The sequence below is a fragment of the Janthinobacterium pasteuri genome (assembly GCF_051380775.1).
GTDB lineage: Bacteria > Pseudomonadota > Gammaproteobacteria > Burkholderiales > Burkholderiaceae_D > Janthinobacterium.
The window spans coordinates 1-52,767 of record NZ_JBNYXS010000033.1 but is presented as its reverse complement, the minus strand read 5'-3'; the positions used below and the strand labels follow the sequence as shown (position 1 = coordinate 52,767).

Genomic DNA, 52,767 nt, shown 5'->3' with positions numbered 1-52,767 from the left:
TGAAGGTTTTCCACTCGGCTGGCTGCATGGAAGACTCCCGTTTGTCTGCTATGTACCGTCAGACAGCAGGGCCCCAGGAAAATTCTCGGAATTCCCCTACTTATCGGGGACAGAGCCAACAGAAATGGCCCCAGCAAATCTGGATCGTGCGTCACGGCCAAAGCGTCGGCAACGTGGCGCGCGATGTCGTCGCCCCCCCTCTCCGCCCTGGGCGACTGCTTCGCCACCCTTCCCCCTGAATAACAACCGACCGTCGTGCTGTACTCGCCTTACGTGCTGGCTATTGGCAAGGCCGCCGACGTGCCCAACTGCGGCATCACCTCGTACGCCTTCCCTGCTGCGCTGCTGGCGGCATAAAAACAACAGCATAAGCATATCCAGAAAGAATCGTTAGCGCATACCGCCGCCTCCCTTAAGCTCATGGCAACTGTTTCCGTACTAACACTCATTGAGCCCAAAGGACCACGCCGTGCATCCGCGCCACTTCTATCCTGTATCTGCCACTCCCGCCACGCCGCTGCGCGCCATCGTCCTGGCCTGCGCCATGCTGGGCGCACCGTCCGCCTGGGCACAAGATGCGCAAGCCAGCGCCAGCACAGGCACAGGCACCAACGCTGAAACGGCCAGCGCCAGCATCGACCAGGTCACCGTCGTCGGCTCGCGCGCGCGCAACCGCACCGTGTTCGACAGCAGCGTGCCCATCGACCGCTTCGGCGCGCGCGAAGTGAGCAATGCGCTGTCGACCGGTGACGTGGGCGCGGCCCTGCAAAACCTGTCGCCCTCGATCAACTTCCCCCGCATCGAGTCGAGCGGCGCGTCGGACTCCGTGCGCGGCATCCAGTTGCGGGGACTGGCGCCCGACCAGGTACTGGTGCTGATCAACGGCAAGCGCCGCCACACGAGCGCCGTGCTCGACACGGAAAGCAGCTTCGCCGGCACCGTGCCGGTCGACATCAACGCCATTCCGCCCAACGCCATCGACCACATCGAAATCCTGCGCGATGGCGCGGGGGCCCAGTACGGCAGCGACGCCGTGGCGGGCGTCATCAACATCGTACTGAAAAAGGCGCGCACGGGCGGCTCCGCCTCCGTCAGCTATGGCGCCAACCACACACATTTCGAGCCGACCGACCAAACCCTGACAGATGGCCAGACTGTCATCGTCAATGCCGACTATGGCGTGCCGCTGGGCGATGCGGGCTACTTCCGCTTCGGCGCGGAAACGCGGCGCCGCTCGCCCACGGAACGGGCCGGCCCCAGCGACGCGGGCTGGACTTCCTACAACTTCACCCCAGCCGACCAGGCGCTCGATGGCAAGGTCGTATTCAAGTCGGGCGACTCGCGCCAGCGCAACAACTACCTGTTCTACAACAGCCAGCTCACCCTGGCCAATGGCCTGGACCTGTACTCGTTTGCCACCTTGAACGAGCGCAAATCGGACGGTAGCGCCTACTTCCGCTATCCGGGCGACCCGTCCAACGTACTGGCCCTGTATCCGAACGGCTACCGCCCCGTCACCAACGGCGACAAGCGCGACCTCAGCATCGTGGCCGGCGTGCGGGGCAGTGCCGGCGAGTGGAATTGGGACGCCAGCGCGCGCCACGGCAGTGACCGCTTTAACTACGGCGTGAGCCAGTCCGTCAACGCCTCGCTGGGCACGGCCAGCCCCACGCGTTTCAAACTAGCCGGCTTCGACTTCCGCCAGAACGCCTTGAACCTCGATGCCACACGCAGCATCGACATCGGCTTGCCCGCCCCCTTGAGCGTGGCCGTGGGTGCCGAGTGGATGCGCGAGACCTACACCAGCTCGGCCGGCGACCCCGCTTCGTACGCGGCCGGCAGTTTCACCGATGCCCCGCCGGGCGCGCAGGCGGGGCCGGGCTTGCGGCCATCGGACGCCTATGACGGCAGCCGGCAGATTCGCTCCGTGTATGCGGACGTGGAAAGCGACCTCACGCCGCGCCTGCTGGTGGGCGCCGCCGCACGCTATTCCCACTACAGCGACTTCGGCAGCGCCAGCACGGGCAAACTGTCCACGCGCTATAAAGTAACGGACAACTTTCTCGTGCGCGGCTCGCTGTCGAACAGCTTCCGCGCGCCGGCCCTCGTGCAGACGGGCTTCCGCTTCGCCACACTGAACTTCAACGCCGATGGCACGGCCCTGCAAACGGCGGCCCTGCTGCCGGCCAGCGACCCGCTGGCGCGCAGCTTCGGCGCACAACAGCTCAAGCCAGAAAAGTCGACCAACGTATCGCTGGGCCTGGCCTGGAAACCGGCCACCGCCACCAGCGTGACAGTGGATGCCTACGTGATCCGCATCCGCGACCGCATCACGCGCTCAAGCGACTTGCAAAGCGACGCCGTCACAGCCTATCTGGCCGCGAATGGCCGCAGCGATATCCAGTCCGTGGCCTACCTGGCCAACCTGCTCGACACGCGCACAAAAGGCCTGGACGTGGTGCTGAATCATGACCTCGCCTTCACATCAGGCAAGCTGAACCTGAACGCGGCACTGAACCTGAACAAGACCAGTCTCGACAAGGTGCGCCAGAGTTCCGCTGCGCTGACCAATATCGATCCCGGTCTCACCTTGCTGACAGAGACGAGTTTGTTCCGCATCAAACATGCGTCACCCACCAGCAAATTGATCCTCGGTGCCGACTGGCAAGCGGCCGGCTGGGGCGTGCAGGCGCGCGCCACGCGCTTCGGCGAGTTGAAAGATTTTTCGTATGACAGCGATGCGCCCCTGATCGATGGCATCCCCGCGCAGCGCTTTGGCGCCGTCTGGTCGCTGGACCTGGAAGGTCAATTGAAGCTGAGCAAGCAACTGACGGTGAGCGTGGGCGGCAACAATATCCTCGACCGTTACCCGCAGCGCGTGCGCCAGACGAATAACGCCACGTATGGCGGCGCCCTGCCCTACAATTTCATCAACCCCATCGGCGTCAATGGCGCGTATTTCTACGCCAAGCTGAACTACACGTTTTAAAGTCACGGAAAGAGCATATGATCATCAAACGCATCTCCCACCTCGTCGCCGGTGCCTGCCTGAGCGCCCTCCTGCTGTCGCCCGCCCAGGCTGCAGCACCGCTGGTGCTCATGACGGACTTCGGCACGGCCGACGGCGCCGTGTCCGCCATGCATGGCGTGGCCTATGGCGTCGACCCCAAGTTGACCATTTCGGACCTGACGCACCAGATTCCCGACTACGACATCTGGCTGGGCGCCTACCGTTTGTACCAGACGGCCAATTACTGGCCGCAAGGCACGGTGTTTGTATCCGTCATCGATCCGGGCGTGGGCACCAACCGCAAGTCGGTAGTGCTGAAAACCAAGGGTGGCCGCTACTTCGTGGGGCCGGATAACGGCCTGTTCACCCTGATCGCCGAGCGCGACGGCGTGGCCGAACTGCGCGAAATCGATGAAAAGGTCAACCGCCTGGCCGGATCAGGCGAGTCCTACACCTTCCATGGCCGCGACGTGTACGCGTATGTGGGTGCGCGTCTGGCCTCGGGCGCCATCAGCTATGAACAGGTGGGCCCGCAATTGCCGAGCGAATCCGTGGTCAAGATTGCCTATCAAAAACCTGTGCGCGATGGCAATACCATCCGTGGCATCGTGCCCGTGCTCGACGTCAAGTACGGCAATGTGTGGACGAATATCCCGAAATCCCTGCTCGACGAATTGCAGGTGAAACTGCATGACCCGCTGCAAGTGCGCATTTTGCACAAGGGCAAGCAAGTGGCCAAGGTCACGGCGCCATTCGAGCACACGTTTGGCGGCGTCGCCAAGGGCAAACCCCTGGTCTACCTGAATAGCCTGCTCGACGTGGCCGTGGCCATCAGCCAGGGTGACTTTGCCGCCAAACACCACGTCGCCTCGGGCGTGGATTGGGAAGTGGAAGTGAGCAAGGCCCCTGCCGCCAAATAAATCGTCTTACGCGGCCAGGGCATCCTGTCCTGGCCCGACTGGCCAACTCCCTTGCGGGTTTGCGTTACGTCAAACCCAGCGCTCTGCTCGCGCCCCACGCCGGCCACCCCCAGCAATCCCGATGACACCACCACGCCGCTGCGCAACAGCTAGCGACTGAACCCTGGTCCGCTGGATGGGCAAAAAAAGAGCCTTCCGCAGAAGGCTCCTGAACTACCACGGCGCAGCGTAAACTGCGCCTTGGCCCGGTTTTACTTTTGCAGGCTGACCGACGTCGCCTTCGGTGCGCGGCGTCCCATCAGGAACAGCACGGCCTTTTTCAGCATGCGGTAGACGAAGCGCACCAGCAGCAAGGTCAGTATGCACTCCAGCAGGGTCAGCACCATGGCCACGGCCACGGGCATGCGCGCGGCGCGGCGGTGGAACTTGGCCACGGCGCCATCACGGGCGATTTCGATGCTGTCATAGAAGGTCGGCACGACCAGCAGGGTCAGAATCGTCGAGGTGATGGTGCCGCCGATGATGGCAATCGCCAATGGACGGTAGAACTCGCCGCCCTCGCCCAGGCCCAGCGCCACGGGGAACATGCCGGCGATCAGCGCAAACGTCGTCATCAGGATGGGACGCAGACGCATGCGGCCCGCATACATCAGCGCGTCTTCGCGGCCATGGCCCTCTTCCTCGCGCTTGCGCGCCGCGTCCAGCAACAGAATGGCGTTCTTGGCGACCAGGCCCATCAGCATGATGATGCCGATAAAGCTCATCAGGTTGAGAGTATTGTTGGTGATCACCAGCGCCACCACCACGCCGATCAGACTGAGCGGCAAGGACATCATCACCGCCACTGGCGCCGTGAAGGAACCAAACTGCATCACCAGGATCAAATACATCAGGCCGATCCCCATCACCAGCGCAATCAGCATTTCCGTGAACAGCTCTTGCTGATCCTGGCCCGCGCCACCGAGCGCCAGGCCGTAGCCGGGCGGGAAGTCGATGGAGTTGGCCAGTTTCATGGCGTCGCTCGTCACTTCGCCGTTCGAGCGGCCTTGCGCATTGGCCGACACGGTGATCGTACGCTTGCCATTCTTGTGCTCGATGCCGGACGGTCCCTTGCCCATGGTGATGGTGGCGATCTGGTCCAGCGGCACCATTTGCGACGTGCCCGTCACGCTGATCGGCAGGCGCTCGATGTTTTCCGACGCCACGCGGTCATCGGGATGCAGGCGCACGGCCACGTCGCGCGTCTCGCCAGTCGGATCGACCCAGTCGCCCACTTCCACGCCGGCAAACGCCACGCGCAACGATTGCGCCGCATCATTGACGGAAATACCCATCGAATTAGCCAGGCCACGGTTGAGCTCAATCTGCAGCTCGTTCTTTGGATCTTGTTCGGACAGGCCCACGTCGACGGCACCGGGAATGGCCCGCAGCTTGTCCATGTAGGCATTCGTAATTTCCATCAGTTTGCGCGAATCGGGACCCGTGAATTCCACCTGGATCGGTTTTTGCGAACCGTTGCTCAAGTCATCCTGCACCACGTATTCGGCGCCCACCAGGCGCGACATCTTCTCGCGCAACTCGACGGCGATTTCCTTGGCCGAGCGCTTGCGCGTATTGCGCTTGCCGATGTCGACATACACTCTTCCGCCACCGGCATTGATGGAGCTGTTGGTATCCTTGGTTTCAGGCAAGGTACGCGCCAGCACGGCCGCCGCTTCCAGTTTCAAACGCGAATACTCGATGCTGCTCGACGATGGCGTGCGTACATTGATCATCAAGTTGCCCGAATCGGATGCCGGCAAGAAACTCGTGCCGCCATGCGTAGCGTGCAGGACGATGGCGCCCACCAGGCTGCCAAAGGCGATCACGGCCATCCAGCGGCGGTGATGCAGGGCCCAGGCGATGACGCGGCCATAACGGTCGGCCTGGTGGTCGAACCAGTGATTGAAACGCTCCAGCACGCGGCCGATACCTTTTTTCGGCGCCGAGTGTTCCTCGACAGGGTCGCCCCAATAGGCCGACAGCATCGGGTCGAGCGTAAACGAGATGCCCAGGCTGACCAGCACCGAGCACGTCACCGTCAAGGCGAATGGACGGAACCACTCGCCGGAAATACCAGGCATGAAGGCCACGGGGATGAAGACGGCGATGATGGAGAAGGTCGTGGCGGCCACGGCCATGCCGATCTCGGCCGTGCCTTCCAGCGCCGCCGTACGGCGGTCTTTGCCCATCTGCATGTGGCGCACGATGTTTTCGCGCACCACGATGGCGTCATCGATCAGCACGCCGATGGCCAGCGACAAGCCCAGCAGGGTCATGAAGTTCAGGGTAAAGCCGCACAGCCACACGGCAATGAAGGCGGCAATCACGGATGTGGGCAGGCTCAGCGCCGTGATCAGGGTCGAACGCCACGAGTTCAGGAAAGCGTAGACGACGAAAATCGTCAGCACGGCGCCCAGCACCAGCGATTCGATCACATTGTTCAAGCTATGCTGGGCGTTTTCGCCGCCGTCGCGCGTCACTTGCAGGATCGTGCCTTTCGGCAAGGTCTTGTTGATTTCCGCCACCATGTCGCGGATCTTGTTGGCCACGCTGACGGTGGAGGCGTCGCGCACGCGGGTAATCGATATGCCCACGTTAGGCTTGCCACTGCGCATGCTCAGGCTGTTGACTTCGGCAAAGCCATCCTCGATGGTGGCCACTTGCGCCAGGCGCACGATTTCCTCGCCGCGGCGCTTGATCACCACTTTCTCGAAATCGGCCGGCGACTCGATGCGGCCCACCAGGCGGATGCTTTTCTCGTCCAGCGTGCCGCGCACCTTGCCCACCGGCGCATTCGTGTTCTGGTTGCGCAAGGCGGTCACGACATCGCTGACGGATACATTGTATTCACGCAATTTTTCCGCCCGTAGCAACACGGACAGTTCGCGCTTCAGCGAACCGCCCACGTTGACCAGCGCCACGCCATCGACGGTGCGGAAGCGGTCAGACAGCACATCTTCGGCCAGGCGCGAAATTTCCGCATGGCTTTGCGTATTCGACGACAGCGCCAACTGCATGATCGGTTCGGCAGCCGGGTCGATGCGCTGCAAGATAGGCTCGCGCATTTCCGTCGGCAACTTGTAGCGCACGGCGGCAATGGCATTGCGGATATTATCGGACGCTTCGATCAAATTGGTATTGAACGAGAACTTCAGGAAGATAGTGGCCGAACCTTCATTCGAATCGCTGTTGACTTCGGTCACGCCGGAAATGCTTTGCAAGGATTTTTCCAGGCGGTTCACCACTTCGCGCTCGACCGTATCAGGTGATGCGCCAGGGTAAGGAATGCTGACGACGATGAAAGGCACTTCGACGTCCGGGTTCTGGTTGACGCGCAGTTTCTTGAGCGCCAGCAAGCCGACGCACATCATGGCCAGGATCAGGACGATGGTGGCGGTGGGCCGCTTGATACTGAAATCGGAAAGGAACATGGCTTAGTTTCCTTTACCGGCAACGGCGGTGCTGCTGCTGGCCACGGCAGCCGCTGGCACGGCCTTGGCTGCCGTCAATTCCACTTTCTGCCCATCCTTGAAGGTCGAGCCCGGCGTGCGCAGCACAGTATCGCCGCTGGCCAGGCCGCTTTGCACTTCCCACTGGCCCGTGCGCACATCGCGCGCGCCGATGCGCAGTGTGACTTTATGCAAAGCCTTGTCCTTGACCTTCCACGTGTACGTCACGTCGCCCGCCTTCACCAAAGCCGAGTCGGGTATCATCAGCGCGCTAACGGTTTCCGTCTCGATGCGACCTTCCGCATACAGGCCGGCCACGCGCGGTTGTTCCTTGTCATTGAAATCGACCAGCACGGCCACCTGGCGCGTAACAGTGTTGGCGGCAGGATCGACGCGGCGCACCTTGCCCGCGAAATCCTGGCCTGGATAACCATTGATGCGAAACAGCACGGGCTGACCCACCTTGACGACGCCGATCTTGTCGGCCGACACCAGGCCTTCGAGGCGCATGCTGGTCGGATCGATGACCTTGATCAATTCCTTGCCGATTTGCGCCGTATCGCCATTCGACACCTTGCGCTCGCTCACGATGCCGTCGAACGGCGCGCGCACGAGGGTGCGCTGCAGCTGCTGGCGGGCCTGGGCGGCGCGGCTTTTCGCGGCGGACAAATCGCTTTGCGCATTGTTGCGGCGGATTTCCGCGTCTTCCAGCGCCTGCGTCGAGGTCATGCCCGAAGCGCGCAGGGTTTTCATGCGCTGGAACATGCGTTCGGACTGCTCCAGCACCTGGCTGGCGGCGCGGCTGGCTTCCTCGGCCGAATTGAGGCTGTCGCGGATGGAGGTTTCGTCCAGGCGCACCAGCACGTCGCCCCGCTTGACCACTTCGCCGTTTTCCTTCATGACCTGGATCACCACGGCCGACACTTCGGCACGCAAGTCCGCGTTGCGCTCGGGCTGCACGGAACCGGTGATGACGGGACCCGACGCCAGCGCATTGCTTTGTATGGTCAGCAAGTCTTCCGGAGAGACCAGCAAATTGACGGCAGCGCCCGCCTGTTCCTTGGCGCCCTTGCCGCCCTTGCCGGGATCTTTGGACTCTTTGCCGCAAGCGGTCAGGGCAGAAGCGATTGCCAGAACAAACAGGGTTTTGCGCAACATGGGTAATTCTCCGGATAGATAGCACCGCTACCGTCCCCACGGCCCGGATAGGGCTGCAGGCGTTAGCAAGCATTTATTTTTATTAAAACCACAAGCGCCAAAGTATCCATGAGCGTGTCCGGGCATGTCAATCGGCGGTTTCCTGTAATGCTTTAATCAATGGATGAAACGTAGTTTTTACGCCCTGAAACGCAAAACCCCGCCTCGGGCGGGGTTTTGCGTTTCAGGAGAAGCGGGCTTAGCGGCTAAAAACGGTGTTGATCAGGAAGCCGATCGCCACGCCCGTGCACAGGCCGCCGGCGATTTCCACCAGGGTATGACCCATGCGCTCGCGCAAGGTCTTGTGCGCGGCGCTGGCCGCCTCCCCGGCCAGGCGGTTGATGGCCGCCGCCTGCTTGCCAACGTGCTGGCGCAGGCTGTTGGCATCGATGATGACGATGAAGGCCAACGTCACAGCCACGCCGAAGGCTGGGTGGCCTATGCCTTCGCGCAGGGCAATCAGGGTTGCCATGCTGGAAACGACGGCGCTGTGATTGCTGGGAAAGCCGCCGTTGCCGACCAGGCCGAACGCCCATTGCCGCGTGCGGACACTGTTGATCAGGAATTTGATCGGTCCGACCAGGATCCAGGTGATCAGGGGTGTGACGAGGTAAGCGATATCCACGGGGTATTCCTTCTTTTATATGTATAGAGTGTGTCAGGGGCTGCGGCCGCCAGGTGGGCGCGCCGCAATTATCGCAGATCATCCGCGCCAGCAGAACTGCCTGTCGCCAGCCTATAAAACGCCGCCACCGGCGGCAACTAATATAAAATCATGGCATATACAACAATTGACGTATATCAACACAGAGTGCGGCGCGCACAGCGGCGCGGATAATCAAACGTCTTTCATACTTGCAACGGGGTACTCATGCGGCATTTCAGAATTTCCTTTTTAGTCACTTTTATCCTGATGGCAGTGTCGGGCTGGTGGGGTTACAGCCATGGCGGCATGACCGGCCTGATCAATGCCCTGTGGATCACGGGCGTGCTGGGCGTTATGGAAGTGTCGCTGTCGTTCGACAATGCCGTGGTGAATGCCTCGGTCTTGCGTCACTGGAATGAATTCTGGCAAAAACTGTTCTTGACGGTGGGTATCCTCGTCGCCGTCTTCGGCATGCGGCTGCTGTTTCCACTGGTCATCGTATCGGTGGCCACGGGCCTGGGCCTGGTCGACGTGTGGACCATGGCCACCAACACGCCGGACGTGTATGCCAAGCACCTGACGGATAACCATGCGCAAGTGGCGGCCTTCGGCGGCGCCTTTTTGCTGCTGGTGTTCCTGAACTTCCTGTTCGACGACGAGAAGGAATTGCACTGGCTGGGCTGGGCCGAGGAAAAAGTCAACGCGCTGGGCACCGAAAGCCTCGCCGTGCTGATCACCATGGGTGCCGTGGCCGCCTGCGTGGCCATGGGCCCTGCGGAAGCAAAATACAGCGTGCTCGCTTCGGGCGTCGTCGGCATCGCCGTCTACATCGGCGTGAACTGGATCAGCGGCTTGCTGGAAGAAGGCGAACCGGACTTGCAGGACGACGCAGAAGAAGGCGCCGCATCGGCGAAAAGCGGCAATGGCGACCTGGTAAAAACGGTAGCGCGCGGCAGCATCGGCGGCTTCCTGTACCTGGAAGTACTGGACGCCTCGTTCAGCTTTGACGGCGTGATCGGCGCGTTCGCCATCACCAACGACGTCGTCATCATCATGCTGGGCCTGGCCATCGGCGCCATGTTCGTGCGCTCGATGACGGTCTTCCTGGTGCACAAGGGCACTCTGGATGAATTCGTCTACCTGGAACACGGCGCCCATTATGCGATCGGCATCCTGGCCTTGATCATGCTGGCGTCCGTCAAGTACCATATTCCGGAGTGGTTCACTGGCCTGTCAGGCGTGGCCTTCATCCTGGTCTCGCTGTGGTCATCCCTGCGTTATCGCAAACGGCACGCGGCACAAGCTTGAAATCGGGTGGTTCGCCCCCAGTTGAGAGAGTAATGGCACGAGCGCCTTGCGCTTATCCCATGAAGGCATGTTTGAGTTATTTATTGAAAAGGAGCACCACATGGCAATCAGTTTGCAAAAAGGCGGCAACGTCAACCTGAGCAAGGAAGCACCGAACCTGAAGAAGATCATCGTCGGCCTCGGCTGGGATCCTCGTTCGACGGACGGCGCCACCTTTGACCTTGACGGTAGTGCTTTCCTCCTGAAAAACGACGGCAAAGTCCGTGGCGACTCTGACTTCATCTTCTACAACAATCTGAAGTCGACCGACGGTTCCGTCGTCCACACGGGCGACAACACCACGGGCGAAGGCGAAGGCGACGATGAGCGCATCGAAATCGACCTGACCCGCGTGCCGGCCGACATCGACCGCATCAGCATCACCGTGACGATTCACGACGCCGACGCGCGCCGCCAGAACTTCGGCATGGTCTCGAAAGCCTTCATCCGCTGCCTGAACGCGGAAGGCGAAAAAGAAATCGCCCGCTACGACCTGTCCGAAGACAGCTCGACGGAAACGGCGATGATCTTTGGCGAAATCTACCGTTACAACGGCGAATGGAAGTTCAAGGCCATCGGCCAGGGCTTCAACGGCGGCCTGGGGCCCCTCGCACGCTCGTTCGGCGTTAACGCCTAAAATTCACGCGCAGAGGGCCTGTCTGGCTTTCGACGGTGAATTGCACTTTTGTCATATCATCACTGCCGCCTGCACAGATCAGGCGGCTTTTTTTTGGAGATTTATCATGCCAGTATTTAGTGTCACGGGCGACGTCGATCCCTTCCTCCACGTCAGCATGAAGCAGGGCGAAACCATCTATTGCGAATCCGATGCGATGGTGATGATGGAAACGGCGCTGGACTTGAAAGGCAAGATGACGGGCGGCTTGGGCAGCGCCATCATGCGCCGCTTCGCGAATGGCGAATCGTTCTTCCAGCAGCATATCGAAGCGGTGCGCGGCAGCGGCGACTGCCTGCTCTCGCCCACCCTGCCGGGCGCCATCGAAGTGGTCGACGTGGGCGCGCGCCAGTACCTGCTCAACGACGGTGCCTTTGTCGCCGCCACTGCGGGCACGGAAATGAAAGTGCGCACGCAAAGCATCGGCAACGCGCTGTTCGCCCAGTCGGGCGGCTTCTTCGTCATGGAGACAGCCGGCACGGGGCAAGTGGTGGTGTCGGGCTTCGGCTCCATGTTCCAGCTCGACGTCGAGCCGGGCAAGGATGTCGTGATCGACAATTCCCACGTGGTCTGCTGGGACAATAGCCTGAAATACGAGATTTCCGTGACCACGGGCGGCGGCGCCAGCGGCGGCGGCATCGGCGGTTTCCTCGGCAATATCGTCAACAGCGTGACCAGCGGCGAAGGCATCGTGCTGCGCTTTTCCGGCTCGGGCAAGGTGTTTATCTGCTCGCGCAACCGCGATGCATTCCTGAAATGGACAGCCACCGGCAAGGCCGGCTGACCCCCTCTCTCTAAGGCCAGGTTAAGTTTTTCTGGCTACACTGCCCGCGCGCGCACCTGCGCGCGGCTTCCCCTATTTCCACCCGGTCCCCGTACATGCAAAGAGTCTGGTTCAACAAAACATTTTCATCGGTCGGCACGGCCATGCGCCTGATACGCGAGGCCGATATGGCCGCCACTAGCGGCCAGCCGCGCTATCACATCGTGTGCAGCAACACGAACGCGCACGCGGCGGCCTTCTTGTCAGCCCACGAATTTGCGGTCGAACCGTCGGGACTGACGGGCCTCAATTATGTCGAGTGGTGCCTGGAATTTTGCCGTGAGCGCCACATCACGATTTTCTGGCCCGGCAAGGAAGCTGGCCTGATCGGCAGCGCCAGCGCGCGCTTCGCCGCCATCGGCACGCGCGTGCTCAGCGTGGCCAGCGAAGAGGTACTGGACCTGATGCACGACAAGGCACGCTTTTGCGACGGCCTCGATCTGCCCATGGCCCGCCCGGCCGACTACCGCGCCGTCACCAGTATCGCGGAATACGACGCCGCCTACGCCGAACTGCGCCCGCTGCACCGCAAGCTGTGCATCAAGCCATCGGAATCCGTGTATGCCCTGGGCTTTGCCATTCTCGATGAAGAGCGCAGCAGCGCCCAGCTGTTGCTGGCCGGCGCCGCCTACCAGATCAATGCACAGGAGCTGCGTAGCGGCCTGGCGCAGATGGAAACGTTCAAGACCCTGCTGCTGATGGAATACCTCGATGGCCACGAATACAGCGCCGACTGCGTCGCCGACCAGGGCAAGCTCATTTGCGCCGTGCCGCGCAAAAAGCTGCACGGGGGCGGCAGCGGTCAGCTGATCGAACTGCGCGACGACTTGCTGGCAGCCTGCGACAAACTGGCGCGCGACTACCGCCTGAATGGCGTCTTCAACATCCAGTTCCGCGAGGGCGCGAACGGCCTGGCTTTGTTGGAAATCAACCCGCGCATGTCGGGCGGCATCGGCATGGCTTGCGCGGCAGGCCCCAACCTGCCCTACCTGGCGCTGGCCGGTTTCGACCAGGGCTTTGACAAACTCACCGTGCCCGCCATCCGTGCAGGTATGCGCGTGGGCGAAGCCGCCTACGCCGTGGAGCTGCCATGAACATCGTCAAGCAGCAGATGCCCACGGGCGAACTGACCTTGCAAGTGGACGAGGCGCGCTTTCCGCTGGACTGGCTGATCGGCTTTGCCGCGCGCGCCAACGCCAAACGCGGCTTCCTGTTCCTCTCCAAGGTGCTGGGCAAACACTGGCCCGTCACGCCGCGCGCCATGGAAGCCATCCACGACGACCTGGCGGCGCAAATCCCTCCCAGCCTGCCCGGTCCCGTGGTCTTCATCGCCATGGCCGAAACGGCCGTCGGCCTGGGCCAGGGCGTGTTCGAGGCGTGGTTGCGTGCCAATCCGAATGGCAAGGCCCTGTTCTTGCACAGCTCGCGCTACCGCGTGGGCAGCGTGCCCTTCTTCGAATTCGAGGAATCACACAGCCATGCGCCACGCCAGTTTTTGCATTTGTCCGACGCGGCCAGCGCGCTGTTTTCCACGGCCCGCAGCCTGGTGCTGATCGACGATGAAGCGTCGACCGGCAACACCTTCGCCAACCTGGTGCAAGTGTGCCGCGTGCGCTATCCGCAGCTGGAAAAGCTGCACCTGGGCGTCATCACCAATTTCATGGGCCAGGCCGCCAACGCGGGCCTCACGCAGCGTTTCGGCCTGCCGACCACCGTCGGCGCGGCACTCTCCGGCCACTACGCATTCCAGGCCGGCGATGCGCCGGCTCCGGTAGCGGCCAGCGCGCAGCGCTTCGAAGCGAATGCAGAACGGGGCGCCAGCCCCGCGTTCGGGCGCATCGGCGTGGGACGTTCCCTGACGCCGCCGCAAGGCCTGGCGGTGCAGCTGGCGCAGGAAATCGGCACCGGCGACTCCGTGCTCGTGCTGGGCACGGGCGAATTCATGCATCCGTCGTTTTTGCTGGCGCGCGAACTCGAAGCGCTGGGCAAGAACGTGGTGGTGCAATCGACCACGCGCTCGCCGATCCTGTCGTGGGGCTCCGTCGGCCATATCGTCCGCTGCGACGACAATTACGGCGAAGGCATCGCCAATTACCTGTACAACGTAGCGCCTGGCCAGTACCAGCACGTTTTCATCTGCCATGAAACCCCGGCCAGTCCGGCCCTCATGCAACTTGCCGGCCAATTGAATGGCCGCCTGTTCCACTTTCAGTCAGAGACCAAAATTGAAGAAATTCCTGTTTGTTGATCTGGACGACACACTGTTCCAGACCCCGAAAAAATGCCCTGGCGAGACCGACCTGCAGCCAGCCGCCTACCTGAAAAATGGCGACGCCTGCTCGTTTACGACGGCGCGCCAGCGCGCCTTCTTTGAATTCGCGCAAAGCGGCATGACCCTGATTCCTGCCACGGCGAGAAATGGCGACGCGTTTCGCCGGGTCGACCTGCCGTTTACCAGCTACAGCGTGCTCGATTACGGCGGCATCGTGCTGCAGCCTGGCGGCGCGCTCGACGCGGGCTGGCTGGCCCTGATGCAGAACGACATGCAAACGGCGCTGCCCGGCCTGCAGGACGCCATGCGCATCATCGACGATTTCCAGATCAAGGCCGGCATGCCCTCGCGCGCGCGCCTGATCGAGGATTACAACACGCCTTTCTACATCGTCGTCAAGGACCATGAAGCGCGCGGCGAACGCCTGGCCGACATCGAAGAACAAGTGCTGCAGCAATGGATCGCAACCGAAGGCAGCGACTACTTCATCCACCGCAACGGCAACAACCTGGCCGTGCTGCCGAAGACCCTGAACAAGGCGCGTGCCGTGGCCTACCTGCGCGCGGAGCTGGAAGCCGAGCATGGCCCCATCGTCAGCTTCGGCATGGGCGACAGCCGTTCGGATGCGCGCTTCATGGCCGCCTGCGACTACGCCATCATCCCCAACGGCACCCAGCTGGCGGCACTCACGGTGGCGGCGCTATGACCGAAGGCACGCAGCATTTCAGCGGCAGCTACCGCCAGGAAGACGTGGAGTTTCTGCTCACGCCGATGGCGCTCGAACCGATACGCGACCTGGCCGAAAAGGAGCGCCTGATCCAGTCAGGCCAGCGCCACTACAGCGAAATGCTGTCGCCGGAATCCCTGCCCTCGCCCGCCTACCTGGCGCTGTTCCAGAGCGCTTTTGCGGCCAACCGCCTGCAAATGGCGCGCGACTGCCTGCGCCTGGCCGCCCTGATCGGGGCGCGCCGCACGGGCCCCATCACCCTCGTCTCGCTGGCGCGCGCTGGCACGCCCGTGGGCGTCATCCTCGGTCACTTGCTGCGCCAGGTGTTCCAGCGCGAATGCAGCCATTATTCCGTCTCCATCATCCGCGACCGCGGCATCGATGCGAATGCCCTCAAACACATCCTGGCGCAGGGCCATGCTGACGCCTCCATCGTCTTCGTCGATGGCTGGACGGGCAAGGGTGTGATTTCGCGCGAATTGCGCCAGACCGTCAATGATTTCAATACGGCGCAGGGCACGGCCATCGATGGCGGCCTGTTCGTGCTGTCCGACCTGGCCGGCACGGCCGCCTGCGCCGCCTCGTCCGGCGACTATCTGATCCCGTCGAGCATTTTGAATGCCACCGTCTCGGGCCTGGTCAGCCGCTCCGTGCTCAATGACAGCATCGGTCCGGACGACTTCCATGGCTGCGTGTACTACGCGCAGTTCGAAGCGCACGACCAGTCGCGCGATTTCGCCGACGGTCTGGTGGCCGATGCCATGGCCATTGCCGCCAGCAGCGGCATCCCGCTGGCCGAGGCGACCGATGCGCCAGCCATGGCGGTCCGCTCGCAAGCCTACATGGCCCAGGCGCAGCAGCAATACGGCATCAGCGACATCAACCTGATCAAGCCAGGCATCGGCGAAGCGACGCGCGTGCTGCTGCGCCGCGTACCCGAGCGCCTGATCGTGCGCGACACGAATGCGCCGGACGTGGCACATTTGCTGCTTCTGGCGCAGGAAAAAGCCATACCCGTCACCGTAGAACCGGCGCTGCCCTACCAGGCGGTCGCCCTTATCAGGAGCGCAGTCGATGGATAACAACTCCCTACACCCACAAAGTGAGCACAAGGCGGCGCTGGGCGCCTCCATGTATGTGCCGACCACGCACAAGGACTTGCTGGCGATCGCCAATGGCGACAAATTCAGCCATTTGCGCTCGGTCATTCTTTGCACCGAAGACGCCATCGCGGAGCGCGACCTCAGTTACGCACTGTTCAATTTATCGCTGGCGCTGCAAAACATGGGCGACGAGTCGGATACCTTGCGCTTCGTGCGCGTGCGCAATCTCGAGGTGCTGGCGCGCGTGCTGGCCATGCCCGGCGCCGACAAGTTGAGCGGCTTCGTGCTGCCCAAATCCACGCGCCATAATTTCGCCGCATATTTTGAGCTGGTACGCCACACGCATCACTTGCTGATGCCAACGCTGGAAACGGCGGAAGTGTTCGACGACGAAGAGATGAAGCAGTTCCGCATCATTTTATCGGCACCGGAAGTGCGGCGCCGCATCCTGGCCCTGCGCATCGGCGGCAACGATCTGTTGGCCCTGCTGGGCCTGCGCCGTCCCACCAGCGGCACCATTTACCAGACACCGCTGGGCCAGGTCATCGGCCGCCTGGTCACCATCTTCAAGCCGCACGGTTTCCAGCTGACGGCACCCGTCTTCGAGCACCTGTCGCAGCGCAGCTGGCTCGACGCTGAAGTGGCGCAGGACATGGCGCACGGCATGATCGCCAAGACGGCCATCCACCCGGACCAGGTGCCGCAGATCGAGCGCCACTACCAGGTGGCGCAGTCGGACATCGAACTGGCATTGCGCATCATCGACCCGGATAGCCCGGCCGTGTTCCGCATGCAGGAATCGATGTGCGAAGTGGCGACCCACTCCAGCTGGGCGCAGCGCATCATCGAACAGGCGCGCCTGTTCGGCATCCGCCATGCAGCCGACACGGCGCCGGCGCACCAGGCGAATACCTCATTGACTCAACTCTCAAGCGACGAAGGGATTGCACGACCATGACCAATTTCACACGCGGACAAAAAGGCAAACTGGCTGACCTGGGCTTGAACGGTCCGTTTGCCGTCACGCTCGATATCGCTTCCGGCTCGATGGAAGTGGACGTCAGCTGCTTCGGCGTCGATGCGGCAGGCAAGCTGTCGGACGACCGCTACATGGTGTTCTACAACCAGAAAAGCGCGCCGGACAACGCCGTCACGGTGGAATTGAACGGTCCCCGTTCCACCTTCCAGGTCGACCTTTCCCGCCTGCCTGCCGCCATCGACAAGCTGGTGTTTACGGCAGCGACGGAACAGGGCAGCATGCGCGCGCTGGGCAATTCCAGCCTGGCGCTGGGCCAGGCGGCCACCTTTGCCTTTTCCGGCAGCGACTTCCAGGACGAGAAAGCCGTCATCATCGGCGAACTGTATCGCCGCGACGGCAGCTGGCGCTTCGGCGCCGTGGGCCAGGGCTTTGCGGGCGGCCTTGCGGCCCTGCTGAAGCACTTTGGCGGCAGCGAGGCGGCTTCGTCTTCCCCTGCGCCGACTCCCGCGCCAACACCCACGCCGGCGGCAGCGCCAGCGGCGAATAAAATCTCGCTGTCAAAAATTCGGCTGGAAAAACGCGGCGACAAGATTTCGCTCGACAAGCGCGACAGCGGCGGCTATGGCCGCATCCGCGTCAACCTGAACTGGAACCAGAACGCGGCGCAAGGCCAGGCTCCCGCCTCGAAACTGGACACGGGCTTCCTCGGCAAGCTGTTCAACAAGCCGGCCGGCCGCGCGGGCGGCATCGACCTCGATATCGGCTGCCTGTTCGAAATGAGCAATGGCAGCAAGAGCGCCGTGCAGGCCTTGGGCAACAGCTGGGGTGCCTATGACAGGCCGCCGTACATCCACCTGGAAGGCGACGACCGCACGGGCAGCGTCAGCAGCGGTGAAAACATCTTCATCAACGGCACCCATTTCGACCAGATCAAGCGCGTGCTCGTCTACGCCTTCATCTACGAAGGCGTGCCGAACTGGGCCGCCACGGATGGCGTCGTGATGATCGAGATTCCCGGCCAGCCTACCGTGGAAGTGCGCCTCGACAGCGACAGCCAGCACGCCATGTGCGCCATCGCCATGCTGGAAAACCACGGCGGCAACCTGCAGGTGACAAAATTGGTGGAATACTTCGGCGGCCAAGGTAAAATCACGGCGCACCAGGCGATGGACGAACGCTACAATTTCGGACTGAACTGGAAAGCCGGACGGAAAGACTAACTCTTTCTCCAACTAAACAATTCACCCCAACCATGACCCCTACGACCAAAAAAGTCACCTTCGCCTTCGTCATCTTCCTCGTGGCCGGCTTCCTGCTGCTGGCCGCCTACGCCTGGATGGCCCTCAGCTTCTCATACTCGGAAGGCGAACGGGCGGGCTACCTGCAAAAGTTCTCCAAGCGGGGCTGGATTTGCAAGACATGGGAGGGCGAATTGCTGCTGACGGCGCTGCCGGGCACCATCCCTGAAAAATTCCAGTTCAGCGTGCGCGACGAGGAAGTGGCGAAGCAATTGTCGGCCGCTGCCGGCAAGCGCATCCTCGTCACCTACAGCCAGCACAAGGGCGTGCCGACGCAATGCTTCGGCGAGACCGAATATTTTGCCGACAAAGTCGTACTCAGCCAATAATAGAGACAGCAATACGACCGCAAGTCCAGCAACTCCAGCAGCATCGCGCCGGCCAGCCCTTCCAGGCCGGCGCCTCCCCTCCTAGACGTATTCAATGTGCAGATTCTTGCGCCATCGCATGAGAAGCCGCCAGCAGATCGTTTGCGTAATTCCCCCATCGCCGGTGGCGGTGGGCAGGAAGTTTTCAACCTTCGAGCCTAGCGCGAACGCCAGACGGCACCGGCCTCGTTAGGCTGCGTCAAGCGCTCGATCACTTCGCGCGTCAAACTGGCCGAGCTGACTTGTTCCGCTTTCGCGCGGGCGGCGTTCAAGGAGCTGGAAAAGACCGTTTGCGGCTGCTCCAGGCTGGCGCGCAGGGCCGCCAGTTCGCGCTCTTGCTGCTGCGCGCGGGCCGTGTCCAGTTCCAGCAACTGCTGCCTGGCGGCGGCCATGGCAACCGTCGTCTCGGCAGCCTTGCGCTGCAGGGCGGCGTGGGCCTGGGCACTGGCCAGCAAGGCTTGCTGCGCGGCCAGCTTCTCGCTGGCCGCCTGCTGCGCCGCCCGTTCCAGCTGCTCGCGCTGGCGCATCGCTTCCAGCGCTTGCTGTTCCATGGCGGCGCGCGCTTCGGCGGCCGCCGTCGCCTGCTTTTCCGCGTCCAGGCGGCCGGCGATGGCTTGCGAGGCGCGTTCTTCGGCACTGCTGGTCTGGCGCTGCTGCACCAGTTTTTGCGCGATCAAGGCCAGCGACTCGCGTTCGGCAGCGACGAAGTCGCGCTCGGACGCCAGCAGCGCATCGGCAGCTTGCGCCTTGTCTTCTTCCACGCGGGCACGCTCGCTATGCACCTGGCCCAGTTCGACGGCCAGGCGCGCCTGAGCCTGCACGGCTTGCGCGGCAGCGGCTTTCTGCTCGCCCTCGACCAGCGCCTGGTCCATCAGGATACGGATAGCGTCGGCTTCTTTTTGCGCCGCTTCCCGCAACGCCTGTTCGGCCGCGTGCTGGCCGCGCAGCAGTTCCGCTTGCGCGCCTTCGGCGGCGATGCGTTCCTGCGCCGCGTTGAACGCCAGCGCTTCCGCTTCCAGTTTCTCTTTTAATGCGGCGATGGCAGCTTGTTCAGCGGCCAGGCGCTCCTGCTCGGCTTGCAGCAGGCGCTCTGCCTGCTGCGCTTTTTCCTGCGCCAGTTGCGATGCCTGTGCCTGCGCAGCCACTGTAGCCTTGTCGGCATCGACCTCGGCCTGCTCGGCGTCATTCTGGCTGGCGGCCAGTTCCGCCGCCTGGCGCGCCAGATCGGCGCGTTCATGCGCCAGGCTGGCGGCGCGCTGCTGCTCTTCCAGTTCGCGGGCCGCTGCCACGGCGGCTGCCTGTTCGGCCGCTTCGCGCGCCTTGGTTTCTTCAAGAGCCGCCGTTTCCGCTTCCAGCTTGGCGTGGCCGGCGATCTCCGCATCCTGTTCGGCGGCCACGCGGGCCAGCGCCACGGCGCGCAGCTGGCGGTCCACCTCGATGCGCGCCTCGGTGGCGGCCAGGATGCGCACGTCGGCATCGCGGCGCGCCTGCGCGCTGGCGACAGCGACCATTTCCAGGCGCTCGCGGTGGATGGCCGCGTCGCGCAATTCCTTTTCCGTCTGCAGGCGCAAACGCAGGGATTGCGCCGCATGGCGTTCCGATTCCGCCTGCGCCAGGGCGATGGCTTCGCGTTCCTGCTCCAGGTGCGCCAGCGCGCGCGCTTCTTCCAGGGCGCGCACTTCGGCGGCGGCGCGGTTGAAGGCCGATTCCAGCGCGATCTGGTCGGCGCGCTCGCGCTGCACCGTCAAATCCAGCGCTTCGCTTTCCGCTTCGGCCAGCATCTGCGCCGTCTGGCGCGCACCGTGCGCATGGCGCTCGCGTTCACGCGCCAGCACGGCGACTCTGGCATCAGCCGAGGCGATGCCCACCATTTCGTCCTTGGCCGCCTGCACAGCGGCGACGCGCTCGACGGCTTGCAGGCGCGCCTGCTCCGTCTGCACTTGCAATTCCTCGGCGGCGCGGGCTGCCTGTTCGGCCAGTTCCGACTGCACGGCCACCTGCTCGCTGGCGCGCAAGCGGCTTTCCTGTTCGGCGCGCGAACGCTGTTCGGCGGCCAGGCGGATGGCATTGTCGGACTCCACGCGGGCGCGCAGTTCGGCCGTCTCCTGCTTCACCGCTTCCAGGCGGGCCACGCTGGCTTGCGCGGCGGCGCGCATGGTATCGAGACGTTCGCGGTTGGCGGCGATCGCTTCTTCGGCCGCCTGCGCATTTTGCTGTGCGGCGGCGGCGGCGGCGGCGTCGATGGCGGCGCGGTCTTCGGCCAGCGAGCGCACGCGCGCCTCGGCCAGCGCGCGGCTTTCAGCGGCGCAGGTGGCCTTCGCTTCCGCTTCCACGCGGGCAATCGCCTCGTGGATGGCTTTCAATTCCATTTTCTGGCGTTCGGCGGCCGGCGCCTTGCTGTCGGCTTCCGCTGCCGGCTCGGCTTGCGGTTCGGGCATAGGAGGGGCAGGGACAGGCGCTGGCGCAGGTGCCTCGGCCTTGCGCTCCAGGTCCTTGAAATCATGCAGCGAGACCATGCTGTCCTGGTCGAACTCGTCGTCGGCCGAATAGGCGACGGTGAGGGAGGCGGCCTGGCGCTGATTTTGCTGTGCTTGCATGATTTCTCGCTTATTCGGGTGAATTCCATTGCTTATAGGAATTTATTAACACCATTATCGAGTAAGCACCTGCAAATCAGCACGGCAAGAAGAGGGGCGTTTACGGCCCTTTTCCTGCGTTTAGATCAAATAGGCCACAAAGGCGCTTCGTCCATCAGGGCAACCTGCTCCCTGAGTTCAAGGATGCGGTCTTGCCAGTAGCGCTGCGTGTTAAACCACGGGAAGGCGACGGGGAAGGCGGGGTCGTCCCAGCGGCGCGCCAGCCAGGCCGAATAATGGATCAGGCGCAGGGTGCGCAACGCTTCGACCAGGTACAGCTGACGCGGGTCGAAATCGCAAAAGTCTTCGTAGCCGGCCAGGATGTCGCTCATCTGGCGCACCATGTCGCCCCGCTCGCCCGACAGCATCATCCACAGATCCTGGATGGCAGGGCCCATGCGGCTATCGTCGAAATCGACAAAATGCGGGCCGGCATCCGTCCACAGCACGTTACCGCCATGGCAATCGCCATGCGTGCGCAGCACGGCCACGTCGCCCGCGCGGTCATAGCAGCGCCTGACGCCATCGAGCGCCTGCTGCGCCACGCTGGAATAGGCGGCCAGCAGTTCGGGCGGCAGGAAGTTACCCTCTAGCAAGAACTCGCGCGGCTCGACGCCAAACGTCTGGTGATCGAGTGCCGGCCGTTCCTTGTAGGTGGACAGCGCGCCGACCGCGTGGATGCGGCCGATGAAGCGCCCTGTCCATTCCAGCGTCGCCGGATCGTCCAGCTCGGGCGCGCGGCCGCCGTGGCGGGGGAAGACGGCAAAGCGGAAGCCCTGGTACTGGTGCAAGGTGCTGCCATTGATTTCCAGCGCCGGCACCACCTGGATTTCGCGCTCGACCAGCTCGGACACGAACGCGTGTTCTTCCAGGATGGCGGCATCGCTCCAGCGCTCGGGGCGATAAAACTTGGCCACCAGGGGCGCGCTGTCTTCGATGCCCACCTGGTAGACGCGGTTTTCATAGCTGTTCAGCGCGAGCAGGCGACCATCGCCGCGCAAGCCCACGCTATCGAGGGCATCGAGCACGCAATCGGGGCTCAGGGCGGAAAAGGGATGGACGGGCCGGTCGTCGTCGTGCGGCGGGTTTTCATTGTGCATAAGCGACATTGTACGGCGCGCGCGGGCCGCCGGCACAAACACTTCTGTGACGAACCCCAGCTAAGCGTATACTAGCGCCTTACATTCAATACAAAGAGCAAGCCATGCAACTCGAACAGCCATTATCAGAAAAAGAATTCGACGAATTAGACCAATTCCTGTTGTCGGAGCGCTGCTCCGAGGACGCGATGACCATGGATATGCTGCACGGCTATCTGACGGCCGTTGCCATCGGCCCGGAACCGATCATGCCGGCAGAGTGGTTGCCGCGCGTGTGGGGCGAAGATGCCGAAGATGCACCGAAATTCAAGAACAGCAAGGAAGAAGAACGCATCGTCAACCTGATCATGCGCTTCATGAACGAAGTGCTGGTGACGTTTGAAGTCGCGCCGAAAGAATTCGAAGCCCTGTTCGTCGAACACGACTACGAAGGCCAGACCCTGATCGACGCCGAAGCCTGGTGCTGGGGCTTCTGGGACGGCATGGAACTGCGCCCTGGCTCGTGGAGTGAAATCTGGAATTCCGAAGTGGCCGAGCTGATGCAGCCGATCTACCTGCTGGGTGCCGACGAAATCAAGGAAGAAGAACTGAAATTGGTGGAAGACCCGGTCAAGGCGCACAAGCTGGCGCAGGAACTGGAAGCGAACCTGCCGGCCATCCACCGTTTCTGGGTCCCGCGCCGCAAGGCACCGGTGCAAACCATGAAGCGCGAAGAGCCGAAAGTGGGCCGCAACGACGACTGCCCTTGCGGCAGCGGCAAGAAGTTCAAGAAATGCTGCGGCGCCGAGCCGGCAGCCGAGTAATCCCGCAGTAGCATCTCCCTGCTGCGCCGGCGTCCTGCCGGCGCAGCGCTGGCATTGGCCCACGGGCTATCATCGCCACATGAAACTCCCCGACCTGAACCTGCTCGTTGCCCTCGATATCCTGCTCGAGGAAGGCAGCGCCGTGGCGCACCGTTCGTCATGCTGCTCGAAGAGGAACGCAGCGACGAGGCGCACATCGACCGCAAGCGGCGCGGCCGCGCGCGGCGGACGCGTGGTGAGCGAGTGAATAAGTGAGTCAGGCTGCCCTGCGTACCGTGCTTCTGGCAGGAATGACGCACACGTCGCCATCGCTGTTGGTCGCCGTCGTCAGGGCGATGCCGTACAGCGCGCCAAGGGCCGGCACGGCGCCGGCATCGCTGGCGATATCGGCGACCAGCTGGCCCGAACGCACCAGCAGCAGCCGCTCGAAGCCCAGCAAAGCATGGTTGATGTCGTGCAGGATGGCGATGACGGCGTGGCCGCGCGCGGCGCAAAACTGCTGCAAGCTATCGAGCAAATCGAACTGCAGGCCGGGATCGAGCGCCGCCAGCGGTTCGTCGACCAGTATCAAGCCGTTTTGCACATCCCACATCTGCGCGAAGATGCGCGCCAGCTGCACCCTGGCCTGTTCGCCGCCGGACAGGGTATCGAGGCGCCGTCCCAGCAAATGCGTGGCATGCGCCTGGGCGGCCGCGTCCTGCACGATCTGCTCCAGTTGCGGGTCAAGCAGGCGCGCCACCCGTCCCAGGCCGATCACCAGCGCGCACTGCAGCCCGAAGGCCACGTTTGACCCTTGTGGCAGGACGGCGCGGCGCAGGGCCAGTTCGGCCAGCGGCCACTGCGCCAGCGGCCGGCCCGCGAACTCCACCTGGCCCGCCTGCGGATGCAATTCGCGCGCCATCAGTTTGAGCAGGGTCGACTTGCCCGCGCCGCTGGGGCCGAGAATGGCGATGCGCTCGCCGGGATGCACCTGCACATTGAAGGGGCCGAAATACTGCTGGCCCAGTTGTGTGGTGGCAAAGCTCAGTTCAAGTAAGGGCGTCATGGTCATCACTCCTAGGCGGTGCCGTGGCGGAAGCGCCGCAACAGCATCAGGAAAAATGGCCCGCCCAGCAGGGCCGTGAAAATACCGACGGGGACTTCAGCCGGGATGGCCAGCGTGCGCGCCAGGGTGTCGGCCAACAGCAGCAGCAAGCCGCCCATCAGCATCCCAAGCGGCAGTACCTTGCGCTGGTCCGCCCCCAGCCAGGTGCGCACCAGGTGCGGCGCGATCAGGCCGATGAAGCCGATGCCGCCGCACCAGGCGACGGCAAAACCCGTCAGCACGGCCACCAGCACGATTACCTGCGTGCGCAACCGGCCCACGTCGACGCCCACGTGCAGCGCTTGCGCCTCGCCCAGCGCCAGCGCGTTGAGTGAACGCATCAGGAAACGCGTGGCCCACAGCGCGCCGGCCAGCACCAGCAGCAGGGCCGCCACCTGGCGCCAGCTGCCGGCCGACAGCGAGCCGAGGGTCCAGAAAGTCAGGGTGCGCAGCTGGTCGTCGCTGGCCAGGTAAATGCACAAGCCCATGACGGCCACGGTGATGGCGTTCAGCGCCACGCCCGTCAGCAGCAGGCCGACGATGGAACCGGGCGTGGCCCAGCGGGCGACCCTGTCGAGCAGCACGCAAATGAGCATGGCGCCGGCAAACGCGGCCCCCGGCAGCAGCCACACGCGCAACTCGGGCGCCACGTGCAGGCTGGCGGCAAAGACGATGGTGGCCGCGCCCGCGCAGGCGGCGCCGCTGCTCACGCCGAGCAGCCCCGGGTCGGCCAGCGGATTGCGAAACAGCCCTTGCGTCAGGCCGCCTGCCAGCGCCAGCGCGGCGCCGATCAGCATGGCGAACAGGGCGCGCGGCAGGCGGATATGCCACAGCACGTACGCGCCGCCGGACAGCGCCGCGTCGCCAGATTGAAACGGCGCCAGCCAGTCGGCCAGGGTCACCGGCACGGCGCCTGCCTGCACGGCGGCGAGCAAGCCGCAAGCCAGTGCGGCGGCCAGCAGCCCGCCAGCGCTCCAGCGTGGCCAGCGCCAGGGCGCGGCGGACACCACGGAGGCCACGTTCATGCGGCCATGGCTTGCGCGAACGCGGCGTCCAGCTCGGCCAGCGCCTGCGGCATGCGCGGGCCAAAGCCCAGCAGCAGCATGGCTTCCTGCGAGACGATGCGGTGCTTGCGCCCGGCCGGCGTCTGCGCCAGGCCAGGCAATTTCAGGATGCCGTCCACGCCGCCCGAGGCTTTCAAGCCCTGGTCCGTGACGAGCACGATGTCGGGCCGCGCGGCGATCACTGCTTCCGGCGTAAGCGGCTTGTAGCCGGCGAATCCAGCCTGGCCGCCCTGCCCGCCCATCACATTAACGGCGCCCGCATACGCGAGCATGGCGTCGGCCCCCGTCTCGCGCCCGCCCACCATCACCTGGTTGGGCGCATGCGCGAGGATGAACAGCACGCGCACGGCTGATTGTACCGGTGATTGGCTGCGCTGGCGCACCCTGGCCAGGGCGCCGTCCCATTGCTGTTGCAAGGCTTGCGCCAGACGCGCGGCGGAGTCGGCACGTCGCGTGATCTGGCCCACCTGCTTCACCCGTTCGAGCAAGCCTTCGAACTTGTTATTCGCGTTCAGCACCGCCACCGGCACGCCCGCGTCGCGCACCTGTCGCAGCACCGCTTGCGGCCCCGCCTCCTCGGTGGCGATCAGCTGCGTGGGGGCCAGCGACAGCACGCCCTCGGCCGACAAGGTACGCGCATAGCCCACCTGCGGCAGCTGTTGCGCCGCGGCCGGATACAGCGAGGTGGTATCGACGCCCACCAGTTCGCCCTGCGCCTCGAGCGCATAGACGATTTCCGTCAGGGCGCCGCCCACGCTGACGATGCGCCGCGCCTTGACAATCGGCCTGGCCGCGTCGGACACGGCGGCCAGCACCTGCATCGGCGCGGCCAGGGCCAGTGCTCCCGCCCCCATTTTTTTCAGCGCGATGCGGCGCGCCACGCTGGCGGCGATCATGCGGCGCATAGTTCGCCCTCCTGTGCCACTCTGTCGACGATATGGCGCCATTCGCACAACTCATGCACGCCCGGCTTGCGTTCGCCGAAGAACATGACGATGGTGTCGCCCCTGGCGTCGAACAGTTCCACCGACGTCACCAGGCCATCGACGGTCGGCTTTTTCACCACCCAGGCGCTGGCGATATGGTCTTCGCGCAAATGCAGACTGAAGCGCGTGTCGAGGACATTGATCCATGGCCCCATCACGGCGATCTTGTGCACGGGGCCAGAATGGATCTGGATCATGCCGGCATTGCCGACGAAGGCCATGATGGAGACTTTTTCAAGGGCGGCGCTATTGAGCAGGTCGAGCACGCAGGATTTGTCGAGCTGCTGCACGAAGCGCGCCTCGGCCAGGCGCAGGCCTTGCAGGCGCGAGACCGCATATTTTTTCAGCACGGTGAAAAATTCATGCGTGTCGCGCAAGTCGGCCCAGGCGGCGCGAAAACCGGCCACGTCGATCTGCGCGTCGGGCAATTCCACCGGTGGCGGCGGCGGCGCCGTCACGGCGATGCCGGCCGCCTGGTTCGCGTCGGCAAAATGCGTCACCAGCGCGTCGTAGGCGGCAATATCGCTTTGCGGCTTGAGGAAAATCTTGTGCACGGCGTGGCCGGCCGCATCGAAAAATTGCAGGCTGCGCTGCACCGCGTTTTCGCCCTCGTTCACCTCGCGTACGGCAAAGCCATGCGCCCAGTGGCGGTAAAACACGCGCAGGTCGATGTCGCCACCGAGCACCAGGCCCACATGATTGTTGTGGCTGGCTTTTCGGTAGACGCCCGTCTTTTCATGCACGCACGAGGCGTTGCGCGTCAGCGCCATGACTTCGCCCAGCGGTTCCAGGGCGGCGATGATCGCGGGCCAGTCCGCCTGCAGGCGCTCGGCGCCCAGCAAGGCGCCATCGGCCAGCGACAAGCCGGCATGCGCGGCGATCAGCTCGCCCTCGGAAATGCCCAGTTCGTCAGCGATGTCGCGGTGGCGGGCTTTCTTTTCGCGGCGCAGGCGGGCAAATTCGCTGGCGACCAGTTCGGTATTGCAAATGGGGAAGGTGCTCAACACGGTGTCTCCTTTCAAGGCGAACACTGGCTGGCATGGGCTGGCTGGTGGTGGGGGAATCTTGACATCGATTATAAATGAGAATCATTCGCAATCAAGGCTTATTTGTGTGCGCGCCCGAAAGCGGACGAAAAAAAAGCGCCGCGACAGGAAACCCGTCGCGGCGCCAAAGGAGACCGATCAATACAACTGATCAGTGTTGAGAAAATATCAGCGTTGAATTCAGGCGCTGGCCTGTACCGCCGGCATGGTGGCCGGTTTCGCCGTAGGGCGCTGTGCCAGCAAGACCACGGCAGCCAGCACCATGGCGCCACCGAGCAATTGCGTGCCGCTGACGGACTCCTTCAGCAAGGTCACGCCGAACGCCATCGTGATGACGGGTTCAAACGTGGAAATGATGGACGCCTTGGCCGCGCCGATTTGCGCCACGCCGGCAAAGAAGGCGGCAATCGCGATGGCCGTCGAGAACAGGGCGATGGCGCTGACGGCCAGCCAGCCCGTCGGCGTGCCCGGCAAGGAGACGCCTTGCCACAAGGCAATTGCAGTATTCGACAGGCCAGCCGTGCCCAGGATCACCACGCAAGCGGCCAATGGGTGAATATTCTCGCGGCTTTTCGACAGGCTGTTGCCAAACAGGATGTACACGGCGTACACGCCGGCGGCCATCAATGCCAGGGCGATGCCGATGGGCTGGCCCTGCAACTTGCCGCCCAGGGTGATGGCCATGCCGGCAATCGCCAGCGCCATCAGCACCAGCATGCGCCGGTCCAGCTTTTCCCAGCCCAGCGCCAGCGCCAGAATGGTCACCAGCACGGGATACACGTACAGCAACATGCCGCACAGGCCGCTGCTGGCATACATGAGGGCATTGAAATAGCCTTGCGACTGGGCCGTGTACATCAGGCCCATCAGCATGTAGCCTGCCAGCAGGCGGCCGCGCGGCAAGCGCCAGCCGCCCAGCCACACTAGCGGCAGCAGCAACATGGCGGCGATGACGAAACGCAAGGCCAGCATGGTCGACGGGTTGACCCCGGACGCATATGCCGCCTTGGCAAACACTGCGGAACTGCCGAAACCGGCGGCCGACAGCAACACCAGCGCAACAGCGCGGCGATCAGACATGACTAACCTCTTTGAGTACACCTGGGCAAACCTGCTGCGTATCGCGACGGTTTTCCCAAGCGTTGTAAATATTAATGCCAAGCAAGGCTGGGAGATGATTCATGCGTGAATCATATTGCGGGATCACTTCACGCAGTGACGGCATCATATTCGCTTGCGCAAAATGAAACAAACCAATATTCTTCACGGATAGGCCGAATATTACTGAGGCTCAATTCACTTGAAGAGTGCCATGTCACGTCCCTTGCCACCGCTCGCCGCCCTGCACGCCTTCGAGGCAGCCGCGCGCCATGAAGGTTTCCAGCGCGCGGGCGAAGAATTGCATGTCTCGGCCGGCGCCATCGGCCACCACGTGAAACAGCTGGAAGCGTGGCTCGGCATCGTGCTGTTCCAGCGCCTGCCGCGCGGCGTGGTGCTCACCAGCGCCGGCCAGCGCTATGCGGCCTCGCTGGGCCCCATCCTCAACCAGCTGGCCGAGGTGTCCGAGCAGACGCGCCGCCAGGGCGATGACAAGGTGGTGACGGTGACAGCCACCAGCTCGCTCGTCTCGCGCTGGCTGATGCCGCGCCTGGGACGTTTGCGCGACCGCTATCCGCAAATCGAACTGCGCGTGCTGGCGTCGATGCACCCGGTCGACCTGGCGCGCGATGGCGTCGACGTGGCCATCCGCCTGGGACCGGGCCGCTATCCGGGCCTCAAAGTCGATTTATTGATGGAAGAATGGTTTTCCGCCGTCTGCAGCCCCGGCTTTCGCGCCAACGCGGCCAGCCTGCGCCAGCCCGCCGACCTGCTGCGCTATCCGCTGCTGCACGACGAGCCGGAAGTGCACCTGCCAGGCGAAATCGACTGGACGCGCTGGCTGCACAGCTGCGACGTGCATTACAGCGGCAATAGCGGCAACAGCGGCGCGCGCTTTTCGCACACGTATTTATGCCTGGATGCGGCCGCCAGCGGCCAGGGCGTGGCCATCGCCGCCAGTCCCCTGATCGGCGACGATCTGCGCTCGGGCCGCCTGGTGCGCGTGTTCGAACACGCGGTGCGCGGCCCCCACTGCTATTACCTGCTGCGCTCTCCCCAGGCGGAAACGCGCCCCCTCGTGCATGCCTTCTGCGAATGGCTGATCGCCGAGGCGCGCGCCGACCAGGAAACCGTCTGGCCCGGCGTGGAGACAGCATGACCAGCAGGGAACTGGCGCGCAGCGCCGAATACATTGTCCAGCACGAGTACGAACAGGCCAGCGTAATCGCTGCTGATGGATGGCGGCAAGAACTGGGCGAATTCTATGGCGATCCGGCCGTGGCCTTGATCGATATCCATGAGCAATGGTGCGCAGTGGCAGGGGAAGGATTGGTACTGTGCCGGCTGGGCCAGCCGTTCGGGCAGTGCGCGGAATATTTCCGCCAGCAGGGCGAAACAGTGTGGATCACGGGATTGCGGCAAACGGGACCGTTTGCGCTGGAATGGCAAGGAGAGGATGGTGCGTGGTCCACCCTCGCCTTTGGAACATCCGAAAAGTTATAACTTGATGAAATTTTCGCGGTAGTACTTCAATTCCTCAATCGACTCGAGAATATCGGCCAGGGCCGTATGCTTCTGGTGTTTCTTGAAACCGGTGGCGATTTCCGGCTTCCAGCGCTTGCACAGCTCTTTCAGTGTCGATACGTCAACATTGCGGTAGTGGAAGAACGCTTCCAGCTTCGGCATGCCGCGCACCATGAAGCGGCGGTCCTGGCCGATGGTGTTGCCGCACATGGGCGACTTGCCTGCTGGTACGTATTTCTTCAGGAACGCGATCAATTCCGCTTCCGCCTGCGCTTCCGTCACGGTCGACGCTTTCACTTTATCGATCAGGCCGGAGCGGCCGTGCGTGCCCTTGTTCCAGGCATCCATCTTGTTCAGGGTTTCATCCGACTGATGAATCACGAACACGGGGCCTTCGGCCAGCAGGTTCAAGTGCATATCCGTCACTACCACCGCCACCTCGATGATGCGGTCGGTATCGGGCTCCAGGCCCGTCATTTCCATGTCGACCCAGACCAGGTTCATCTCATTTGGACGTGCCGGAACAATGGGTGCGGGGGTGGATGCAGTTAAGTCGGTCGCTTGTGACATAATTCTCTCTTGGCCTAATCAAACTAAATAATCAGCCATTTTCTCACAGGCACAGAATGTATTCACTCGCGTTTTCGATTTTGTTTGTATCCGTCCTCGTTTTGACCCTGGCCGTGCGCTTCTGGCTCGCTTCGCGGCAGATCCGCCACGTGCTGGCCCACCGCGCTGCCGTCCCGCCCGAGTTCGCGGAAAAGATCCCGCTGGCCGCGCACCAGAAGGCAGCCGACTACACGGTGGCCAAAACCAAGTTCGGCTTGCTGACCCTGCTGGTCAACTATGCCGTACTGATCGGTTTCACCCTGCTGGGCGGCTTGCAATGGCTGGCGCTGTACCTGAATCAATGGATGGGACCGGGTTCGCCCATGCTGTACCAGATCGGCCTGATGGCCGCCTTTGCCGCCATTTCCGGCCTGATCGACCTGCCCTTCGACTATTACCGCCAATTCGTGCTGGAGCAGCGTTTCGGCTTCAATACCATGGCGCGCAAGCTGTTCTTTACTGACATGCTCAAGGGCGTGGGCCTGGGCGCGCTCATCGGCTTGCCGCTGATCTGGGTCGTGCTGACCCTGATGGCCAAGTCGGGCGACCTGTGGTGGCTGTATGCATGGTTCGTCTGGAGCGGCTTCCAGTTGCTGATGATGGTGCTGTTTCCCACCGTCATTGCTCCCCTGTTCAACAAATTCACGCCCCTGGCCGACGAATCCTTGAAAAGCCGCATCGAAGGCTTGATGCAGCGCGTGGGTTTCGCCTCGAAAGGCTTGTTCGTCATGGATGGCTCAAAGCGCAGCGCCCACGGCAATGCCTACTTCTCGGGTTTTGGCGCCAACAAGCGCATCGTCTTCTTCGACACCCTGCTGTCGCGCCTGGCGCCGCAGGAAATCGAAGCCGTGCTGGCGCATGAACTGGGCCATTTCAAGCTCAAGCACATCGTCAAGCGCATCGCCATGATGTTCGTCATCTCGCTGGGCTTTCTGGCGCTGCTGGGCTTCCTGAAGACGCAGCCGTGGTTCTACGCGGGCCTGGGCATCGATCCCGTCGCCCTGGCACTGACGGGCCAGCCGACGGATGCGCTGGCCCTGCTGCTGTTCATGCTGGCCTTGCCCGTCTTCACTTTCCTGCTGGGACCGTTGACCTCGCTCAGCTCGCGCAAGCACGAATTCGAAGCCGATGCCTTTGCCGCCACGCACACGCAGGCGGACGACCTGGTCTCGGCCCTCGTGAAAATGTATGAAGACAATGCGTCGACCCTGACGCCCGACCCGCTGCACTCGGCCTTCTATGACTCGCACCCGCCGGCCAGCGTGCGCATCCGCCACCTGAAAGGGGCTGCCACATGAATATGCCATCGACTTCACAAGAACTTGCCCAACTGTCCTGCACGCCGCGCCAGCAGGCGCTGGGCAATACGGACATCGCCACCCTGCATGCCTTGCTGCCCCAATGGACGCTGCAAAATGGCAAGCTGTGCCGCGACTTCGGCTTCAAGAATTACTACCAGACCCTGGCGTTCGTAAACGCCCTGGCCTATATGACCCATACGCAAGACCACCATCCGGAGCTCATCATTACTTACAAAACCTGCGCCGTGCGCTACGACACGCACTCGGTCAACCAGGGCGCCGGCGGCCTGTCCGAAAACGACTTCATCTGCGCCGCCAAGGCAGACCTCATCTACCAGAGCAGCCAGGTGGCCCCATGAGTGAAGGCAAGTTGACGGGCGTCATCATCGCCGCACACGGCCGCCATTACCTGGCCGACGTGGACGGTGCCAAGCTGCAATGCGTAACGCGCGGCAAGAAAACCAATGTGGCCGTGGGCGACATCGTGCACCTGACGCGCACCTCCAACGACCAGGCCGTCATCGACCGCATCGAGGAACGCAAGACCCTGCTGTACCGCTCGGACCAGTACAAATCGAAGCTGCTGGCGGCCAATCTGACGCAGCTATTCATCGTCGTGGCGACGGAACCGGGCTTCGCCGACGACCTGATCTCGCGCTCGCTGGTGGCGGCCGACGCGGCCGGCATCGCGGCGCGCATCATCCTGAACAAGACGGATGTGACGGCTTCGCTGGACAGAGCCCGCGAACGCCTGCTGCCATATTCCTCGATGGGCTATCCCGTCGATGAAGTGTCGGCGCGCGCCGAACCCGAACATGCCGTGGCCACCCTGGCGCCGCTGCTGGCGGGCCAGTCGTCGATCCTGATCGGCCAGTCGGGCATGGGCAAGTCGTCGCTGATCAACCTGCTGGTGCCGGACGCGGACATCGCCGTGCGCGAAATCTCGGCCGCGCTCGACACGGGCAAGCACACGACAACCTTTACGCGCCTGTACAAGCTCGACGAACTGGGCGCCAACAGTTCCATCATCGATTCGCCCGGCTTCCAGGAATTCGGCCTGTACCACTTGTCCGAAGGCATGCTGGAGCGGGCCTTCCGCGAATTCCAGCCCTACCTGGGCGGTTGCAAGTTCTACAACTGCCGACACCTGATCGAGCCACAGTGTGCCATCCTGCAAGCATTGTCTGAAGGCAAGATCGCCAAGATGCGCCATACCCTGTATGGCCAGTTGCTGCACGAATCGGCGCAAACGCTGTACTGACAGCGCGCGCAGCGCCAGCCATCGAACGCCGGGGGCAAATCGCCCCCGTGTGGGGCACCATGCCGCATGAATAATTCTGTACGGCACACTGAACAATTGCCCTGAATGCAGCTTACAATGCCATCACACATGGCCTGTGCGGTTGCAGGCTGGCGCCACTGTTTGCGGGGAGAATGCTTGAATGAAAATGTTCGCGCTCGAACATGACGTAGCGCAGTGGGAAAGCACATTGCTGCCGTTGCGCGGCGCCGGGCGTGTACCGCTGCTGCTGTTGCTGTCCTGGCATTTGCGCCAGCGAGATTGCACTAGAGCAATTCAGCTAAGTGAGGAAGCACACAGGCTGCTGCCACTGGCTGGCCTGGAACCGGCCGCACTGGAACAGGCGCGCGCGCGCCTTCATCTGGTACAGGCGGAAGTTGCATGGTTACAAGGTTCGCTGGATGCGGCGGAAAGCCTGGCCATGGCAGCGCACGCCATCCTGTGCGCGTACGGCGACGGCTCCGGCTGCGCCGACGCCCACTGGCTGCTGTCGTCGATCGCCGTCGACCGCGGCGACCATGCCCGTTGCGATGCCGAACTGCTGGCCGCTGCCGAACAAGCGCGCGGCGCCGGCGATGCGATGCGTGCCAGCCTGGCCGACGCGGCCATAGCGCGCTGGGCCGTCTTGCGCGATGCGCCAGCCGCACAGGCGCGCTGGGGCAAGCACTTCCAGGCCGACAGCGCCAGCGGCAAGCTGCCTGCGCCGCTGGCCGCCTGGGTGCATGACGTCCGTGGCTTGCTGGCGCATACGTCGCGCGACCTGGGCGCGGCCGCCGGCCACTACATGCAAAGCTATGAAGCGGCGCTGGAAAGCGGCCAGCTGCGCGGCGCCATCACGGCGGCCATCAATATCGGCGATTGTTTTTCCAGCCTCAACGACAACGAATCGGCCCTCGAATGGATGCAGTGCGCGCTGGACCTGGCGCGCCCCACCGGCTGGCCGCGCAGCATCGGCGCCTGCCAGACGCATACGGCCGAAACCATGCGCAAGCTGGGACGCCTGGCCACCGCCGAAGACTTGCTGCGCGAAGCGCTGCACATCCTGGCGCCCGTGTCGGGTGCGCGCACGTATGCCAACGCACTGTTCCACTTGGGCGAACTGAGCCTGGACAAGGGCGACTACGACACGGCGCTCGACGCCTTCAGCCGCCTGGCGCAGCGCGCCGAAGCGCTGGGCCAGGCCGATTTCCGCAGCATGGCGCAGCGCGGCAGCGCCCACGCGCTGTCCTACCTGGACCGCCCGGACGAAGCGTTGCAGGCAGCCGAGCGGGCGCGGCAGCTGGCCACGGAGCAGGGTGACGCCATGCAAGAGGTGGCGGCGCTGCGTGTCTTGTCCATGCTACATGCGCGCCACGAGCTGGCGCCGCCGGCAGGCATGCAGGAACGCAATCCGGCCCTGCATTTTCTGCACCAGGCACTGCAGGTAGCCGCTTCCATCGACGGCTATGTGCCGCCCGGGGAACTGCTCGATGCGCTGGCGCGCGAATACGCGCATGCGGGCGACTATGCGCGCGCCTACGATATCGCCCTCGATGCGGGCGTGGCGCGCGAAAAAAGCCACACCCAGCAGGCCAGCAACCGCGCCACCGCCATGCAGGTCTACCACCAGACGGAACATGCGCGCTCGGAAGGCTATCACCACCGCGAACTGGCCGCTTCCGAAGCGCGCCGCGCCGAAGTGCTGCAACAAACCAGCGACACGCTGGAACGGCTGTCGGCCATCGGCCAGGAAATCACCACCCACCTCGACGCCAGCGCCGTGTTCCAGGTGCTCGACCGACACGTACACGCTTTACTGCCAGTCAACACCTTCGCCGTCTACATGCTCGATGCGGCGGGCACGGCGCTGCGCCGCGCGCACGGCATGGAAGCGGGCCGGCCCCTGTCCGACAATGCCATTCCCCTGAGCAATCCACGCGCCTACTCCGTGCGCTGCCTGCTGGGCCGGCGCGAAGTGTATATCGATCAAGTACCGCCCAAGCGCCACGCCTACACCGTCCCGGGCACCCTGCATAATCAGAGCGTGTTGTACGTACCGCTGATGGTGGGCGAGCGCGTACTGGGCGTGATGACGGTGCAGGCTTGCCATGCCCATGCCTACGGCGAACGCGAGCGCCTGATCTTCCGCACCCTGTGCGCGTATGGCGCCATCGCGCTCGACAATGCCAGCGCCTACCGGCAATTGCAAGATGCCCAGGCGCAACTGGTATCGCAGGAAAAACTGGCTGCCCTCGGTTCCCTGATGGCCGGCGTGGCGCATGAACTCAATACCCCCATCGGCAACAGTTTATTGATCGCCAGCACCATGCAGCAAAAGACGGAAGACGTGGAGCGCCTGATGAACGGTCCCGGCCTGCGCCGCTCCGACCTGTCCGCCTATATCGAGGATGCGGGCAAGGCGTCAGCGCTGGTGATGCGCGGCCTGCACAGCGCGGCCGACCTGGTCAACAGCTTCAAGCAGGTGGCCGTCGACCGCACCACCGAACAGCGGCGCCAGTTTGACCTGCAACAAGTGAGCAATGAAATCATCGCCACCGTCATGAACCGCATCCGCAGCTCGGGCCACCGCATCGAGACGGACATCGCATTCGGCATCGCCATGGACAGCTATCCGGGCCCGTTCGGCCAGGTGATCACCAATCTGATCAACAACGCCCTGCTGCACGCGTTTGCCCCCGCGTCCAATGATGGCACCGCCGGCACGGGCTGCATGCACCTGTCGGCCACGCGAGATGGGGCGCGCGTGCAGATCGTCTTCGCCGACAATGGCGGCGGCATCGCCGAACAGCATCTGTCGCGCATCTTCGACCCCTTCTTTACTACCAAGCTGGGCCAGGGCGGCAGCGGCCTGGGTTTGTCGATCAGCTACAACATCGTCACAGCCCTGCTGGGCGGCACCATTCAGGTCGCCAGCAGCCGCGCCGGTACGCGTTTCACGCTCGATCTGCCGCTGGTAGCGCCGCAGATCGATGCAGCCACCCCGGCCAACATCTATTGAGCCGGCAAGACCCTGGCTGGACGCGGCCACTTGCCTGCACAAGTCCCCGTCCGGCCAGTCTTTCCAATCTAAAAGCAAAACCCTTATAATTGAATAGCTGAAGTCCCTGCCATTGCATGATTTACAACTTGGCAAACCGCATCGACCCGCGCGACAAACAGGCGCGGGCACCGATCAACACAGCAGCGCGCCGGGCGAGGCAGTCATCAGACGAGATGTTGTACGCTGATGCAACCCGGCGGGAAAGGCACGCCGCCGGCGGTCTGCGCATCTTCAAGTGGTCATTATGTCGACAAAAAAACCGATCAAGCACTACCTCCAGTTCTCCGATTTCACGTTGGAAGAGTATGAATATGTGATCGAACGCGCCCATCTGATCAAGCGCAAGTTCAAGAATTACGAAATTTACCACCCATTGATCGACCGCACCCTGGTGATGGTCTTTGAAAAGAACTCGACCCGCACCCGCCTGTCTTTCGAGGCCGGCATGCACCAGCTGGGCGGCGCTGCCATCTACCTGAACACGCGCGACTCCCAGCTGGGCCGCGGCGAGCCGGTGGAAGATGCGGGCCAGGTCATGTCGCGCATGTGCGACATCATCATGGTGCGTACTTTCGGCCAGGAAATCATCGAGCGTTTCGCCGCCAATTCGCGCGTGCCGGTGATCAATGGTCTGACCAATGAACACCACCCGTGCCAGGTCTTTGCCGACATCTTCACCTACATCGAACACCGCGGCTCGATCGCCGGCAAGGTCGTCGCCTGGATCGGCGATGCCAACAACATGCTGTACTCGTGGCTGCAGGCGGCCGAAGTGTTCGGCTTCCACGTCAACGTGTCGACGCCCAAGGGCTACGACATCGACCTGTCGCAAGTCAAGACCGAGCGCTACACCTTCTTCGCCAACCCTTCCGACGCCTGCGAAGGCGCGCACCTGGTCAACACGGACGTGTGGACCAGCATGGGCTACGAAGCGGAAAACGCGGCCCGTATTGCCGCCTTCGACGGCTGGATCGTCGATGGCGCGAAGATGGCCCGCGCAGCGCCCGACGCCCTGTTCATGCACTGCCTGCCCGCCCACCGCGGCGAGGAAGTGGCCGCCGAAGTGATCGACGGCCCGCAATCGGTGGTGTGGGACGAGGCGGAAAACCGTCTGCACGTGCAAAAAGCGCTGATCGAGTACCTGTTACTCGGTAAAATCAACTAATTCGCCAGGTGCATAGATTCTGGCAGCATCGCAATACATACATCGACAACGACAACTGGAAGCAATATGAGCGACATTAAAAAAGTAGTCCTGGCCTATTCCGGCGGACTCGACACCTCCGTCATCCTGAAATGGCTGCAAGATAACTACCAGTGCGAAATCGTCACCTTCACGGCCGACCTGGGCCAGGGCGAAGAACTGGAACCGGCGCGCGCCAAGGCCATCAAATTCGGCATCAAGCCGGAAAACATCCATATCGAAGACGTACGCGAAGAATTCGTGCGCGATTTCGTCTTCCCGATGTTCCGCGCCAACACCGTGTATGAAGGCGAATACCTGCTGGGCACCTCGATCGCCCGTCCTTTGATCGCCAAGCGCCTGATCGAAATCGCCAACGCCACGGGTGCCGACGCCATTTCGCACGGCGCCACCGGCAAGGGCAACGACCAGGTGCGTTTCGAACTGGGCGCATACGCCCTGAAGCCAGGCGTGAAAATCATCGCCCCATGGCGCGAGTGGGATCTGTTGTCGCGCGAAAAACTGCTGAAATACGCGGAAGACGCCGGCATCGAGATCGACATGAAGCACAAGAACGGCGGCGCGCCCTACTCGATGGACGCCAACTTGCTGCACATCAGCTTTGAAGGCCGCCACCTGGAAAACCCGAGCGCCGAAGCGGAAGAGACCATGTGGCGCTGGACCGTCAGCCCTGAAAAGGCGCCGGACGAAGCCGAGTACCTGGACATCGAATACGAAAAAGGCGATATCGTCGCCATCAACGGCGTGCGCATGTCGCCCGCCACCGTGCTGGCCGAGCTGAACAAGGTTGGCGGCAAGCATGGCGTGGGACGCCTGGACCTGGTGGAAAACCGCTACGTCGGCATGAAATCGCGCGGCTGCTATGAAACCCCGGGCGGCACCATCATGCTGAAAGCCCACCGCGCCATCGAATCGATCACCCTGGACCGCGAAGTGGCCCATCTGAAAGATGATTTGATGCCGCGCTACGCGTCGATGATCTACAACGGCTACTGGTGGGCGCCCGAGCGCGTTGCCCTGCAAACCCTGATCGATCATACGCAGGAAACCGTGAACGGCTGGGTACGCATCAAGCTGTACAAGGGCAATGTCATCGTCGTCTCGCGCGATTCGAAGACAGACTCGCTGTTCGACATGAACATCGCCACCTTCGACGAAGACGGCGGCGCCTACAACCAGGCCGACGCCGGCGGCTTCATCAAGCTGAACGCCTTGCGCATGCGCATCGCCGCCATCGCCCGCGAAAAACGCGGCCAGAAGTAATCCCCTGCCGGGAGGCAACCCCTCCTGCGCCCGCCGAAAGCCGCCTACGGGCGGCTTTTTTTCGTCTGGAGCACTCTCGGCCACGATTTACGGACTTGCACGCCCCGCCATCCCCCCATTTTGCTGTCCGCGTGGCAAAATGCTACAGTGCAATTTAGTCGAAAAATTCCCGCTTCCGGAGCCACCATGTTCAAAGACCTGAGTATCAAGAATAAACTGTACCTGGGCTTCGGCTCGATCGTGGCCATCATCCTGATCCTGCTGTGCGTGGCCTACAACAACTTTTCGCGCCTGTCGCAAGCCAATGCGTGGGACCGCCACACGATGGACGTGCTGGTCGAGATCGACAAAATCCACAATTACATTCTGCAAATCCAGGTGGACGTACGCGGTTTCATCCTGACTGGCAACGAAGCCTCGCTGACGCCAGAAACAGATGAAACGGCAGTGTTGAGCCAGCACATACAAAAAGCCATCAGCATGACCGCCGACAACAAAGCACAGTCGGAGCGCTTCCGCAAGATCGACCAGTTGACCACGACCTGGGTCAAGGACTGGATCACCCCGCTGATCGAGAAGCGCCGCAAGCTGGGCAATGCGCCAGGCGCCACGGAAGAGGTGGCACGCAGCATGCCGACGACCGGCTACCCGGCCGTCAAGCAGGCGAAAAAGCTGCTTGAAGAAGTCGCAGCCGACGAAACCCGCTTGCTGGCCGAACGCACGGCTACCACGGCAAAATTGCAGGAAGCCATGCTGCTGACCCTGGCGCTGGGCGGCTTGCTGTGCGTGGTGCTGGCGCTGGGCATTTCCTACCTGCTGGCCCGTTCCATCCTCGGTCCGCTGAACAGCCTGACGGACGCCGTCGGGCGCATCGCCGGCGGCGAGCAAAACGCGCGCGCCGCCATCCTCTCGCGCGACGAGCTGGGCAAGGTGGCAGAAGAGTTCAACCGCATGGCGCAAACTATCCAGGACAACCAGGCCACCGAACTGGCCGCCACGAATACCTTGCGCGCCAAGGTCGATTCGCTGCTGGAAGTGGTGTCGAAGGCGGCCTCGGGCGACCTGACGGGCAAGGTCAGCATCACGGGCAGCGACGCCATCGGCCAGCTGGGCAACGGCCTGGAGAAGATGTTTGAAAACCTGCGCAGCCTGCTCAACAATGTGCAAAAGGCCGGCATCCAGGTCACGACGTCCGCCACGGAAATCGCTGCCTCGGCACGCCAGCAGGAAGCCACGGGTATTGAGCAAGCGCAAACCAGCGTGGAAATTCTCAGCACCACCAAGGAAATCTCGGCCAATACAAGCCAGTTGCTAAAAACCATGGAAGACGCTACGGCCGTGGCCGACTACACGACGAATGCCACGGCCGAAGCGCAAAACAACCTCAAGCGGATGGATTCGACCATGCAGCACATGGTCTCGGCCACCGATTCCATCAACGCCAAGCTGGCCGCCCTGTCGGAAAAGGCCAGCAATATCAATAGCGTCCTGATCACCATCACCAAGGTGGCCGACCAGACCAATATCCTCTCGCTGAACGCCGCCATCGAGGCAGAAAAGGCGGGTGAAGCGGGCCGCGGCTTCTCCGTGGTGGCAACTGAAATTCGCCGCCTGGCCGACCAGACCTCTGTGTCCACCTGGGATATCGAGCAAATGCTCAAGGAAATGCAGTCGGCCGTGTCGGCCAGCGTGATGGGCATGGATAAATTCTCTGAGGAAATTCGCCGCAGCGTGGGTGAAGTGCGGCAAGTGGCCGAGCAGCTGTCGTCCGTGATGGACCAGGTGCAAAAGCTCACGCCGCAATTTGATGCCGTGCTGCAAGGCATGCAGTCGCAAGCGATAGGCGCGTCGCAGATTTCCGACACCATGATGCAGCTCAACGACGCCACCCAGCAAACGGTGGAATCCTTGAAAGCCACTAGCGAGGCGGTGCACCAGTTGCAATATGCGGCGGGTGACCTGCAGTCGAGCGTCTCGACCTTCGCCGTGAACATCTGACCCCATGAAAGTGCTGCTCTTTCACATCGGACGCGACCGCTATGGCCTGCCCCTGGCCGGCATCGTGCGCGTGCTGCCGCTGCTGGAACTGAAGCAGTTGCCGCTCACGCCAGACTATGTGGCCGGCCTGATGGATTTGCACGGCAAGCCCGTGCCCGTGATCGATCTGTCGCGCCTGGCCGGGCTGCCGGCTGCTGCCGCGCACTTTGACACGCGCATCATCATCGTCGACTACCGCGCACCTGGCGGCGCCACGCATGCGCTGGGCCTGATGGCATCGCAGGTGCGCGGCATCACCGACATCGACCCGCAACAGCTTGAAGACAGCGGCGTGGCGACGGCGCCGTTTCTGGGCCAGGTGGCCAGCGACGCCGACGGTATCGTGCAGCTGGTCGAACTGGCACACCTGCTGGCGCCCGACGTGCGCGCGCTGCTGTTTCAAGATGCGAGCGCGGCATGACGGCACAAGCCCTGCTGCGCCGCGCGACCGGCCTGTCCGTCTCCAAAGCCGTGGCCGAGCGGGCAGTGCGCCAGCGCATGGAGCAAACGGGCTTTAGCGATAGTGCAGCCTATCTGCAGGCGCTCACGCCGGCCGAAATGACGCAATTGATCGAACTGGTGGTGGTACCGGAATCGTGGCTGTTCCGCGACCCGCAGGCGTTTTACGCCAGCGTCGAACTGGTCCAGGAACGCTGGGCACGCGGGCGCACCACGCGCATTCTGTCGATCCCCTGCGCTGGCGGCGAGGAACCGTATTCGATGGCCATGGCGCTGCGCGACGGCGGCGTGCCGAAACAGGCGTTCAGCATCGACGCGTATGACCTCAGTCCCGTCTGCATCGAGCGGGCGCAGGCGGGCGTGTATGGCCGCAATGCCTTCCGCGCGCAGGACGTGGCCTTCCGTGAGCGCTATTTCACGCACGTGGCCGACGACGCCTACCGCATCATCGACGCCTTGCGCGACCAGGTGACCTTCAGGCAGGGCAATTTGCTGCAGTTCGATACGGCCACCTACAGCCGCCATTACGACGTTATCTTTTGCCGCAACCTGCTGATCTACTTCGACAAGCCGACCACGCGCGCGGCCAGCCAGAATCTGTCGGCACTGCTGGCCGACGACGGCATGCTGCTGGCCGGCTATGCGGAAGTGCCCTCGTTCTGCCAGAACGGCTTTGCGCCGCTGCAGTTCCGCCAGGCCTTCGCCCTGAAAAAGGAAACTGCGGCGCCGGCCGCCGTGATCCAGGTGGCCGCCTTGCCGCCGCCGACGAGCGCGCTGCGCAGCGTACCGCCCGCGCCACGGCCCGCGCCGGCCCGCGCCGCACCTGGGCCGGCGGCGCGTCCGCGCCCCGTGCCGGTGCAGGCGCCGCAGCCACCGGCGGATCTGCTGGCCGAGGCGCGCCTGCTGGCCGACCGTGGCCAGTTGCGCGAAGCCGGTGAAAAATGCCATGCCCACCTGGCCCGCGTGCCCGAGGCGGCGGAAGCGTATTTCATGCTGGGCATCATCAATGAACTGGCTGGCAAGATGGATCTGGCCGACGATTACTGGCGCCGCTGCATCTACCTGCAGCCGGACCATTACGAAGCGCTGTGCCACCTGTCGCTGCTGGCCGAACGCAATGGCAACCACACGGCCGCCGCCACCCTGAAGGCGCGTGCGGCGCGCATCTACCAGCGCCGCCAGGCGTCCAACTAAGGGGCATGCATGACAAACCTCATCGCTACCAAGTCCTCCGCCAGCATCGACGACTGCTGGAACCATACCGGCGTGGTCGGCGACCAGAGCTGTCCCAGGCTGCCAGCCAACGTGCATTGCCGTAACTGCGACGTGTATGCGGGCGCCGCCCAGCACAACCTGCAGCGGCCCGTGGACGAACACTATCAGCGCGACTGGGCCAGCCACTTCCGCCAGATCGATGCCGGCGGTGAAGTGCGCGACAGCTCGGCGCTGGCCTTCCGCATCGGCCGTGAATGGCTGGCGCTGCCCACGCGCGTGTTCGACTCCGTCGCGCCGCAAGCGAAGCCGCACGTGCTGCCGCACCGCAGCGGGCGCGGCCTGTCTGGCATCGTCAATATCGGCGGCAAGCTGTATCCGTGCATGTCGCTGGCCAGTTTGCTGGGCATCGACGAACAGGGCGCGCCACCGGCCAAGGGCCGCCACACCTTTGCGCGCCTGCTGCTGATGCGCTGGGAAGAGCAAGCCTACGCGCTGCCCGTGGCCGACCTGCACGGCATCGTGCGCTATGCGTCGGGCAGCCTGCAAACGCCGGCGGCCACCATCAACAAGGGCCTGTTGCGCTTTCTGTCGGGCGTCATCACCGAGGGCGACATGCGCATCGGCTGCCTGGACACGGCGCTGATCGGCTTTCAACTTGCGAGACTATTACGATGAGCCAGGACCAGCACGGCGACCTGAGTGCCTTTTCCATGCTGGACCTGTTCCGCATGGAAGCGGACAGCCAGACCCAGATTCTCACCGATGGCTTGCTGGCCATGGAGCGCCATGCGGGCGACGCCGGCGCCGTCGAATCGATGATGCGCGCGGCGCATTCGATCAAGGGCGCCGCCGCCATCGTCGGCCTGCAAGTGGTGGTGCAGCTGGCACATGGCATGGAAGACAGCTTTGTCGCCGCACAGCATGGCCGCTTGAAACTCACGCCGGAGCGGGTCGATGTGCTGCTGTCGGGCGTCGACCTGATCGTGCAGCTGTCACGCCTCGACGATGCGGGCACCGCAGCGTGGCTGGCCGCCAACGCGGCGCAGATCGACCAGACCCTGAACGCCATCGCCGGCATCGCCGAGCTGCCCGAACTGCCGGCCCTGCCCTCGCTACCTTCTCCCATGCTGGCGCCAACGCCGGCAGCAGCACCCTTGCCGCCGTCCCCCGCCGAACTGCAAGCGAGCGTGGCAGGCAGCATGGCGGACGAGGAAGTGGAGTCGGCAGCCGCGCCCGCGCCGCGTGCCGGCGCGCCAGCCAAGGCCCAGGCGCAGAACTTCGACAAATTGCTGTCGCTGGCCAGCGAATCGCGCATCAATGCGCACCAGATGCACCCGTTCATCGGCGCCCTGCAGCGCTTCAAGCGCAACCAGAGCAGCCTGTTTTCCGCCATCGAACAGCTGCATGAGGCCATTGCCCGCTCGGGCGACCCGGGCCTGATGGAAAAATCCCTGCTGGCGCTGCAAAAGACGCAACCCCTGAAGCAGTTCATGCTCGCGCACATCGCCGATATCGAAACCTATGAACGGCGCTTGCTGGCCGTCTCGCAGGGCATGGTCGACGAAGTGCTGGCGCTGCGCATGCGCCCTTTCCGCGACGGCATCCACGCGTTTCCGCGCATGGTGCGCGACCTGGCGCGCAGCCTGGGCAAGGAAGTACAGCTGGAGATCGAAGGCGAAGACACACTGGTCGACCGCGACATCCTGGCGAAGATCGAAAGCCCGCTGAACCACATGCTCAGGAACGCCATCGACCATGGCATGGAAGGCGCGTACGAGCGCATCGACGCCGGCAAGGAGGCGCTGGGCACGATACGCATGGAAGCGCGCCACCGCGCCGGCATGCTGAGCATCGAGATCAGCGACGACGGGCGCGGCGTCGACCTGGAAAAAATCCGCCAGTCCGTCATCGAGCGCAAGATGGCCAGCCCCGCCATGGCCGCCGCGCTGTCGCCGGGCGAGCTGCTGGAATTTTTGTTCCTGCCCGCCTTCAGCCTGAAAGCGACGGCCAACCAGCTGTCCGGCCGCGGCGTGGGCCTCGATATCGTGCACGAGACGATACGCCAGCAAAACGGCACGGTGCGTCTGGAATCCGAGCCGGGACGCGGTTTCCGCGCCCTGATTACCCTGCCGCTGACGCAGTCGATCGTGCGCGCGCTGGTGATCGACGTGCAGGGCGAAGCCTACGCCATCCCCATCGTCAAGGTGGAAAGCGTAGTGCGCGTGCCGCAAGCGGCCATCCATACCTTGGAAAACAAGCAGTTCTTTGAACTCAAGGGCGAGCATCTGGGCCTGGTGTCGGCGGCGCAGGTGCTGGATCTGGGCGAAACGCCCAGCAGCGCCGACGATTTGCCGGTGGTGGTGATCGGGCGCGGCAAGCAAAGCTATGCGCTGGTGGTCGACGCCATCCGCGGCGAGCAAAGCCTGGCGGTGCAGGCGATCGATCCGATCTTCGGCAAGATGCGCGACATTTCCGCCGCCGCCCTGCTCGATGATGGCGAGCCGGTGCTGATCCTCGACGTGCCCGATTTGCTGCTGTCGATCGACAAACTGCTGCACGAGGGCGGCCTGCACCAGCTGGCGCAGGCGGGCCACGCGCAGCAGCGCCGCGCCAAGCGCATCCTGGTGGTCGACGATTCGCTGACGGTGCGCGAGATGGAGCGCAAGCTGCTGCTGGCGCGCGGTTTCGAAGTCGACGTGGCCATCGACGGCATCGACGGCTGGAACGTGGTGCGCAGCGGCGAGTACGACCTGGTGATCACCGACGTGGACATGCCACGCATGGATGGCATCGAACTGGTGTCGCTGATCAAGAAGGACCTGCACCTGCACAAGCTGCCGGTGATGATCGTCTCGTACAAGGACCGCCCGGAAGACCGCGCACGCGGCCTGTCCGCCGGCGCCGACTATTATCTGACCAAAGGCAGCTTCCACGACGAGACCTTGCTCGACGCGGTGGCGGACCTGATAGGAGATGCCCGCTTATGAAGCGTACCTCATGAAAATTGCCATTGCCAACGATGTCGCCATGGCCGCCGAAGCCCTGCGCCGGGTGGTAGCCAGCACGCAGGAACACCAGGTGCTGTGGATTGCCCGCACGGGACTCGAAGCGGTGCGCATGTGCGAGGGCAACCGCCCCGACCTGATCCTGATGGATCTGAACATGCCGGAGATGGATGGCGTCGAGGCGACGCGTCTGATCATGGAGCAAAGCCCGTGCGCCATCCTGGTCGTCACAGGACGCCCGCAAGACAATGTCAACCAGGTCTTCCGCGCGCTGGGCGCCGGCGCGCTCGACGTCACGGCCACCCCCGTACTGCAGGGTCAAGTGGGTGGCGACAGCGAGTTGCTGGCCAAGATCAAGACCATCGGCAAGCTGATACGCCACAGCGCCGAAGCGCCGTCGCCGCGCCCGATGCAAGCCAATGGCGAACGCAGCGACGGCCAGGTCACCACCCTGGTGGCCATCGGCGCTTCGACGGGCGGACCGTCAGCGGTGGCCAAGGTGCTGTCCGGCTGGACCGCGCCGCCCGGCTGCGCCATCGTGTTGGTGCAGCATATCGATGAAACCTTCGCCTCGCATTTTGCCAAATGGCTGGACGATCAATTGGACATGCCGGTGCGCGTGATCGCCGAGGGCGACGAACTGGTGGCAGGCAGTGTGCTGGTCGCCAAGACCAATGACCACCTGCGGCTAGATCAAAATTATCGTTTGGGTTACGATGCAGCACCACGCGACTATGTTTACCGTCCTTCGGTCGATGTCTTCTTTCATTGCGTGGCACAGCACTGGCGCGGTGATGCCATCGGCGTGTTGCTCACAGGCATGGGCCGCGATGGCGGCGACGGTTTGCTGGCCATGCGCCGCGCGGGCAAGACGACGATAGCGCAAGACCAGGCCAGCAGTGCCGTGTACGGCATGCCGCGCGCCGCGGCCGAACTCGATGCCGCGCAGCAAATCCTGCCATTGGATAGAATAGGCGCCAGCCTGCGCAGCCGCCTGGGCGCCAAACTCAACAACGGGTGGGAGCCCTCCCCTAACATCTGAAAAGAATGCAATGTCAGAACTTTCCTCCTGTATCACCCAGCATGAGTCCGCATTGACTGAATTCAAGGTCAGCGTGTTGCTGGTGGACGACCAGTTGATCATTGCCGAGGCAATCCGGCGCATGCTGAGCAACCAGCAGGATATCGAATTTCATTACGTGACCGACGCCACGCAGGCGCTGGACACGGCGCTGCGCTTGCAACCGACCGTCATCCTGCAAGACCTGGTGCTACCGGGCAGCGACGGCTTCGCGCTGATCCAACTGTACCGCGAAAACGCGGCGCTCGCGCATGTGCCGGTGATCGTGATGTCGGCCAAGGATGACCCGAAACTGAAGGCCCACAGCTTTGCCGTCGGCGCCAATGATTACGTGGTGAAACTGCCGGACCGCCTGGAGTTGCTGGCGCGCATACGCTACCATTCCAACGCGCATATCAGCCGCCTGCAGCGCGACCAGGCATTTCGTTTCCTGCGCGAAAGCCAAAAAAACCTGGCCGATGCGAATATTGAGTTACAGAAACTGGCCGCCCTCGATGGCTTGACGGGCATCGCCAACCGCCGCCGCTTCGATGAAACACTGCAATTCGAATGGCAGCGGGGCCAGCGCGACAAGACGCCCCTGAGCCTGCTATTTTGCGATATCGACCATTTTAAAAGCTATAACGATCACTTTGGCCACCTGGCGGGTGACCTGTGCCTCAAAAAGGTCGCCGCCGTGCTGACGGAACATTTGAAGCGCCCGGCTGACCTGGCGGCCCGCTATGGGGGCGAGGAATTCGCCCTGATCCTGCCCGAAACGGAGGCTGCAGGAGCCTTGCTGATCGCCGAAGCGTGCCGGCGCCACCTGGAGGGCTTGCAGATCAAGAACCCGGCGGCCAGCATGGGCATCGTCACCATCTCGATCGGCATGGTCACCATCGTGCCTTCTCCTGAATCGACGGTCGAGCAACTGATCAACCGCGCCGACCAAGCCCTGTACGCGGCCAAGCGCGGCGGACGCAACAGCGTGTTGAGCGCCGATGGCATCGAAAACTGATTTTCAACTGAGGGAAAGTGAAGTATGAGCACACAACTGGACAATGTCAGCGTCGTCAAGAAGTCGAATATCTACTTTGACGGCAAGTGCGTCTCGCACAACGTCATCCTGGCCGATGGCACGAAGAAAAGCGTGGGCGTAATTTTCCCGTCCTCGCTGCGCTTCAACACGGGCGCACCGGAAACGATGGAAATCGTTGGCGGCTCGTGCAAGGTGCGCCTGGCCGATGCGACCGAATGGAACAGCTATGGCGCGGGCACGCAATTCAAGGTGCCGGGCAATAGCTATTTTGATATTGAAACCATCGAGACACTGGATTATGTCTGCCATTTTGCCTGATTAAACAAACACTGGCTCGGGCGACAGGCGCACGCCATATTTCGCCTCTACATCATCCTGTATCGCTGCCGCCAGCCGGGTAATGTCCGCGCCACGAGCGCCGCCATTATTCACCAGAACCAGTGCCTGCTTGGGATACACTCCCGCGGGCCCCAGGTTTTTTCCCTTCCAGCCACACTGATCGATCAGCCAGCCGGCTGCCAGCTTTTCCGTGCCATCGGCTTGCGCATGGTGCACCAGCGTGGGGAAACGGTCCAGCAAGGCAAGACATTGCTCTCGTGACACCACGGGATTCTTGAAGAAACTGCCCGCATTGCCAATCACGGCCGGGTCCGGCAATTTACGCCGGCGTATTGCCATTACCGTGTCGGCCACTTGTTGCGGCGTCGGCTCGGCAAGATTGCGCTCGGCCACGGCCTGTGCCAGTTCCGCGTAGCGCAAATTCGGCTGCCACTCGGCAGGCAAGGCAAACGTCACTTCCAGCACGATCAGATCACGCCCGTCTGCCTGCTTGAAGATGCTGTCGCGGTAAGCGAAACGGCAAGCGTCACGGTCCATGTCAAAGACGATGCCGCTGGCGCTGTGCATGACGCTCACGCTATGCAGATAATCCTTGATTTCAACGCCATACGCGCCAATATTCTGGATAGGCGCCGCGCCCACGGTACCGGGGATCAGCGACAGGTTTTCCAGCCCGCCCACGCCTTGTGCCAGGGTCCACTGCACGAAGTCGTGCCAGTTTTCACCGGCTGCGGCCGTGACAAGGATGGTTTCGAAGTCCGCCTGCGCCAGGCGCATGCCGCGCGTGGCCATGTGCAGCACGGCGCCGGGAAAGTCGCCGGTCAGGACGATATTGCTGCCGCCGCCCAGTATCAGGCGCGGCATGGCGGACAAGGCGGGATCTTGCAGCGCGGCCTGCAATTCGGCCTGCGAAGTGATGCGTACGTAGGCGGCCGCGTTGGCCGTGATGCCGAAGGTATTCAGGCGCTGGAGGGAGTAATTGTGTTCGATGGTGAGCTCTGCAGACAAGGGATAGCGATTATTTTGCTCGATTATAGAGTGAAACCGACAAAAAACCAGCGCAAGACAAGGGCAGGCCGTCCGTTGTCCGTTAAAATGTCGCATCTTTAACAGGGCCGTCCCATGGCGCAGAATCAGCCGCCAAGGCCCAGTGCGCCGAGCGCGCGCTCGCTTTAACAAGAAAAGGAACAGACCATGCCATCATTTGATGTAGTCTCCGAAGCCGATATGATCGAAGTCAAGAATGCCGTCGAGCAATCCAACAAGGAAATCACGACGCGCTTCGACTTCAAGGGCAGCGATGCCCGCGTCGAACACAAGGAAAACGAATTGACCGCGTTTGCGGATTCGGAATTCCAGCTCAGCCAGGTGCGCGACGTACTGACGAACAAATTGACCAAACGCAAGGTCGATGTGCGCTTCCTCGACGAAGGCGACATCAAGAAGATCGGCGGCGACAAGGTCAAGCAGATCATCAAGATCAAGAATGGCATCGAATCGGATGATGCCAAGAAAATCGTGCGCGTCATCAAGGATAGCAAGATGAAAGTACAAGCGAGCATCCAGGGTGAAGCCGTGCGCGTCACAGGCGCCAAGCGCGACGACCTGCAAGCGGCCATGGCCATGCTGCGCAAGGACGTGCCCGACATGCCGCTGGAATTTAACAATTTCCGCGATTAATTTCGATGAGGCTGGCGATCCGGCACGTGCTTGCACCCGCATGGTGGCAAGCTGCCCCGGAGTCCCTGCCCGCTTGGGGTAGAATTGAAGCTGCGCACAGCTACATGCGCCCGCGCGCCCGACCGGCAGCGGGCTTGACCGTACATCTGGCTCAGTGATAACCACGGTAGTCTAAGGATAGCAATGAAACGTGTTGATGATTTCCGCCTGCGATTTGGCAAAAAAGAATATGTGCCCATCATGATAGGCGGAATGGGTGTGGATATTTCCACGTCGGAGCTGGCCCTGGAAGCGGCGCGGCTGAACGGTATCGGGCATATCTCCGATGCCATGGTGGAAGATGTGTCGGATCGTCGTTTCGACACCACCTTCGTCAAAGACAAGACGAAACTGTACAAATTCAACATCAATAACAGCGACAAGGCCGTGGTGCAGTTCGACCTGGGGCGCCTGGCGGAAGCACAACGCCTGCATATCGGCCGCACCATGGAAGCGAAAAAAGGCGATGGCTTGATCTTCGTCAATTGCATGGAAAAGCTGACGATGAATGGCCCCCGCGAAACCTTGCGCGTGCGCCTGAATGCGGCGCTGGACGCCGGCATCGATGGCATCACCCTGTCCGCCGGCTTGCACTTCGGTTCGTTTGCCTTGATGGCCGACCATCCACGTTTCCGCGATGCCAAGCTGGGCATCATCGTCTCGTCCGTGCGCGCCTTGCAGATTTTCCTGCGCAAGAACGCCAAGCTGGACCGTTTGCCCGACTTCATTATCGTCGAGGGACCATTGGCCGGCGGCCATCTGGGTTTCGGCATGGACTGGGCCAATTACGACCTGCACACGATTACCGCTGAACTGCTGGCCTATCTGAAAACGGAACAGCTGGACATCCCGCTGATCGCTGCTGGCGGCATCTTCACGGGCAGCGATGCCGTTTCTTTCCTGGAAGCCGGTGCGGCGGGCGTGCAAGTGGCGACGCGCTTCACCGTCACCGAGGAATGTGGTTTGCCAAACAAGGTCAAGCAGGAATACTACAAGGCTTCGGAAGAAGACATCATCGTCAATGGCGTCTCGCCGACGGGCTACCCGATGCGCATGCTGAAGAACACGCCAGCCATCGGCGCCGGCATCCGTCCAGGCTGCGAATCGTATGGCTACCTGCTCGACGCAACCGGCAACTGTGCCTATATCAACTCGTACAACCGCGAAGTGGCGGCCCATCCCGAGCAAAAAGCCGTCGTCGTGATGGACAAGACTTGCCTGTGTACGCACATGCGCAACTTCAACTGCTGGACCTGCGGCCATTACACGTATCGTCTGAAGGACACCACGCACAAGCTCGACAACGGCGAATACCAGATCCTGACGGCCGAACACGTCTTCAAGGACTACCAGTTCAGCGTCGACAACCAGATCGCTCTGCCGGAAAAAGAAATCCAGGTAGCTGGCTGAATATTGCCAGCCTGAAATGAAAATGGCGCAGCCTGCGAAGGCTGCGCCATTTTTTATGCCTGGCACATTGTCAGCAATGCCCGTTCGATCACGTCGAACTTGGGCCGCTGCAACACGTCTTCTTGCAGGCAAGCCTCCTGCAAGGCCTGCAAGACGGGCAAGGGTGTTGCGCCATGCGCGATCAGCTCGCCCAGCAGCACGCCAAAGGCGCGCGCCTCTATGCCCTGCAGCAAGTCTCCTTGTGGCGAGCCGGGTACAAACATGGATGCGGCGCCAAAGTCGCCCAGCAAGCAGTTGCCATCATCCGCATGCAGGATGTTGTGTGCATACAGGTCGCCATGCAGAATGCCGCGCGCATGCAGTTGGCACACGGCCGAGGCGATGCCATGGGCAATCGCCAGCGCTTGCGGCGCGTCAAAGCGCGCGCCATCGGCATACACAGCACGCGTGCATGAGTCCAGGCTAGGTGGTCCCGCCAAGTTGCCGAAAGCCGCATCGATGAGCGGCATGACGAGTCCATGCGCCCCTTGCGGATGCCCGTCCAGGGTGCCCAGGATGGGAATCAGGCCCGCGTGTGCACCGGCGCCGACACAGGCGGCCATTTCGCTGCGCGGCAAGCCGTCGCTGGTCATCGCCCCCTTGAACACTTTGACAGCGACATCATCGCGCCCATCCAGGCGGGCACGGTAAATCACGCCCGATGCGCCCTCGCCCAGCTGCTGCGCCAATGCCAGGCGCTGCCATGCCACACGCGCCGCGCCGGCATTGGTCAGGACCGCCAGTTCGCGCACTTCCGTGAACGGGTTGCCCGCGTACGCAAGCCAGCTCAGGCGCGGCAACGACAGCAGGCAGTCGGGCAGCGCTGTAAAACGGTTGGCGGCAATGCGTACCAGTTCCAGTTGGCGGCAATCTGCCAGGGACGCGGGCAAGTGGCTCAGGCAATTGCCTGCCAGCATGAGTTTCTGCAATTGCCCGCACTTGCCTAATTCGTCGGGCAAGACTTCGATGGCATTGTCGGTCAGGGTCAGCCAGCGCAGCCTGGGCGGCAAGGCTGCAGCCGGCACCTGGCGTATCCGGTTCGCCTTGAAACCGATCATGCTCAGTTCCAGGCATGAACCGAGCACGGCAGGCAAGGTGGCGAACAAATTATCGGAACAAAAAATGATGCGCAGCTTGTGCAGGCGCGGTAAATCGTCGGGCAGGGAGGATAGCGCATTGCCGGACAAATCAAGGATTTCCAGGCTATCGGCCAGGTCGAAAATCTCACGGGGGAAGTCAGTCAAGCCGCAGGACAGCTTCAGACGGTGCACGCCGGCCAGCTGGCCAGCGCGTAATTGTTCCAGTGTATGCAAAGCAGACAAGATATCCCTTTCAAAAACCCGGCAATCGCTGGCTGGGATAAAACCCGCAGACGTAAAAAAACCCCCAGCGGATCACCGATGGGGGTTTTTTCGAATAACAAGCCTGACGATAACCTACTTTCACACTGGTTGCAGCACTATCATCGGCGCAAAGTTGTTTCACGGTCCTGTTCGGGATGGGAAGGGGTGGGACCAACTTGCTATGGTC

Annotated in this window: 46 protein-coding genes and 1 rRNA gene; 32 read left to right on the top strand and 15 right to left on the bottom strand. The window is 62.8% G+C overall.

Going from position 1 to position 52,767, the window contains the following annotated elements; translation table 11 throughout:
• Positions 1-469: 469 nt before the first annotated feature.
• Positions 470-2,989, top strand: coding sequence for a TonB-dependent receptor plug domain-containing protein (locus tag ACQ4WN_RS24120; RefSeq protein ID WP_436553798.1), 2,520 nt, complete (start codon positions 470-472; stop codon positions 2,987-2,989).
• Positions 2,990-3,006: 17 nt separating this feature from the next.
• A complete protein-coding gene (locus ACQ4WN_RS24115) occupies positions 3,007-3,930 on the top strand; it encodes an SAM hydrolase/SAM-dependent halogenase family protein (RefSeq protein WP_436553797.1) in 924 nt (307 codons plus the stop codon).
• 251 nt (positions 3,931-4,181) lie between these two features.
• Here ACQ4WN_RS24115 and ACQ4WN_RS24110 read toward each other — a convergent pair whose 3' ends face one another.
• From ACQ4WN_RS24110 to ACQ4WN_RS24100, 3 genes are all read right to left on the bottom strand, one after another.
• On the bottom strand, positions 4,182-7,403 hold the full coding sequence (locus tag ACQ4WN_RS24110; protein WP_436553796.1) for an efflux RND transporter permease subunit: 3,222 nt from the start codon (positions 7,401-7,403) through the stop codon (positions 4,182-4,184).
• 3 nt (positions 7,404-7,406) lie between these two features.
• Complete coding sequence (locus ACQ4WN_RS24105; protein WP_436553795.1) at positions 7,407-8,579, bottom strand: efflux RND transporter periplasmic adaptor subunit; 1,173 nt, start codon at positions 8,577-8,579, stop codon at positions 7,407-7,409.
• Between the two features lie 238 nt (positions 8,580-8,817).
• Positions 8,818-9,243 (bottom strand): divergent PAP2 family protein, encoded by a 426-nt coding sequence (locus ACQ4WN_RS24100; RefSeq protein WP_436553794.1) that lies wholly within the window; start codon positions 9,241-9,243, stop codon positions 8,818-8,820.
• A 246-nt stretch (positions 9,244-9,489) separates the two neighbouring features.
• Here ACQ4WN_RS24100 and ACQ4WN_RS24095 point away from each other — a divergent pair, with 246 nt between their 5' ends.
• From ACQ4WN_RS24095 to ACQ4WN_RS24050, 10 genes are all read left to right on the top strand, one after another.
• Positions 9,490-10,572, top strand: a complete 1,083-nt coding sequence (locus tag ACQ4WN_RS24095) for a DUF475 domain-containing protein (protein WP_436553793.1) — start codon at positions 9,490-9,492, stop codon at positions 10,570-10,572.
• Between the two features lie 100 nt (positions 10,573-10,672).
• Positions 10,673-11,248, top strand: coding sequence for a TerD family protein (locus ACQ4WN_RS24090; RefSeq protein ID WP_070290657.1), 576 nt, complete (start codon positions 10,673-10,675; stop codon positions 11,246-11,248).
• A gap of 106 nt (positions 11,249-11,354) precedes the next feature.
• Positions 11,355-12,071 (top strand): TIGR00266 family protein, encoded by a 717-nt coding sequence (locus ACQ4WN_RS24085; protein ID WP_436553792.1) that lies wholly within the window; start codon positions 11,355-11,357, stop codon positions 12,069-12,071.
• A gap of 95 nt (positions 12,072-12,166) precedes the next feature.
• Positions 12,167-13,204, top strand: a complete 1,038-nt coding sequence (locus ACQ4WN_RS24080) for an ATP-grasp domain-containing protein (RefSeq protein ID WP_436553791.1) — start codon at positions 12,167-12,169, stop codon at positions 13,202-13,204.
• Positions 13,201-14,358: a phosphoribosyltransferase domain-containing protein gene (locus ACQ4WN_RS24075; protein WP_436553790.1), complete on the top strand. Its 1,158-nt coding sequence runs from the start codon at positions 13,201-13,203 to the stop codon at positions 14,356-14,358. Before ACQ4WN_RS24080 ends, ACQ4WN_RS24075 begins: the two co-directional genes overlap by 4 nt.
• Complete coding sequence (locus ACQ4WN_RS24070) at positions 14,336-15,088, top strand: HAD family hydrolase (RefSeq protein WP_436553789.1); 753 nt, start codon at positions 14,336-14,338, stop codon at positions 15,086-15,088. Before ACQ4WN_RS24075 ends, ACQ4WN_RS24070 begins: the two co-directional genes overlap by 23 nt.
• Entirely contained in the window at positions 15,085-16,191 is a 1,107-nt protein-coding gene (locus ACQ4WN_RS24065; protein WP_436553788.1) for a cysteine protease StiP family protein, read from the top strand. Before ACQ4WN_RS24070 ends, ACQ4WN_RS24065 begins: the two co-directional genes overlap by 4 nt.
• On the top strand, positions 16,184-17,170 hold the full coding sequence (locus tag ACQ4WN_RS24060) for an HpcH/HpaI aldolase/citrate lyase family protein (protein ID WP_436553787.1): 987 nt from the start codon (positions 16,184-16,186) through the stop codon (positions 17,168-17,170). Before ACQ4WN_RS24065 ends, ACQ4WN_RS24060 begins: the two co-directional genes overlap by 8 nt.
• A complete protein-coding gene (locus ACQ4WN_RS24055; RefSeq protein ID WP_436553786.1) occupies positions 17,167-18,411 on the top strand; it encodes a TerD family protein in 1,245 nt (414 codons plus the stop codon). Before ACQ4WN_RS24060 ends, ACQ4WN_RS24055 begins: the two co-directional genes overlap by 4 nt.
• A 32-nt stretch (positions 18,412-18,443) precedes the next feature.
• A complete protein-coding gene (locus ACQ4WN_RS24050; RefSeq protein ID WP_436553785.1) occupies positions 18,444-18,818 on the top strand; it encodes a DUF8785 domain-containing protein in 375 nt (124 codons plus the stop codon).
• Between the two features lie 197 nt (positions 18,819-19,015).
• On the opposite strand, the gene ACQ4WN_RS24045 is transcribed toward ACQ4WN_RS24050, so the two are convergent.
• Both ACQ4WN_RS24045 and ACQ4WN_RS24040 read right to left on the bottom strand, forming a co-directional pair.
• Complete coding sequence (locus ACQ4WN_RS24045) at positions 19,016-21,454, bottom strand: coiled-coil domain-containing protein (protein WP_436553784.1); 2,439 nt, start codon at positions 21,452-21,454, stop codon at positions 19,016-19,018.
• Positions 21,455-21,579: 125 nt separating this feature from the next.
• Entirely contained in the window at positions 21,580-22,593 is a 1,014-nt protein-coding gene (locus tag ACQ4WN_RS24040) for a serine/threonine protein kinase (protein ID WP_436553783.1), read from the bottom strand.
• Between the two features lie 104 nt (positions 22,594-22,697).
• On the opposite strand from ACQ4WN_RS24040, the gene ACQ4WN_RS24035 reads away from it, so the two are divergent.
• Positions 22,698-23,396 (top strand): UPF0149 family protein, encoded by a 699-nt coding sequence (locus tag ACQ4WN_RS24035; protein WP_436553782.1) that lies wholly within the window; start codon positions 22,698-22,700, stop codon positions 23,394-23,396.
• A gap of 79 nt (positions 23,397-23,475) precedes the next feature.
• Positions 23,476-23,643, top strand: a complete 168-nt coding sequence (locus tag ACQ4WN_RS24030; RefSeq protein WP_436553781.1) for a hypothetical protein — start codon at positions 23,476-23,478, stop codon at positions 23,641-23,643.
• A gap of 9 nt (positions 23,644-23,652) precedes the next feature.
• On the opposite strand, the gene ACQ4WN_RS24025 is transcribed toward ACQ4WN_RS24030, so the two are convergent.
• The 6 genes from ACQ4WN_RS24025 to ACQ4WN_RS24000 form a co-directional block, all read right to left on the bottom strand.
• The gene (locus tag ACQ4WN_RS24025) at positions 23,653-24,441 is read right to left on the bottom strand and encodes an ABC transporter ATP-binding protein (protein WP_436553780.1); all 789 of its coding nucleotides are present in this window, start codon (positions 24,439-24,441) and stop codon (positions 23,653-23,655) included.
• A gap of 11 nt (positions 24,442-24,452) precedes the next feature.
• A complete protein-coding gene (locus tag ACQ4WN_RS24020; protein WP_436553779.1) occupies positions 24,453-25,505 on the bottom strand; it encodes a FecCD family ABC transporter permease in 1,053 nt (350 codons plus the stop codon).
• Positions 25,502-26,449, bottom strand: coding sequence for a heme/hemin ABC transporter substrate-binding protein (locus ACQ4WN_RS24015; protein WP_436553778.1), 948 nt, complete (start codon positions 26,447-26,449; stop codon positions 25,502-25,504). The genes ACQ4WN_RS24020 and ACQ4WN_RS24015 overlap by 4 nt, the downstream gene beginning before the upstream one ends.
• Entirely contained in the window at positions 26,437-27,534 is a 1,098-nt protein-coding gene (locus ACQ4WN_RS24010) for a hemin-degrading factor (RefSeq protein WP_436553800.1), read from the bottom strand. The genes ACQ4WN_RS24015 and ACQ4WN_RS24010 overlap by 13 nt, the downstream gene beginning before the upstream one ends.
• A 222-nt stretch (positions 27,535-27,756) precedes the next feature.
• The gene (locus tag ACQ4WN_RS24005; RefSeq protein ID WP_436553777.1) at positions 27,757-28,656 is read right to left on the bottom strand and encodes a DMT family transporter; all 900 of its coding nucleotides are present in this window, start codon (positions 28,654-28,656) and stop codon (positions 27,757-27,759) included.
• Entirely contained in the window at positions 28,649-28,843 is a 195-nt protein-coding gene (locus ACQ4WN_RS24000; protein WP_436553776.1) for a hypothetical protein, read from the bottom strand. The genes ACQ4WN_RS24005 and ACQ4WN_RS24000 overlap by 8 nt, the downstream gene beginning before the upstream one ends.
• Positions 28,844-28,888: 45 nt before the next feature.
• On the opposite strand from ACQ4WN_RS24000, the gene gcvA reads away from it, so the two are divergent.
• Complete coding sequence (gcvA, locus tag ACQ4WN_RS23995; protein WP_436553775.1) at positions 28,889-29,833, top strand: transcriptional regulator GcvA; 945 nt, start codon at positions 28,889-28,891, stop codon at positions 29,831-29,833.
• Positions 29,830-30,177, top strand: a complete 348-nt coding sequence (locus tag ACQ4WN_RS23990; RefSeq protein ID WP_436553774.1) for a hypothetical protein — start codon at positions 29,830-29,832, stop codon at positions 30,175-30,177. Before gcvA ends, ACQ4WN_RS23990 begins: the two co-directional genes overlap by 4 nt.
• Here ACQ4WN_RS23990 and orn read toward each other — a convergent pair.
• On the bottom strand, positions 30,172-30,768 hold the full coding sequence (gene orn / locus ACQ4WN_RS23985; RefSeq protein ID WP_180278604.1) for an oligoribonuclease: 597 nt from the start codon (positions 30,766-30,768) through the stop codon (positions 30,172-30,174). The genes ACQ4WN_RS23990 and orn overlap by 6 nt on opposite strands.
• A 56-nt stretch (positions 30,769-30,824) precedes the next feature.
• On the opposite strand from orn, the gene ACQ4WN_RS23980 reads away from it, so the two are divergent.
• The 14 genes from ACQ4WN_RS23980 (at position 30,825) to ppnP (ending at position 48,048) form a co-directional block, all read left to right on the top strand.
• The gene (locus tag ACQ4WN_RS23980; protein ID WP_436553773.1) at positions 30,825-32,105 is read left to right on the top strand and encodes a M48 family metallopeptidase; all 1,281 of its coding nucleotides are present in this window, start codon (positions 30,825-30,827) and stop codon (positions 32,103-32,105) included.
• Positions 32,102-32,467 carry a 4a-hydroxytetrahydrobiopterin dehydratase gene (locus ACQ4WN_RS23975; protein ID WP_436553772.1) on the top strand — a complete coding sequence of 122 codons (366 nt, stop codon included), beginning with the start codon at positions 32,102-32,104 and terminating at the stop codon, positions 32,465-32,467. Before ACQ4WN_RS23980 ends, ACQ4WN_RS23975 begins: the two co-directional genes overlap by 4 nt.
• Positions 32,464-33,369 (top strand): ribosome small subunit-dependent GTPase A, encoded by a 906-nt coding sequence (gene rsgA, locus ACQ4WN_RS23970; RefSeq protein WP_436553771.1) that lies wholly within the window; start codon positions 32,464-32,466, stop codon positions 33,367-33,369. The genes ACQ4WN_RS23975 and rsgA overlap by 4 nt, the downstream gene beginning before the upstream one ends.
• 181 nt (positions 33,370-33,550) lie before the next feature.
• Positions 33,551-36,406, top strand: coding sequence for an ATP-binding protein (locus ACQ4WN_RS23965; RefSeq protein ID WP_436553770.1), 2,856 nt, complete (start codon positions 33,551-33,553; stop codon positions 36,404-36,406).
• 286 nt (positions 36,407-36,692) lie between these two features.
• Positions 36,693-37,613, top strand: a complete 921-nt coding sequence (gene argF, locus ACQ4WN_RS23960; RefSeq protein ID WP_034785055.1) for an ornithine carbamoyltransferase — start codon at positions 36,693-36,695, stop codon at positions 37,611-37,613.
• Positions 37,614-37,679: 66 nt separating this feature from the next.
• Positions 37,680-38,915, top strand: a complete 1,236-nt coding sequence (locus ACQ4WN_RS23955; RefSeq protein WP_034759383.1) for an argininosuccinate synthase — start codon at positions 37,680-37,682, stop codon at positions 38,913-38,915.
• Between the two features lie 186 nt (positions 38,916-39,101).
• Complete coding sequence (locus tag ACQ4WN_RS23950; protein ID WP_436553769.1) at positions 39,102-40,913, top strand: methyl-accepting chemotaxis protein; 1,812 nt, start codon at positions 39,102-39,104, stop codon at positions 40,911-40,913.
• Between the two features lie 4 nt (positions 40,914-40,917).
• Entirely contained in the window at positions 40,918-41,373 is a 456-nt protein-coding gene (locus ACQ4WN_RS23945; protein ID WP_436553768.1) for a chemotaxis protein CheW, read from the top strand.
• Complete coding sequence (locus tag ACQ4WN_RS23940) at positions 41,370-42,605, top strand: CheR family methyltransferase (protein WP_436553767.1); 1,236 nt, start codon at positions 41,370-41,372, stop codon at positions 42,603-42,605. The genes ACQ4WN_RS23945 and ACQ4WN_RS23940 overlap by 4 nt, the downstream gene beginning before the upstream one ends.
• 9 nt (positions 42,606-42,614) lie before the next feature.
• Complete coding sequence (locus ACQ4WN_RS23935) at positions 42,615-43,301, top strand: chemotaxis protein CheW (protein ID WP_436553766.1); 687 nt, start codon at positions 42,615-42,617, stop codon at positions 43,299-43,301.
• Positions 43,298-45,613, top strand: coding sequence for a hybrid sensor histidine kinase/response regulator (locus ACQ4WN_RS23930; protein WP_436553765.1), 2,316 nt, complete (start codon positions 43,298-43,300; stop codon positions 45,611-45,613). The genes ACQ4WN_RS23935 and ACQ4WN_RS23930 overlap by 4 nt, the downstream gene beginning before the upstream one ends.
• Before the next feature lie 10 nt (positions 45,614-45,623).
• Positions 45,624-46,673: a chemotaxis-specific protein-glutamate methyltransferase CheB gene (gene cheB, locus ACQ4WN_RS23925; RefSeq protein WP_436553764.1), complete on the top strand. Its 1,050-nt coding sequence runs from the start codon at positions 45,624-45,626 to the stop codon at positions 46,671-46,673.
• 10 nt (positions 46,674-46,683) lie between these two features.
• Positions 46,684-47,709 (top strand): diguanylate cyclase, encoded by a 1,026-nt coding sequence (locus tag ACQ4WN_RS23920; RefSeq protein WP_436553763.1) that lies wholly within the window; start codon positions 46,684-46,686, stop codon positions 47,707-47,709.
• A gap of 24 nt (positions 47,710-47,733) precedes the next feature.
• Positions 47,734-48,048 carry a pyrimidine/purine nucleoside phosphorylase gene (ppnP, locus tag ACQ4WN_RS23915; RefSeq protein ID WP_436553762.1) on the top strand — a complete coding sequence of 105 codons (315 nt, stop codon included), beginning with the start codon at positions 47,734-47,736 and terminating at the stop codon, positions 48,046-48,048.
• On the opposite strand, the gene murB is transcribed toward ppnP, so the two are convergent.
• Positions 48,049-49,077 carry a UDP-N-acetylmuramate dehydrogenase gene (gene murB / locus ACQ4WN_RS23910; RefSeq protein ID WP_436553761.1) on the bottom strand — a complete coding sequence of 343 codons (1,029 nt, stop codon included), beginning with the start codon at positions 49,075-49,077 and terminating at the stop codon, positions 48,049-48,051. It abuts the gene before it with no gap.
• Positions 49,078-49,263: 186 nt separating this feature from the next.
• Here murB and ACQ4WN_RS23905 point away from each other — a divergent pair, with 186 nt between their 5' ends.
• Positions 49,264-49,749, top strand: a complete 486-nt coding sequence (locus tag ACQ4WN_RS23905; RefSeq protein ID WP_034759416.1) for a YajQ family cyclic di-GMP-binding protein — start codon at positions 49,264-49,266, stop codon at positions 49,747-49,749.
• 183 nt (positions 49,750-49,932) lie between these two features.
• A complete protein-coding gene (locus ACQ4WN_RS23900) occupies positions 49,933-51,198 on the top strand; it encodes a nitronate monooxygenase (RefSeq protein ID WP_436553760.1) in 1,266 nt (421 codons plus the stop codon).
• A gap of 53 nt (positions 51,199-51,251) precedes the next feature.
• Here ACQ4WN_RS23900 and ACQ4WN_RS23895 read toward each other — a convergent pair whose 3' ends face one another.
• Positions 51,252-52,550: a leucine-rich repeat-containing protein kinase family protein gene (locus ACQ4WN_RS23895; RefSeq protein ID WP_436553799.1), complete on the bottom strand. Its 1,299-nt coding sequence runs from the start codon at positions 52,548-52,550 to the stop codon at positions 51,252-51,254.
• Positions 52,551-52,660: 110 nt separating this feature from the next.
• Positions 52,661-52,767, bottom strand: a 5S ribosomal RNA gene (gene rrf, locus ACQ4WN_RS23890); the annotation flags it as partial.

Bases quoted from the DNA above. Each gene is read 5' to 3' on its own strand.
- ACQ4WN_RS24115 (WP_436553797.1), top strand. From the start codon at position 3,007: ATGATCATCAAACGCATCTCCCACCTCGTCGCCGGTGCCTGCCTGAGC.
- ACQ4WN_RS24110 (WP_436553796.1), bottom strand. From the start codon at position 7,403: ATGTTCCTTTCCGATTTCAGTATCAAGCGGCCCACCGCCACCATCGTC.
- ACQ4WN_RS24105 (WP_436553795.1), bottom strand. From the start codon at position 8,579: ATGTTGCGCAAAACCCTGTTTGTTCTGGCAATCGCTTCTGCCCTGACC.
- ACQ4WN_RS24095 (WP_436553793.1), top strand. From the start codon at position 9,490: ATGCGGCATTTCAGAATTTCCTTTTTAGTCACTTTTATCCTGATGGCA.
- ACQ4WN_RS24090 (WP_070290657.1), top strand. From the start codon at position 10,673: ATGGCAATCAGTTTGCAAAAAGGCGGCAACGTCAACCTGAGCAAGGAA.
- ACQ4WN_RS24085 (WP_436553792.1), top strand. From the start codon at position 11,355: ATGCCAGTATTTAGTGTCACGGGCGACGTCGATCCCTTCCTCCACGTC.
- ACQ4WN_RS24080 (WP_436553791.1), top strand. From the start codon at position 12,167: ATGCAAAGAGTCTGGTTCAACAAAACATTTTCATCGGTCGGCACGGCC.
- ACQ4WN_RS24075 (WP_436553790.1), top strand. From the start codon at position 13,201: ATGAACATCGTCAAGCAGCAGATGCCCACGGGCGAACTGACCTTGCAA.
- ACQ4WN_RS24065 (WP_436553788.1), top strand. From the start codon at position 15,085: ATGACCGAAGGCACGCAGCATTTCAGCGGCAGCTACCGCCAGGAAGAC.
- ACQ4WN_RS24060 (WP_436553787.1), top strand. From the start codon at position 16,184: ATGGATAACAACTCCCTACACCCACAAAGTGAGCACAAGGCGGCGCTG.
- ACQ4WN_RS24055 (WP_436553786.1), top strand. From the start codon at position 17,167: ATGACCAATTTCACACGCGGACAAAAAGGCAAACTGGCTGACCTGGGC.
- ACQ4WN_RS24050 (WP_436553785.1), top strand. From the start codon at position 18,444: ATGACCCCTACGACCAAAAAAGTCACCTTCGCCTTCGTCATCTTCCTC.
- ACQ4WN_RS24045 (WP_436553784.1), bottom strand. From the start codon at position 21,454: ATGCAAGCACAGCAAAATCAGCGCCAGGCCGCCTCCCTCACCGTCGCC.
- ACQ4WN_RS24040 (WP_436553783.1), bottom strand. From the start codon at position 22,593: ATGCACAATGAAAACCCGCCGCACGACGACGACCGGCCCGTCCATCCC.
- ACQ4WN_RS24035 (WP_436553782.1), top strand. From the start codon at position 22,698: ATGCAACTCGAACAGCCATTATCAGAAAAAGAATTCGACGAATTAGAC.
- ACQ4WN_RS24030 (WP_436553781.1), top strand. From the start codon at position 23,476: ATGAAACTCCCCGACCTGAACCTGCTCGTTGCCCTCGATATCCTGCTC.
- ACQ4WN_RS24025 (WP_436553780.1), bottom strand. From the start codon at position 24,441: ATGACGCCCTTACTTGAACTGAGCTTTGCCACCACACAACTGGGCCAG.
- ACQ4WN_RS24020 (WP_436553779.1), bottom strand. From the start codon at position 25,505: ATGAACGTGGCCTCCGTGGTGTCCGCCGCGCCCTGGCGCTGGCCACGC.
- ACQ4WN_RS24015 (WP_436553778.1), bottom strand. From the start codon at position 26,449: ATGCGCCGCATGATCGCCGCCAGCGTGGCGCGCCGCATCGCGCTGAAA.
- ACQ4WN_RS24005 (WP_436553777.1), bottom strand. From the start codon at position 28,656: ATGTCTGATCGCCGCGCTGTTGCGCTGGTGTTGCTGTCGGCCGCCGGT.
- gcvA (WP_436553775.1), top strand. From the start codon at position 28,889: ATGTCACGTCCCTTGCCACCGCTCGCCGCCCTGCACGCCTTCGAGGCA.
- ACQ4WN_RS23990 (WP_436553774.1), top strand. From the start codon at position 29,830: ATGACCAGCAGGGAACTGGCGCGCAGCGCCGAATACATTGTCCAGCAC.
- orn (WP_180278604.1), bottom strand. From the start codon at position 30,768: ATGTCACAAGCGACCGACTTAACTGCATCCACCCCCGCACCCATTGTT.
- ACQ4WN_RS23980 (WP_436553773.1), top strand. From the start codon at position 30,825: ATGTATTCACTCGCGTTTTCGATTTTGTTTGTATCCGTCCTCGTTTTG.
- ACQ4WN_RS23975 (WP_436553772.1), top strand. From the start codon at position 32,102: ATGAATATGCCATCGACTTCACAAGAACTTGCCCAACTGTCCTGCACG.
- rsgA (WP_436553771.1), top strand. From the start codon at position 32,464: ATGAGTGAAGGCAAGTTGACGGGCGTCATCATCGCCGCACACGGCCGC.
- ACQ4WN_RS23965 (WP_436553770.1), top strand. From the start codon at position 33,551: ATGAAAATGTTCGCGCTCGAACATGACGTAGCGCAGTGGGAAAGCACA.
- argF (WP_034785055.1), top strand. From the start codon at position 36,693: ATGTCGACAAAAAAACCGATCAAGCACTACCTCCAGTTCTCCGATTTC.
- ACQ4WN_RS23955 (WP_034759383.1), top strand. From the start codon at position 37,680: ATGAGCGACATTAAAAAAGTAGTCCTGGCCTATTCCGGCGGACTCGAC.
- ACQ4WN_RS23950 (WP_436553769.1), top strand. From the start codon at position 39,102: ATGTTCAAAGACCTGAGTATCAAGAATAAACTGTACCTGGGCTTCGGC.
- ACQ4WN_RS23945 (WP_436553768.1), top strand. From the start codon at position 40,918: ATGAAAGTGCTGCTCTTTCACATCGGACGCGACCGCTATGGCCTGCCC.
- ACQ4WN_RS23940 (WP_436553767.1), top strand. From the start codon at position 41,370: ATGACGGCACAAGCCCTGCTGCGCCGCGCGACCGGCCTGTCCGTCTCC.
- ACQ4WN_RS23935 (WP_436553766.1), top strand. From the start codon at position 42,615: ATGACAAACCTCATCGCTACCAAGTCCTCCGCCAGCATCGACGACTGC.
- ACQ4WN_RS23930 (WP_436553765.1), top strand. From the start codon at position 43,298: ATGAGCCAGGACCAGCACGGCGACCTGAGTGCCTTTTCCATGCTGGAC.
- cheB (WP_436553764.1), top strand. From the start codon at position 45,624: ATGAAAATTGCCATTGCCAACGATGTCGCCATGGCCGCCGAAGCCCTG.
- ACQ4WN_RS23920 (WP_436553763.1), top strand. From the start codon at position 46,684: ATGTCAGAACTTTCCTCCTGTATCACCCAGCATGAGTCCGCATTGACT.
- ppnP (WP_436553762.1), top strand. From the start codon at position 47,734: ATGAGCACACAACTGGACAATGTCAGCGTCGTCAAGAAGTCGAATATC.
- ACQ4WN_RS23905 (WP_034759416.1), top strand. From the start codon at position 49,264: ATGCCATCATTTGATGTAGTCTCCGAAGCCGATATGATCGAAGTCAAG.
- ACQ4WN_RS23900 (WP_436553760.1), top strand. From the start codon at position 49,933: ATGAAACGTGTTGATGATTTCCGCCTGCGATTTGGCAAAAAAGAATAT.